This window comes from Faecalicatena contorta, from assembly GCF_021531895.1.
Taxonomy (GTDB): Bacteria; Bacillota; Clostridia; order Lachnospirales; family Lachnospiraceae; genus JAFBIX01.
Genome location: NZ_JAFBIX010000011.1, coordinates 57,672 through 99,417, shown reverse-complemented (window position 1 = coordinate 99,417; position 41,746 = coordinate 57,672). Strand labels below are relative to the sequence as shown.

Here is a 41,746-nt window from a genome sequence, read left to right as displayed (position 1 = left end):
TATTATTCTTTTCATATAAGTGGCCTCCTTTTGTATGCGGTAATCCCTGTTACCATTAATCTTGTCAATTAACAGTTTACAGGTAAATCCACGAACCTACAAACGTGAGGTCACTTCATATTATCTTCAAATAAATGTGTTTTGCTGGTAACGATGCGTCTAAAATCGCCTCAGAATATCTAACTGAAATCGATTTTTCTGCGAAATCTAGCAATGCTTTTCCATATCCTTTGTGCTGATATTCTTCCAAAACAAACAAACGATTGATGTGATTCTCGTTTATCGTTACAGTTGCAATAGGCTTTTCATTATCAAATAACAGATACCACGATTTTACTCATACTGTTTTTCCTCCCTTACCACAAAAAACATTTATTTTTTCCCAGTCATCTTTAGATCCTTTAAAAGCAGTATTCCTTTTATGATCAATAGTAGAAATGCCACAGTTATAGCATAAGCTTCTCTTGTCATTGCTAAGAATAACACTGTCAGAATGCTTAGCCCCATTGAACTACCCGTTATCATATTACGTCCTTTTTCAATTTTGAATTGTGTAAGCAGAATTTTTACTATTCCAACCGCAATAAGCGCAATAAATAAAATCCAGTAAATCAGCCGATTAAATGATGTTGTTTCCGTGTATGATAATAGATTTACCGAATATATATACCCATCAATCGGATTTGGATAAAGCGGCAGTACGATAAGTGTAATGGATAATAAATCTACAATTCCAAACAGCACGTCACACACACTTCGGATATTGGATTTATTTTCTTTTTCAGCAATAGAAAGCAACTTCTCTCCTGATAACAAATCATCAATTGTAACCGAAAAATAACTGGATATTGCTTTTAGAGAATCAATACTTGGATATCCTCTTCCTGTGTAAGCCCTCTATTTTTTCTCAATTCCTGAAGTTTTTCATGAAATTCCATAACAGAACCTCCGCATTAGTCCTCTTTCACCTGATATAACAAAACAACTGCTTTATAGATATAAAATAAACCTGTACTCAGCAAAACAGAACCCACAATATCTGTAAACCAATGGACTCCTGAAACCAATCTTCCTATTACCATAAACATTGAAAAGATAATTGCCAGAATGTAAATAGCTTTTTTAACTGCATCATTTTCTAATCTACGATTCACCTGAAAAACAAGCGTTGGTATAACACTCAATACAAGAAGCGTTGTAGATGATGGATACGAAGCTTCCATAAATCCTCCGAGAAGGACAGGTCTGTAATTGACAGGAATCATCTCAAAAATAAATTAGCAAAATATCACAATAACGTAATATATCCCCCAAAATATAATATCATAATCCACTTTAAATAAACTTCTTCTCTTAACCAATTGAACAAATCCGATTCCACCGAACAGCATACATATGAATAGTGGAACAAGTCCCAGCCAATCCGTAATAATATAGATCGTCATATGAACACCTGTTAATTCATGAAACCAACCATTAAATGCTGCGAAACCTATGTCCGTTCCGTCTTGTCCCACGGGCCGCACATCGACAATATGTAGGTTTTATCAAAACGTTTTTCTATATACGCGAGATGGTTCTCCATTCATATCATTCATCATTTGATAGAATTCGCATCCATATTTTTCATACAATCCTTCATGATTCGTTGAAATAAAAACTTCACTAACATTCTCAGACTTTGCAATCCTTTCAATCTCCGCGAATAGTTGCCCCGCGTAATGGTGCCCTCTTCTCTGCGGAAATGTATAAACCCATCCAATCCAAGGTGTCAAATCAGTTGGCTGAATATCATCTTTCTCTGCGTAAGTACAAAAAGATACCAATTCATCACCATCTACAAGGAGCAACACTTTTACATTTTCGCCTACATAGTCTTGTAGTTCTCCGTTCTTTAGCAACTTATACAAAAATTGACCGGCACTCCAATCGCTCTTTCCAATCTCAGCGAGCCAGTACTCCTGACGGTCGCTTGAAAAATAATTAATTACTTCCATAATCTTCACTCCCAGTTCAAAATTAATCTTCACACTAAACTTGATTTGTTAACTTCATTCTAACATGCTACTTTTCAAAATACCACTTTCAACTTCATTAGCATATCCTCATTAAAGAGAATCTCTGAAATGTTCGTACTTCAAAACAAAACGAGGAACCCCCATTACACAATAAAGCGTAATGGGAGTTCCTCTATAAATAAATTAATTTCCTATCTATCAATGCTTGGTGCATTACTTCTGAGCGATAGCTGCCTGTGCTGCTGCCAGTCTTGCGATTGGTACACGGAATGGTGAGCAGGATACATAGTCAAGACCAATCTTGTTGCAGAACTCTACAGAAGATGGATCTCCACCGTGCTCTCCACAGATACCAATGTGAAGGCTTGGATTAACTGGTTTACCTAACTTGATAGCCATTTCCATTAATTTACCAACACCTGTCTGGTCAAGCTTAGCAAATGGATCGTTCTCGAAGATCTTAGCGTCATAGTAAGCTTCTAAGAATTTACCAGCGTCATCACGAGAGAATCCGTATGTCATCTGTGTTAAGTCGTTTGTACCGAAGCAGAAGAAGTCAGCTTCTTTAGCGATCTCGTCAGCTGTAAGAGCTGCTCTTGGAATCTCGATCATTGTACCAACTTCGTACTCAAGGTTGCTTCCTGCTGCTGCGATCTCAGCGTCTGCTGTCTCAACAACTGTCTTCTTAACATATTTTAACTCTTTGATATCGCCAACCAATGGAATCATGATCTCTGGTTTTACTGTCCAGTCAGCGTGAGCTTTCTGTACGTTGATAGCTGCACGGATAACAGCCTTTGTCTGCATCTTAGCAATCTCTGGATAAGTAACTGCAAGACGGCATCCACGATGTCCCATCATTGGGTTGAACTCATGAAGTCCATCGATGATTGTCTTGATCTCTTCTACAGATTTGCCCTGAGCATCTGCAAGTTTCTTAATATCTTCTTCTTCTGTAGGAACGAACTCGTGAAGCGGTGGATCAAGGAAACGGATTGTAACCGGGTTACCTTCCAGTGCCTCGTACAGTGCTTCGAAGTCTCCCTGCTGATATGGAAGGATCTTCTCAAGTGCAGCTTCTCTTTCTTCTACTGTATCAGCACAGATCATCTCGCGGAATGCAGCAATTCTGTCTTCCTCGAAGAACATATGCTCTGTACGGCAAAGTCCGATACCTTCTGCTCCAAGCTCACGAGCTTTCTTAGCATCTGCAGGAGTATCTGCATTTGTACGAACCTTCATAGTTCTGTACTTGTCTGCCCATGCCATGATTCTTCCGAATTCACCAGCGATTGTAGCATCAACAGTTGGAATGATTCCATCATAGATGTTACCTGTTGTACCATCGATAGAGATTGGATCTCCTTCATGGAATTCTTTTCCAGCTAATGTAAATTTCTTATTTTCTTCGTCCATAGCGATGTCGCCACATCCAGATACACAGCATGTACCCATTCCACGAGCAACAACGGCAGCGTGAGATGTCATACCACCACGAACTGTCAGGATACCCTGAGCAGACTTCATACCTGTGATATCTTCTGGAGATGTCTCAAGACGAACCAGAACAACTTTCTCTCCTCTTGCAGCCCACTCTACAGCGTCATCTGCTGTAAATACAATCTTACCGCAAGCAGCTCCTGGAGAAGCTCCAAGACCTTTGCCCATAGGTGTAGCAGCTTTAAGTGCAGCAGCATCGAACTGTGGATGAAGCAGTGTATCCAGGTTACGTGGATCGATCATTGCAACAGCTTCTTCCTCTGTTCTCATGCCTTCATCAACAAGGTCACAAGCGATCTTCAGAGCAGCCTGAGCTGTTCTCTTACCGTTACGTGTCTGCAGCATGTAGAGTTTCTTGTTCTCAACAGTGAACTCCATATCCTGCATATCTCTATAATGAGTTTCAAGAGTCTTGCAAACTTCTGTGAACTGTGCAAATGCCTCTGGGAATTCTTCTTCCATCTTAGCGATCGGCATTGGTGTACGAACACCGGCAACAACGTCTTCGCCCTGAGCATTGATCAGGAACTCGCCCATCAGCTTCTTCTCTCCTGTAGCAGGATCACGTGTAAATGCAACACCTGTACCACAGTCATCTCCCATGTTACCGAATGCCATAGACTGTACGTTAACAGCAGTTCCCCAAGAATATGGGATATCATTGTCACGACGATATACATTGGCACGTGGGTTGTCCCATGAACGGAATACAGCTTTTACTGCTCCCATCAACTGCTCCTTCGGATCATCCGGGAAGTCTGCACCAATTTTTTCTTTATATTCAGCTTTGAACTGAGAAGCCAGCTCTTTTAAGTCTTCTGCTGTAAGTTCTACGTCAAATGTAACGCCTCTGTCAGCTTTCATCTTGTCGATAAGCTCTTCGAAGTATTTCTTACCAACTTCCATAACTACGTCAGAGTACATCTGGATAAATCTTCTGTAGCAGTCCCAAGCCCAACGTGGATTGCCGGATTTTTCAGCAATAACGTTAACAACTGTTTCGTTCAGTCCAAGGTTCAGGATTGTATCCATCATACCTGGCATGGAAGCTCTTGCACCAGAACGTACGGAAACAAGAAGTGGATTCTCTGTATCACCAAATTTCTTACCTGTGATCTCTTCCATCTTATCAATAGCTTCCATAATCTGTTCCATGATCTCGTCATTGATTGTTCTTCCGTCTTCATAGTACTGTGTACAAGCTTCTGTTGTGATTGTGAAGCCCTGTGGTACTGGAAGACCCAAGCTTGTCATTTCAGCAAGGTTGGCACCTTTTCCACCAAGAAGGTTTCTCATGGTTGCGTTACCTTCTGTAAACATATAAACCCATTTTGCCATTTTGTCATGACCTCCTAAACTAAATTTTTCTAAGTCGCACCTAATATTTTACTGTTTTTACCAGTATTCGTCAAGAGTTTTCAAGGAAACCAAAGTGACAAATTAAGCCTTATTTTCTCGTTATTTTGAACAAAATTTATGGCTGCCGATTATGCCCGGCAGCCACAAACTACATTTCTTGTTGATTTGCATATTTTGTGAGGAAATATGTTCAAAAAACTGTATAATATTTCCTTCATCTTCCCAAATATTTAGATTTCCTCAATAAATGCTTTGTATCCTTTATATGCTTCGTAGATATCTGCTTTACTGGTAACTTCCCATGGGGCATGCATGCTTAACACTGCCACACCACTGTCGATAACTTCCATACCGTAATTTGCCATGATATATGCGATGGTTCCGCCGCCTCCGACATCGACTTTTCCTAATTCTGCGAACTGGTATGCCACATTCTGTGCATCCATCGCCCTGCGGATCTGTGCCAGATATTCTGCATTCGCATCGTTGGAACCGCTCTTTCCACGACTTCCGGTGAATTTATTGAACACCAGACCTTTTCCGAAGAAAGCAGTGCTTCTCTTTTCAAAGGCTTCTGCGTACATTGGATCAAAAGCAGCACTTACATCAGACGAAAGCATTTTTGAATTCTGAAGTGCTCTGCGCACTTTCAGATCCGACTCACCAGCAGTCAAGGCAACCAGTTCAGCAACAACATTTTCAAAAAAGCGAGAATGCATACCCGTTGCTCCTACACTTCCGATCTCTTCTTTATCGACCAAAATGCAACATGCGGTACGATCCACATGCTCTACATCCAACATTGCAAAAAGAGAGGTAAATGCACACACGCGATCATCCTGTCCATAAGCCATGACCATACTTCTGTCAATGCCACAGTCCCTTGCTCTGCCCGCCGGAACGATTTCCAGTTCTGCGGATACAAAGTCTTCTTCTTCCATTCCGTAATATTCTTCCAGAAGCTTCAAAATATTAGCTTTCACCGCATCCTTTTCCTCTTTTTCAAGATTTGGATTTTTCGCAAGCGGCTGGCTGCCAAACAACAGATCCAGTTTCTCACCTTCAATGACTGCGTTAGCCTTCTTCTCCATCTGCTGAGCTGCAAGATGAACCAACAGATCCGTAATTACAAATACCGGATCATCCTCTTTTTCTCCAATATTTACCTCAACAATTGTTCCATCCTTTTTGGCAATAACTCCGTGAAGTGCAAGCGGAATAGTTACCCATTGGTATTTCTTGATACCTCCGTAATAATGCGTATCCAGGTAAGCAAGTTCTTCATTCTCATATAACGGATTCTGCTTCACATCGATACGAGGCGAATCAATATGCGCTCCCAAAATGTTCAAGCCATTCTCCAGCGGCTGTTCTCCAATCTGGAACATTGCGATGCTCTTGCCCATGCACACAGCGTAGACCTTGTCGCCTGCCTGCAGTTTACGTCCAGAAGCCATAGCCTCCTCAAGGCTCTGGTAGCCCCTCTCACGTGCCATGCGCACCGCTATCTTCACACATTCACGCTCCGTCTTGCCTTCATCCAGGCAAGACTTGTAAGATTCATTAATACGATGGAGCTCCTCAAGAGTCTCATCATTATATGTGGTCCATACATTATCTCTGTCCATTTCAATCTCCTCCTTAAAATTTAGTATAACACATTTTGGGGACGTAGTATTCTTTAATTTTACTACGTCCCCATTTAATAAATGTGGTGTACCTAATCGGCAAATGCCCTGTACCTTTTTACTCATTTTCTACGTAATTCATGGTAGTCGTACATAATTCGTTTGCTTTTTTTATTGATATATTCAGTATTTCTTTTAGTCTCTGAATATATTCTTTACGAATTTTCTTTTCTTCAAAAACTTGCATCAACAGCGGCAATTGATATTCCCGAAACATGTTTTTTGCCAAAAGCAATGCTATTTCTCTGTATTGAAGCTCTATTTCACTGGAAATATCTTTGAATATTCCTATTTGTTGTTCTGTATGAAACTTTGTGAATTCTTCTGTCGATGAAAATTTTTGTTCATACAACTCGATTGCATTTTCATGGAGCAAGCCCAACATCCCTGTCATATATTCCGCCATGCTGCTATATTTATACTTTTCCGGTTTTTTTACCATTCTTGCTTTGACCGGATTGAGATGAATATAACGAAGGCAAGTCCAAAAATATCTTTCATCTTCAATGCACTCACTTGTAAAACGGTTCTGAAATACATGTCCATTTCGGTGATGTTTAAAATTATAATATGATGCATATTCTGCCAATATTGCTGCCATAAATAAGGATAAGATCTGAAGTTCTGCCCGGATGATAAAATGGGCGTGATTTGACATAATACAGTAACTATAGACTTCTACTTTATATTTCTGTAGATAATTTGAAATAATAGACTTGAAGTAAAGCTTTTCTCGTTGCTGTTGGAATATTTTTTCGTGATTGATTCCTCGAACAATTATGTGATAAATACCAGTTCTACTTTCCTTTCGTCGTCTGGTGGGCATTCCTGTCACCCCTTTCATCTGGGTACAGGGCATTTGTCGATTAGGTACACCACATTTGTTAAAAGGGGACGTAGTAAATATGAAAAATACTACGTCCCTTTTTTACTATAATTTCATCTCATCTCTTACTTCTTTGAAGCATTTTACGATGAAATCAATATCTTCTTTTGTATGGCTTGCGCATACTTGTGTACGGATTCTTGCTTTTCCTTTTGGAACTACTGGGTAGGAGAATGCTACTACGTATACACCTTTTTCCATCATGCGTTTTGCGAATTCTGCTGCTGTCTTTTCATCATACAGCATTACCGGAACGCATGGGTGGGTTCCTGGGATGATATCGAAGCCGTTATCTACCAGTTCTTTACGATAGTATGCGGTTACTTCTTCCAGATGATCACGAAGTTCTGTGCTCTCATCTAACATATCGAACAATTCAAGACTTGCGCCTACGATTGCTGGAGCGAGTGAGTTGGAGAACAGGTACGGGCGGCTTCTCTGACGAAGGAGATCGATAATCTCTTTGCGTCCGGATGTGTATCCACCTGATGCTCCGCCGAGCGCTTTTCCTAATGTTCCTGTAATAATATCAACTCTTCCCTGTACGCCACAGTACTCTGCAGTTCCACGGCCTGTCTTTCCTACAAATCCAACTGCGTGGCTGTCATCAACCATTACAAGTGCATTGTATTTATCTGCGAGGTCACATACACCTTTCAGATTGCAAATGATACCGTCCATGGAGAATACACCATCCGTAGCAATTAATTTGATTCTTGCGCCGGCTTCATCTGCTTCTTTTAATTTTGCTTCCAGGTCTTCCATATTGTTGTTTTTGTAACGGAAACGTTTTGCTTTGCAAAGTCGTACGCCATCAATAATAGAAGCGTGATTCAATTCATCACTGATAACTGCATCTTCTGCAGTCAGAATTGTCTCGAATAATCCTCCATTTGCATCAAAGCAAGAAGAATAAAGGATTGTATCATCTGTTCCAAGGAACTTGGATATCTTCTTTTCCAGCTGTTTGTGGATATCCTGTGTTCCACAGATGAAACGAACAGATGCAACACCATATCCTTTTTCATCATAAGTTCTCTTTGCAGCTTCGATCAGACGCGGATTATCACCAAGTCCGAGATAGTTATTTGCACACATGCAAAGAAGTTCTCTTCCATCCTCCATCTTTACTCTTGCACCCTGTGGAGAAACGAATGGAGCCTCACCTTTAAAAAGACCTGCTTCTTTTATTCCTTCAACTTCTTTCGTATAAATGCTTAAAATATCATCTTTACGTGCCATTTTTTTAATCGTCCCTTCTTAAAAATTATATGATAGTTATTAATCATTTACATGTGCCCAGTCAAGAATTACCTTTCCAGACTGACCGGAAATCATTGCTTCAAATCCTTTTTCATAGTCTTTGATATCAAAATGATGTGTGATGATCGGAGTAATGTCTAATCCTGCCTGAATCATTGTAGACATCTTATACCATGTATCCCATACTTTTCTTCCGTAAATTCCACGGATATTCAAACCATTAAAGATAACGGTCTCTAAATCCACTTTTGCATCTGTTCTCTGCAGTCCAAGAAGTGCAATATTACCACCGTGCTTCATATTGTGGATCATGTCATGCAGACCAGCCTGTGAACCAGACATCTCAAGACCTACATCAAATCCTTCTGTCATTCCGATTTCCTTCATAACGTCCGGCAATTTTTCTTCTTTTAAATTAACTGTACGTGTAGCCCCAAGTTTTTTAGCAAGATCCAGACGATATGGATTAAGATCTGTAACAACTACATGTCTTGCACCAGAGAATTTTGCAATGGCTGCTGCCATACATCCAATCGGGCCTGCACCTGCAATCAACACATCTTCACCCAACATATCATAAGAAAGTGCTGTATGTGTAGCATTTCCAAATGGATCAAAGATTGAATATAATTCTTCCGGAATGTTTGGATTACATGGCCATACATTGGAAGAAGGAATTACAAGATATTCAGCAAATGCACCATTTCTGTTTACACCAACACCCTTGGCATCTTTACAATTCTCTTTGTGTCCTTCCAGACAGTTTCTACATTTTCCACAAGTGATGTGTCCTTCTCCAGATACCAGATCCCCAATATGAAAGCCCTGAACTCCAGCACCCACTTCTACAACTTCACCTACATACTCATGGCCTGCCGTCAATCCTACCGGAATCGTATGCTGTGCCCAGTCATTCCATTGATAAATATGTACATCTGTTCCACAAATAGCCGTTTTATGAATCTTAATCTTCACATCATTCGGCCCAACTTCTGGAATTGGCACTCTCTTCATCCACAATCCTTCTTCTGGTTTCTCTTTGACAAGAGCCCACATCATTCCATCATTTCTTTCGTTCACTTTATTACCCTCCCATTTCTACCGTCTCCCCAGACGATGTTTTCATTGATATTGCCATTATATCACTCCTCTAATTCATACACAATGTATTTTTGTAGTTTTTTTGTTTATTTTGACAAATTTTTCACATTCTTATACGCATTTTATGGCAATATTTACAATTTCTATATTTACAAATCCTATACAATTATTTATAATTTATATTGAATGTGTTGGCAGATTTGTGCGGAAGGGAGATAGCACTATTCACACTATTTCTTTTAATCATTATGTCAACATCAAAAAGTGGGGAAACAAAATTCAAAAGAAAGAGAGGGAAGCGGATATAGAATGTCAATGTATCCGCGAAAAACAACATGAAAAATCTATTTAAAAAATGGAACAGCATCAGTCTGGTTCTGAGAATTATCTGCGGTCTTATTATCGGTATTATTCTCGGACTGGTCATCCCTAAGGTAACTGTCATTGCTCTTCTTGGAGACCTGTTTGTTGGAGCATTAAAGGCCATTGCTCCATTGTTGGTATTCTTCCTTGTAATGAGTTCTCTGGCACACATGGGAGAGGGTCAGAAGACCAACATGGGATTCATCGTAATGCTCTACATGCTCGGTAATGTAATGTCAGCACTTGTATCTGTAGCTGCATGTAAATTATTCCCAGTAACTTTAACACTGGCTGAAGCAGCCGGAGAAGATATGGCTCCTCCTAGCGGTGTAGGCGAAGTATTAAAAAATCTGTTAATGAACGTTGTATCTAACCCAGTAGGCTCTATCGTAAATGCGAACTACATCGGTATTCTTGCATGGGCTTGTATTTTCGGTATAGCTTTAAAAGCAGCTTCTGATTCTACCAAGAAAATGCTGGATGATTTTTCAGCAGCAATTTCTACTGGTGTAAAATGGGTCATCAGTTTTGCTCCATTCGGTATCATGGGATTAATCTTTAATGTTATCTCTACATCCGGACTGAGTGCTCTGTTATCTTACGGAAGACTGATTCTTGTATTAGTTGGAAGTATGGCATTCGTAGCATTAGTAATGAACCCAATCATCGTATTCCTTTGTATCAGAAAGAATCCATACCCACTTGTATTCAAATGTCTGACAAAGAGTTTCATCACCGCATTCTTTACACGTAGTTCTGCAGCTAACATTCCTGTTAACATGGAATTGTGTGAAGAACTGGGATTGGATGAAGAACAGTACTCCATCTCCATCCCACTTGGTGCAACCATCAACATGGCTGGTGCAGCTATCACCATCTCTGTAATGGCTTTATCTGCTGCTCACACAATGGGAATCAGCGTAGACTTTGGAACCGCACTTATCCTTTGTGTACTTTCCGCACTCAGTGCAGCTGGAGCTTCCGGAGTTGCAGGTGGTTCTCTGTTACTGATCCCTATGGCATGTAGCTTATTCGGAATCCCGTCTGAAGTAGCTATGCAGGTTGTAGGTGTTGGTTTCATCATCGGTGTTATTCAGGATTCCTGCGAAACAGGACTTAACTCTTCTACAGACGTTCTCTTTACAGCAGCTGCTGAATTCAGAGACAGAAGACTTCACCCAGAATATTACGCTAAACTGGCTGAGTCCAAATCCGCAGAGGAAGCATAAGAATTATTTCTGTAGATTTCCGATGACAGATTCAATAGCAAAATACATAATAATATACAAAAATGCCTGCAAAACCCGCGGGCATTTTTCATTTGGGTACAACACATTTTTCTCTCTTTTATTTGTCTTGGTTTTCTATCCCACTTTCTTTGACACAAATATTATCTACAGCCTTGCCATTTGTTGAATAATATTTTGATAAAACTCTTCATTTCCATCTTGTTTAATAAGTGTATTTATTATCCTTCCATCTTTTAATAAAATTATTCTATCGCAATAGCTTGCCATCTTCGGATCATGTGTCACCAGAAATAGTGTCTTTCCAAGTTGCTTGTTAATATAAAACAGGGTCTGAATCACCTGCATAGAAGACTTGGAATCTAGATTTCCTGTCGGTTCATCTGCTAATATAAGCTCAGGATTCGCTACCATAGCACGACAAATTGACGTTCTTTGTTTTTCTCCACCCGAAAGTTCATATGGTTTCTTATCCAGTAATCCTTCAATCCCAAACCGCTTTGCTTCACACCTCGCCGCTTGATCACTTTTTTTCGGATCATCTTCATTCAAAATCAAAGGCATCATGATATTTTCCTTTACGGTCAGACTATTCATCAAATAATAGTCCTGAAAAATAAAAGCTAATTCTTTTCTTCTTATTTCCGCAAGCCTGTCTCCATATATTTCCTCCACTGGAGTCCCCTTATAGAGAACCCGCCCCCCATTTGGCTTATCCAACATGCCAAGTGTCTTAAGAAGTGTTGTCTTACCACAACCAGAACTTCCCATAATTCCAATAAATTCACCAGGCTTTACCTGAAAAGAAACACCTTTTAAAACAGAATATGTAATTCTATTTCCGCCCGGAGTCATCGTATAATAATTCCGTTCTAAATTCTTCACATCCAAAATATATTTATACTTCTTTTCATCCATTTCAACTATTCCTCTCAATCTTCCGAAAAATTCTCCATGCTGTTATCCTCATTACTATACACACTATCAAAGCAATCAATGCAGAAAAAGAAACTGCCCCTACAAGATAGATAATACTCCACCTAGGAGACATGCCTTTAAAAAGAATCTTGGTAACAATTGCCAACATTCCCAGTGATATGCCATACAAAAGTACAAGCCTTTCAGATATCAAAACTTCTTTGCAAACACTCTTCCTACGTTTTTCTGAAGACATTCCACAATTCTTATAAAATCGATACTTCCATTCCATTTTCGAATAGTCACTCTGCGCTTTCTCGAACAAGATAAAAATGACACACATTAGCATTGTTATTACATTTACAATCATAGAAACCACAGTAAACAGCTTTTCTTGTCGGCTTTCCATCATAGATTGCTGTTTTTCGTATATCAGATTGCCATTTTGCCAATCAAAGAAATTCACCTGAGAATGAACCTTTGCATAATTATACACTTCCTTTACAACCTGATTATAATGCTTTGGGATTTCCATCATTACCGCAAGGTTTGCTCCTCTGGCATTTCTTTTGATATTTGCAAATTCTGTATCAGAAAACACCAAAATTTCTTCATTCACCTGCCCCTTTAGTTCACCAAGCGCCCGACTCTCAAAATCACCAGTAAGAATCCTCTGCTCTTCTCCAGCAATTTTATATTTCCTTGTAAATTGATTACTCGGAAGAACTTTAGGTCCCGACGTGTTCCAGATATCCCAGTCTGCACTTCCAATGTAAATACGTGGTTTCGACTTTCCATAATCAAGACCTATCGTTCCCATGGTCTCTCTATCACGCTGATAAATAACGTAAATTTCCTTATCTCGTATATCAAATTTTTTCACTGTCCAATCTTCATAAACAGACTCTGGTATTCCCATATGTTCACCATAATCTCCAGACACTACACGAATACAGGGTTTAGTCTCTACCTTTATCTCATAGGCTTCTTCTAATTTATTCAAAAATTCCATATCTTGTTCATTCGCATACCACACCAGATCATAAGGAAAAATCTCCGGCTGCACAACCGGAACATTATCCATAATCGGCAATCCAAATCCGAACAACATAACAAACACGAAGACTGCCACAATACAAGTCACATTCATATGATAGAAAAATTGATCGTACCAGCTATCCAACCATAGAATTTTTTTTAAATATTTTTGTTCTCGTTTTCTCAACATATGAAGATAATTTGCACTTACAGAAATCATAAACAGAAATAATCCCCCAGCCGCCAGCGCAAAAGGAATGATACTCCCAATTTTCCCCCAGTAAGTCACAATAGAAACAAGTGCAAGCCCCATTATAACAACACCTGACACAATCAAACTCAACGATCGTTGAATTTTTTTCCCACTTTTCTTTCCCATAGATATAACATAATCTATTCCCAGACAGCTTATCATCTGGTCACAAATCATAAAACCAAGTCCAAATATAAGCAAACTGATTATCAATGTAAACAGGAATGGTGACCAACCATAAAATATATTCCCTGCATCATCAGTAAATTTGTGTTCGAGAATCCTTTTTATAATCTCCACTTCCAATACGCCTACCAATACTCCGCCTACAACGGAACCCAAGATAATCCCCAAGTACTCAAATCCGACAAACATATACTTGTGTTTTTTCTGAATTCCCAACACTTCCAACATTGAATAATCATATACTCTCTTTCGAATGTAAGACAAAAGAGTCAAAATCATCAAAGCCACCAGTAACACATAAGACAGAAGGAATGCTTTTTCCGACTCCATAATTAATGCGGTCATTCCTGCTGTCTCTCCTGTAGACACAAATATCATACAACTTTCAACACCAGCCGTGAAAAATACCAGAGATATGATAAAAATGCCACTCAAAATTACAAGCAGATAATCCTTACTCCTTGTTTTTAATAACTTAAAAAAAAGTGCTTTCAATTATTCTCCCCCCTTACTTTCAAATTCAGTATCCTCTTTTTTTTGATTTTTTTCCAGTTTTCGACCTTCAACGTAACCCTTTTAACCTCAAACGTAAAAATGCCGCAAGAAATAGAATTAATATTTCTTACGACATTTTTCATCCTTTTAATTTATTATTACCTCAAGTACTTGAACTACTTTTTCTTCCTCTACTGTCAATTCATGAAACATATCCGAATGCTTCTCTAAAAGCTGTTCTACCCAGTGTAAACCATTTCCTCTTCCTTCACCTTTTGTGGAATATCCTTTCTGTGTCAAAACAGAGATTTCTGGTAGACAATTACAATTATTCTCTATACGAAAAATAACCCCTTTGACAGTCTTTTTTATAACAATTTGTATTTTTCCATCTTCTATCGACTCTGTTTCTTCAATCGCATTATCAAGAAATATCCCCAATATTCGGACCAAATCCTCCATGTCCTTGTATTTTACATTCAGATTTTCAGCTATATTTACCTGCACTTCTATATTCTTCGCAAAAACCAACAACAATTTTTCATACAAAAATCCTTTTAATTCCATTGGTTTGATATTCTTCAAACTTTTCCATGCTATAGATTGACTCTCTTCCCTTCCTTCTTGCAAATATATCTTTTGATAAAAAAATTCACGCAAACCTTCCATCTCATTTTCTCTGATAAATCCTGACATAGTAGACAATATATTTTTATAGTCGTGACGAAATGCCCTTGTTTCTTCTAACATCTTTTCAAGGTTCTCTACATAGCTTTCTAATATTTTCTGTTGATGAATCATAGCTTTTTGCTTTTCTTCTTCCTCTATACTCTTCGCAACATTCAAAAGAACCCAAGATATTATTACCAAACTTATAAAAAACAAGAAGCTATTAAACATTAACATGTTTTTTGAATATCCAACCTTCTCTCCTAATGTTATATTCATCAGAAAGATAGAAAGAAATATTATTATATTTATAACAAGTGCCAACTGTACTTTCGAAGATATTTCGGTAAATATTCTCTGGACCATTTTGCGAGAATAGATAACCTTACGTAAAACACACAACCCAGTGTATGATAACAAAGCATATATCATCGAAAAAATAAATGTATATTTTTCGCTTATCACATCCCGCGGTATTCTCAAAAACACATCAATAAAAACTAGCATTACATTATTTCCTATAATCGCAATAACGTACCCCAAACAAGCCATAAATAAATTCAATAATTTTTTTTCTTTTTCCATGGCAACAATCATTCCTAGCAATCCTGCCAACATCAAAAGTCCTGTGTCTTGTTTTATAAAAAGATGTGCCAGTATTCCTACAACTGCCACATATCCAATAAGTATCAGATACTCTGTCCTTCGTAACGGTTTACTCAGTAAGCCAGTTGCCCCTATGACTACACAAAGTCCCGATAATACTCCATTTATTAAGATCATACAACTCACACCATTTCATTACTAATCTCTTAACAGGTTCCTCATTTCTCTATATGAGACCTCTACCTTTAATCCTCCTGGCATTAACGCGTAATGATTCTTCTTATCTATTTCTCGAATCTTTTTTTTCTGCACAATGCAAGATTTATTCACATAAATAAAATCTCCACCCAATATTTCAAACATTTTTTTCAATGTTTCTTTTATTTTTATTTTTTGACTCGTTGTATAGATATCAATCATATGAGTACTTTTAATTGCCTGTACCATTACAATATCTTCAATAGGAATCTCTATCATCCGGCTTCCCGATTCCAGCTTCACCGATGGGCGCACATCTACCTCTCTGGATTTCTCTATTTTCTGAAATATCCTATTCATCCTTCTCTCAATTCTTGCGCTCATTTTATCTGCAAGGAAATCCTGTGGCTGTTTCACAATATAATCTACAATTTCAAGTTCATACTCAAAAGCTTTGTATGCCAGTTCCTCACAAGATGTCAAAAATACAATGTAACTGTCTTTCATATTCTTTTTTATCTCTTTTGACAGCTGAAATCCATCCATAGCATATCCTTCCAACTGTATATCTAAAAAAAACAATGCCGGAGATTCCCCATATTTTTTTACATCAAATAAAGTGTATTGTGGATTTTTTCGAGCCGACACAACCTTGGCATCCTTATGTGTGTTTGTAATATATTTTTCTATAATTCGCTTGAAATATAAAAGCTGTTTTTCCTGATCTTCACATATATATATTTGAATCATAAATTCCTCTCACGTATTTTTATAAATAGACGATATACTAATACTACTATATATAATTCCAAAAACAAACGTATTATCTTATAACTTTTTCTTCCGCTTTCACATTTTTCCATAATTTTTACTTTGTCCAATCACAGCGGATACCCGTTCTCTTATGTCAGCTATGCTTTTTTGAATTACTGTTGTAAGACCATATCAAACCATTGTTTCCCTACAAATGTCCGCAAATAAAGAAATCTATGATTTATGAAAAGGAACATCGAGAGAATCCATTTGTAAAGAAAAGTGGTGCTGGAGTTCAACTCCAGCACCAACTTTATCTACATCCCTTTATTTCTTACCATGCAAACTTTTTCTCAAAGTAAGCATCCAAATCTTCTATTTTAACTCTTTCCTGTTCCATGGTGTCTCTGTCACGTACGGTTACTGCTCCGTCTTCTTCGGAATCGAAATCGTAAGTTACACAGAATGGTGTTCCGATCTCGTCCTGGCGGCGGTAGCGTTTACCAATGTTGCCACGTTCATCGTATTCGCAGTTATACTTCTTGCATAACTGTGCATATACTTTTTCAGCGCCTTCATTTAACTTTTTAGAAAGTGGAAGGACTCCAATCTTTACTGGTGCAAGTGCCGGGTGGAAGTGAAGGACTGTTCTGGTATCTCCGCCTTCTAATTCTTCTTCGTCATATGCGCTGCAAAGGAATGCCAGCACCATACGGTCAGCACCCAGTGATGGTTCGATAACGTATGGAATATATTTTTCTTTCTTCTCATCATCAAAGTAAGACATATCCTGCTTAGATACATTCTGATGCTGAGTCAGGTCGTAATCTGTTCTGTCTGCGATTCCCCATAACTCGCCCCATCCGAATGGGAAGAGGAATTCTACGTCTGTTGTTGCACGGCTGTAGAAGCAGAGTTCTTCTGGTGAATGATCACGTGGACGTAACTCTTCGTCTTTAATGCCAAGAGCCTTCAGCCAGTCAAGGCAATACTTCTTCCAGTATGCATGCCATTCAAGGTCTGTTCCCGGTTCGCAGAAGAATTCCAGTTCCATCTGCTCAAATTCTCTGGTACGGAATGTAAAGTTACCAGGTGTAATCTCATTACGGAAAGATTTACCAATCTGGCAGATACCAAATGGAATCTTCTTTCTTGAAGTACGCTGTACATTCTTGAAGTTTACGAATATTCCCTGTGCAGTCTCAGGTCTCAGATATACCGTATTCTTTGCATCTTCTGTAACTCCCTGGAATGTCTTGAACATCAGGTTAAACTCACGAATCTCCGTAAAGTTATGCTTTCCACATGTTGGACATGGAATCTCATGCTCCTTGACAAATGTCTCCATCTGTTCATGGCTCCATCCATCAATACTGTCTCCAATATCGATACCGTTCTCATGTGCATAATCTTCAATCATCTTATCTGCACGAAAACGCTCATGACATTCTTTACAGTCCATCAATGGATCACTGAATCCGCCAAGGTGTCCGCTTGCCACCCATGTCTGTGGATTCATAAGGATTGCACAGTCAACACCAACATTATATGGATTCTCCTGTACAAACTTCTGCCACCATGCTTTTTTGACATTGTTCTTTAACTCTACTCCGAGGTTTCCATAGTCCCATGTATTTGCAAGCCCTCCGTAAATCTCAGATCCTGGATATACAAACCCCCTGGATTTCGCCAATGCCACGATTTTGTCCATTGTTTTTTCTACCATATCCTCATCCTCACCTTCTGTTTTTTATACTTGCAGAATCTGCTTCCGATAACTTTCACCGGATGCACGACAACTGAAATGTATAATTGTAAACTATTATACATTTAACTGTATATCTTTTCAAGGTGTTATTTACTGAAATCTGGGAAAATCAGGCAATCGGAGAAAAGTCTCTCATATCCTTGTGTTGCTCCTAATTCCATATAATCCATATTGTGAGCTAATTCTTCCATTTCTCGCTTTACCTGAGCTGACATCAGTGCCATATATGCGCCTGTCTTCGAGGAGTTTCCGACATAGACAAGCCTGTCTTCAACTTCCTGTGGCAAGATTCCTGTTCCTGTCAGACTATCCGCCGGAAGATGTGCTCCAAACTGACCGGCAATCATCACTTTATCCAGATCTTCCATCTGGATTCCAGCTTTATTCAGAAGAGCTATAAATCCGGACAGAATTGCCCCTTTTGCAAGCTGTACCTGGCGTACATCTCCTTGCGTGATGAGAAGCTTTTCAGGACTCTCTGTCATGATAAATTCTCGTTTTCTTCCATCTAACTGGAGCATCGGATAACGGTAATCTGTTTCTTCTAATTTATCTTTCTTAATAAACGCACCATCCTTGCGTACCAGACCAGACTTTAACAATTCCTTTACCACTGCAAGAATACCGCTTCCACACACACCGATTGGCGGTTCATCGCCAATGACTTTTAGCTTCACACCTTCTTCGGTGATCTCTACATCCTCAATGGCACCCTCTGCCGCACGCATGCCGGAACTGATATTCATTCCTTCCAGAGCCGGACCAGCTGCACAAGAACAGCACAAGAGCTTTCCATGACTGGACAATACGATTTCTCCATTGGTTCCAATATCAATGAATAATACATTGCCTTTTTCTTTCTCCAACTCACACACATAAGCGCCAGCCACAATATCTGCCCCTATATACGCGGAAACGGATGGAAGACAATAAAGCCTTGCTCCCTTCGCCGCATGTATTCCAATCGAATCAGCTGGAATATCCTTTGATTTTACGAACATTGGAGCATACGGTGCCCTTCCGATCGGAGTTGCATCTATTCCCAGAAGCATATGCATCATCGTACAGTTGGCACCTACCGTAATTTCATAGATCTGTTCTTTTAAGACTCCTGCCTGTCCGCAAATATCCTGAATCATATCATTAATGGATTCCACAATAGCACCGCGAAGTTTTTCTACTCCATCCAGAGGATGCTCTAATTCATAGGTAATTCTCGTAAGAACATCCAGTCCAAAATGCTTCTGTGCATTAATCATAGATGCATTAGCCAGCTCTTTCCCTGTATGCATATCAATCAATGCACATACGACAGTTGTCGTTCCAATATCAATTGCTACACCATACAAGGAATCTGAAGTGTCACCTTCTTCAACCTGTATCACTTCACCATTATGCAGAACAACTGTAACCTGTCCCGGGGCGAATGTCGCAGACTGAAGAGCCGGAAAACTGATATTATCCATTCTAAGCTGCTCTTTTATCTGGTCTTCCCAAGGGGTCTGGTCGCTTAATGTGGGTTTATGAATCTCTATTACTCGTTTTTCAATATCACAGTCAAATGTAAAATCCGGGATATAGCCCGTAGTCAGAACCTCATGTTTCCGTTCTTTTCCAAGAAGTTCAATCTCCAGATCATCTTCCGGTCTGACCAGACAGGACAGACGGATTCCTGCTTCCAGTTCTTCAGATTTCAAAAGCTTTCTCTCCGTCTCACAGGCCTCTGGGATATTTCCGCCAAGAATCTTCACACGGCATTTCCCACATACTCCTTTCCCATTACAGGGATTGTCCACAAATATCTTCTCAGCAAGAAGAATCTCCAACAATGTTTTTCCTACTGTATACTCATAACTCTTTCCTGCCGGCTGTACTGTTATCTTAGGCATCAGCTAGTACCTCTTCTTTTAATGTTTTTAAAATTGTCTGTATATTCGCAAGCGGTGACTTTGTTCCCAGACCACACGCCGGTGAAATGATATCCGAGCCGCCGGCAACACAGCTGCGAGTCAGCTTCGCCACACGCTCCGGATCTCCAAACTCCAATGCATAGGTACTGACATTTCCCATCAGAACACGATCTTCCAGATGCTTTCTTGCCTCAGACATTGGCACGACAGAGTCGAAACTTAATGCATCACTGTGTACCATATCAATCTGTTTATATACACTTTTCATCTGTCCACAGATATGCACGATAGTTCCCATCTTCTCATCCTGAAGTCCATCCAGAACCATATTCAGATATTTTACTGCATATTCTTCAAAATATTTTGGCCCCAGAATCTCTCCTGTACCACTCGGATCTGAGATTGCAATAACATCTGCTCCAGCCTCGATCTGTGCTCTGGCAAAATCAATAATCTGCTCCGTCACAAACGTCATATATTCATGGGCCTCTTTCTTGTGTTTTCTGAGATCCTTATAAAAATTCACAGGTTCCATTACAGAACTTGCTGTACTGATTGGTCCGGTAATATTTCCAACGATTGGTACATCCAGATTCTTAGCTTTTAAAATACGGATAGCATCTAAAACTACCTTTGCACGGCCCTCTTCATGATTTACCGGCTTTAGTTGCTTCCAATCCAGTACAGAATCGATGGCATACCCCGTCACATGAGGCTCGAATATCTTCGTTCCCATGGTCACTTCTGCCCCCATGGCCTCTGCCTCTACAGTCATACAGAACGGTACTCCCACATTTTCAAAGCATCCATTCTCATAATTCGCCAACGCAAGCTTTGCCATCATCTCAGCATCCGTATGTGCCTCCGGCCATGTCACCCCACAAGTATCCATCAACTCTGACGTAATCATATTCATCATTCCACCCGGGCAAATGCACGGAGGGCGATCTACCTCTTCATGATGGAACACTTTTTCCAAACGTTCTTTCTCTGTCAACATGTATTGCCTCCTTATTACGCAATTCCCATCAAACGCTTAGCAAGCTTCACCGCTTCTACTGCATTTACAGAATATCCATCTGCTCCGATCTCATCTGCATATTTCTGAGAAATCGGACTTCCACCAACCATAATCTTGAACTGATCACGGATCCCACGCTCTTTTAACTTATCTATAACGGTCTTCATACCAATCATGGTAGTTGTCATCAGTGTTGACATACAGATAATAGAAGCACCTACTTCCACTGCCTTATCTACAAAATTATCTAACGGGACATCTCTTCCTAAATCATACATTTCAAACCCTGCTGTGTCCAGCATAATCTTTACAAGATTCTTACCGATATCATGGGTATCTCCTTCTACTACACCGATAACAACTTTTGGTTTTTCTACACCGGTATCATCCGCAGGAAGATGCGGACGAAGCACGTCTAATCCTGCATACATTGCATCAGAACAGAGCAATACATCCGTAACGAAATATTCTTCTGCATCGTACAAATCACTCGCCTTATTCATTCCATCTACAAGTCCATCCATAATACCATCAAACGCTGGGTATCCTGCTTCCAGATATTCATTCGCAACATCTACGACCTCTTCGTCCTCCATTTCAACTACACATTCAGATAACGCTTCCAGTAATTCCTCTTTTGATCTTGCCATGATCATTTCCTCCTAAAACTTATTAATCAAGATTAACATCTATTGATTCTATAAACTACCTCTTAATCTTCTTGCAATCCTTTCGGCAGACATCCTATTTTCGCACCACGCCCATATTTTCTTGCTGCATAGATAAGAGCTTCCATATTCTCTTTAGATGTACCAAACGGCGTCTGACATCCGACGTTAAGCTGGAATCCTTTTGGACTGTCTCCTGCCTTTTCAATACATTCTTTACAGGACGCAATCACCTCATCAATCGTACCATTTAACATAACATCTACTGGCGGTACATTTCCCATTAACATCACTTTATCTCCAATCGCTTCTTTTGCCTCAGCAAGATCTTCGCAATTATCTATACTAAATGCACATACTCCACTATTTGCAATGTCGTTCCAGATTGGTTTCGTTTTTCCACAAATATGGATCATAGGCGGCTGTCCTGTTATTTCATAAAGTCCATCAATCATCTCTTTCAAATATGGATAAGAAAACTCATCGAACTGCTTTTTACTCAAAATATCCGAGCAGGTTACCGGATCAGATATAAATACAGAACATGGCCCAAATTCTTTGCAAAATGCTTCTACCCATTTTAATGAACATTCATTGGAAAGTTTCAAAAGCTTTTTCAGCATTTCCGGATTTTTTCTGGTATCTCTTAACATTAAATCCACCGGCCTGATCGCAGCTGCACATGACACTGGCCCTGTCACACCTGTGCTGATTGGATATTCGGGTAATCGTTTTTTTAATTCTTTTGCCATATCAAGCATTGGGGTAAGAACGGGATTGTCATATGGGTCCACTACTTTTAATTTATCAAAATCTGCATAATCCATAAGGACATGTTCTTCGATTCGAGGCACTCCGTATTCTGGTGTGAAAAGTTTCGATCCAAGTGCTACTCCAATGGTTCTTAAATCCGGCCCAACTCCAAATCCAAAATTGTTATATGTCACATCCTTCTCCCTGATGACCTTTGTCATAACTTCCGGATCTTCGCTCATTTGTTTCGTTGAATATCCCATCAGATCGGCAATCGCCATCTCTGGGGCAAGAATTCCATATGGAATGCAGTCCACTTCCTCCCCTTTCATGTATGCTGCCATACGTTCAGAAGGTGTCATCTCTTCTTTCTGTTCATTCATCAACTTTTTCAGCTCTTGATAATCCATTTTTTACCTCCTAAAATAAAATACGGTACGAAAAAACAGCGTAAACACTGCCTTTCCCCACCGAAATCTCCTGAAAATATATAGCAGGTCTCCTGACTCGACTTCATCCTCTGGATTTCCTTCCCCAAAAGTAAAACATCTTGAGTGGTCAATAAAACCATCGTCCGTCACACAGTAGAGCGGGCTGCTCCGGACTCTCACCGAATTCCCTTTTCAACAATTCTCATTGTCACTATATACGTTTACATTTCAAGTTTATCATGTGAATTAACATTTTCCAAATCGGTTATTTCTATAATAAAAGTCTTATATAGATAGTTTCTATTCTACGGGTTTTTCATCTCTAAATGATTCATTCACTTTATGTATTCGTTCTGACAAACTATAATACAGATAAATATATTACAGGAAACGCTGCTTGAAAAAGAATAACATCAGAGAGGAGCTTCGCACACCAACAGATCTGGTCGGATGCGAGGCTCCCCTTTTATGTATATTTTTATCCTAATTTTGTCAATTGTTCTAATATCTCTAATGACTTAAATCTTTTTCCTACGTAAGTTTCCAGATATCTTCCGGTCACTTTTCCCAGTTCCCGAAGCACTTCATCAGATACGGTAAAGGTATATAGTTTTTCCACCGGCGTTCCCACAATATATTGAAGCGTATAGATTGTAGAGGGATTCAGCACCATTCCATCCGAAACATCTCTTCTGCATCTGTCACAGAGCAGACCTCCACGTCTAACACTGAACACCATTGGTCTTTCTCTGTCCCCGCATCCTACACACTGGAATACCTGTGGTCCTTCTCCATTGATACTGACCGTTTTCAGCTCATAGATATACCGAATCAGCCGGTTTGGTATATGGGGATTTACAAGCGCCCGAAGAGTCTGATACAAAAGCTTTAATAGCTGAGTCTCATCGTTAGCTTCTCTTGCATAATAATTGGCCAGCTCCATAAAATAGAATCCGTAATATGCCCCTTCAACATCCATACGCAGCTCCTGAAAGTAATTGGAAATAGAGGCCGACACCAATGTATATGATGTCCGCCCCTCATAAACTGTAAATTCTCCGAAGGAAAATGGACTCGTTACTCCCATCAGTGCACTGTTAGGCCTTCTTGCGCCGCGGGCAAATGCTGCAATCTTCCCTCGTTCTTTTGTCAGAATTACCACTCGTCTGTCATATTCGCCGACAGGAGCTGCCTGCAGGACCAGGCCTGTCACTGTAATCTGATTCACCGTTTATTCCACCTTCATGGTCTTTTATTATCTGTTTACAAATCTGCATTCCCTTATAGCAAAGATAATCTGTCACTTTTCCCGTCTCCAGAAAACGCTCCCAGTACTCTTCTTCCATGAAATCACCTCATCCTCTGTTGATAGGATTAGGTTCTCCCAGAAAAGGCTGATTTTATTCTTCATCCCGATATCCAAAATTTTTCATTAGATATTCGCTGTCTCGCCAGTCCTTCTTTACCTTAACCCAGAGTTTCAGATTCACTTGACAATCCAGCATTTTCTCAATCTCATAGCGGGCTGTGCTGCCAATCTTTTTCAACATATTTCCTTGTTTTCCAATAATTATCCCCTTGTGGGAGTCTCTCTCACAGATGATGGTCGCATTAATATGCATTACCTTCTTCTGCATCTTCATCTGGTCAATTGCCACCGCAATTCCATGTGGAATCTCATCCTGCAGACAATGAAGTGCTTTTTCGCGAATCAGCTCTGCTACGATCTGACGCTCCGGCTGATCAGTAATGGTATCCTCATCATAAAACTGTGGTCCATAAGGAAGATACTTCATGATCACTCGTATCAACTCATCCGTATTATCCCCGTTTCTTGCAGACACCGGAACAATTTCCGCAAAATCGCAGACATCCTTATACGCTGCAATTGCCGGCAATACCTCTTCCTTCTTCACACTGTCAATCTTATTAATAACCAGAATAATTGGGGTATGAACTCTCTGAAGCTGCTTGGCAATGTGCTGCTCACCTGCACCGATGAACGTCGTTGGCTCCACAAGCCACAACACCACATCCACCTCATTCAACGTCCGCTCTGCCACATTCACCATATATTCTCCAAGTTTATTCTTCGCCTTGTGGATACCCGGCGTATCCACAAACACGATCTGCCCCTCCTCCGTTGTCAGCACCGTCTGGATACGATTTCTCGTCGTCTGCGGCTTATTAGAAGTAATGGCAATTTTTTGTCCTATCAGACAATTCATCAACGTAGATTTCCCCACATTTGGGCGTCCGATCAAAGTAACAAATCCCGATTTATAATCTTTTCTCATAAAAACTCCTTAAATGGGGACGTAGTATTCTTTCAATTTACTACGTCCCCTGTTAAAAACTTGTCACAGTTTTAAACAGTTCTTTATTTTCTTCTATTTTGTCTTCGCTTCCAACTACGCACAGTTGATCTGCCTTCAATACGGCCTCTACAACTCGGTAAAGGGCGCGGATATCATCTTGTGTTGCATCTAGAATCTGACTGCGTTCTTCGCGGATCATGTCTGCGCTTACTTTATTCATGTAGAGGTTCATGGATCGTTCGCCTTTGGTTGCGGGTGTCATAGGCTGATCAATATTGCTGATGGTTCCGATGATGTATTTGGTCATGTCTCTGTCGCTTACGGTGAAGTTCTTCAGGTAATCTACAATTCCTTCGTATACTTCTATGGTGCGCTTCAGATTTGGATCACGGTAGGAAACGAAATAACCTTCTCCTATGCGGTTGAAATTGCTCATGCATCCATATGCTCCGCCTTTTACACGGATATTCTGCCAGAGATAATCGTAGCTTAGGATTACCTTCAGAATCTGAAGTGCTCCGGTATATGCAGCTCCATTATCGATGAAGTTACCGGTTCGTGCCACATACTGTACTTTTGATGCTGTTTTGAATCCTTCGTTCTTCTTTTCGCAATGGATGATGCATGGTGTCTCTTCTGGAACTTCTTTGTAAAGTCTTTCGGAAAGATTGGCAATCATCTTCTCTAATCCGTCCATTCCTTCTTTTGAAGCAGTATAACTGATCATCATGTTATCCGGACGGAATAGTTTCTTGGTAAGATTGATAAGTGTTGCTGTTATTGATTCTTTTTCTTCCTCGAAATGCTCTGACAGATCCACTATCTTCTGGTAAAAATCTATGCCATTTGTCATATCCTTGAATTTTGCGGACGGAGAAGCATAGGACAATGCCCGAAGCGCCGCTGTTGTATGCCCGGATGACTGGAATTTCATAGAGAGCCTTGACTTGGTCATTGCCAGGATTTCTTTGATTCGTTTCGTATCATTTAACTTGGAAGCAGTCAGAATCTCCCCCATCATCTCAAATGTTTTTTCAAGCTTTGGATAAAGTGCTTTTCCCTTGATTTCAAATGTTGCTTTAAATACCTTCTCCCTTATATTGGTAACATCGTTATAAAGCTCCAGTGATGTTCCAATTCCTCCGGTATGCATATTAATCTCATTAAAAAGTTCCCCGTATCCGTAATTCTCTGTATCAATGATTCCTAACACAGACTGCAAGATTCCAACATAAGGAAGTTCTTCTGCACTGACTCCTGACAGGTCGAACATCACATCTACATAGCCAATTCCATTTGTCTCAATTTCATGAAATACGACCGGAACTCCTGCCAAATTCATCTCTTCATTAAAAATCGGATCAATTTCTCTGGAAATATCTTCTCGATTTAAAACCGGGATCCGTTCCAGCGCTTCTTCACTCTCTGGTTCTGACTGGTATTCTTCCAGCTTCTTTGTCCGAGAAACCATTTCTCTGATTTCCTCATCGCCAAGGCTGGCTTTATATTCTTGTAATTTTGCATCCAGCTCAGCATCCATGCGGGCAGTACGCCCCTTCTCAGGTTTCACAATAACAATCGCACCATGAGTATTATCCAGCAGATATTTCTGGATCAAGTCCTCATAATAGCGAGTTCCCACCTGTTTTTTCAGGAACGCAAATGTATCCAATGCCTCGATATGAATGAATGGTTTGTCATCATCATATAGCCAGCTATCCATTATCTGAAGTCCATACATCAATCCCTTCGGATAATTTCCAAAATCAGCTTCTCTGTAACGGAACTCATGATAATTAATTCCCGCCTCAAGTGCTTTCTGATCCATCCCATTTTTCACAATGTCCGTCAGCACATTCTCGATAACTTCAATAAACTTATCCTTCTGATCTGCATCTGCATTCTTAGCTATTACAGAGAAAATCGGCTGATAGATTCCATTATCATAAGATCCCATAATATCCTGTCCAATTCCAGCATCCGTAAGAGCTGTCTTCAATGGCGCACCTGGCGCAGATAACAATGCGTAATCCAGAATTTCAAACGCCAGATACAATTCTCGATCTAGACTTGTACCAATTACCTTATTATAAGAAAGGTACGTATTTTCGTCTTCTGATTCATCGCTTGCTATGGAATATGGCATCTCCAATTCCTTCATTTCTGAAAAAGCTTCTTGCAAATGAATCTCTGAATCTACTACTTTTTTCTCATAATGACAAAGATATTCCCGATCCAGCCAGCATAGCTTTTCTTCCATATCCATATCTCCATAAAGATATATATAGCTGTTGGACGGATGATAATAAGTCCTGTGAAAATCCAGGAACTGTTCATAGGTCAGCTCCGGGATGACCTCCGGATCTCCACCGGATTCATTTGCATAGGATGTATCTGGAAATAATGTGTTCAGAACCACTCGGTCAAGCACACCTTCCGGTGAAGAGAATGCCCCCTTCATCTCATTATAGACCACTCCATTATAACTTAATTTGTCATCTGCAGAATCCAGTTTGTAGCTCCAGCCTTCCTGACGGAATGTCTCTTCATGCTCATAGATATTCGGATACAGTACCGCATCCATATATACATGCATGAGATTCTGGAAATCCTTATCGTTACAGCTTGCCACTGGGTACACTGTTTTATCCGGATAAGTCATTGCATTTAAAAATGTATTGAGCGACCCTTTCACTAATTCTACAAATGGATCCTTGGCCGGGAAGTTCTTTGATCCGCACAGCACAGAATGTTCCATGATATGTGGCACTCCGGTACTGTCACTGGGCGGAGTACGAAAACCGATACTAAACACCTTGTTCTCATCGTCATTTTCTATCAGAAGAACTCTTGCGCCACTCTTCTTGTGCCTCATCAAATAACCTTTAGACTGAATTCCCTTCAATTCTTCTTCCTTGATCAAGTCATATGTCTTCAAATCTCTGATGCTCATAAGATTTTGTTATCTCCTTTCTTCCGGTGTCATCACGACTACACCTATAGCATTATAACATCTTTTTTTCAATGGTTGAACCCTGTTTTATACTTTTGCCTATACAGAGTATTTTATCCAATTTAATCCCAGGTTACAAGCAGATTAGGAAAGGATTTTCATTAACAAAAAAACAGAAGTCTCTTTCGAAACTTCTGTTTTTTATCGACATTTTTATTTATCTGCGGTAACTTTACGAATCACCATCAATGTTCCAACCATTAAAACAATTCCAATTGGCAGACAGATAAATGCATTCTGTACAAATCCGGCAATTACATAAGTAACAAATGATACTGCTGCTGCCGTAATCGCATATGGAAGCTGTGTAGATACATGGTTAACATGATTACACTGCGCTCCGGCCGAAGCCATGATCGTCGTATCAGAAATCGGCGAACAATGGTCACCACATACAGCACCTGCCATACATGCAGAGATAGAGATAATCATCATCGTCTCATTTGTTCCAGAAAATACTGCAACTACGATCGGAATCAGGATACCGAAGGTCCCCCATGAAGTACCAGTTGCAAATGCCAGGAAACATGCTACAAGGAAGATGATTGCAGGAAGGAGATTCATGAATCCTCCAGCTGCATTCTGAACTACATTAGCCACATATTCTTTCGCACCCAGACTGTCTGTCATTGCTTTCAAGGTCCATGCAAATGTAAGGATCAAGATTGCAGGTACCATAGCTTTAAATCCATCTGGAATACATGCCATAGAATCAGAGAACTTCAACACTTTGCGTACTGCATAGAACACAATCGTAATTACAAATGCAAAGAAGCTTCCAAGCATAAGGCCTACAGATGCATCACTTGCAGAAAACGCCTCAATAAATCCTACTCCACTAAAGAAGCCACCGGTATATATCATACCAATTACACAACACACAATCAGAACAGCCACTGGGAAGATCAGGTCTATGACGCCGCCCTTGCTGTCCACAACATCTTCTTCTGCATTAGCATACGGACGATCCGCTGTAGTATATAGATCCCCCTGAAGTGCATTCGTTTCGTGAAGCTTCATCGGGCCATAATCCATCTTTAATATTACAATTGTAACCATCATAACAATCGTAAGTAATGCATAATAGTTATATGGAATCGCACGAATAAAGATAGAAAATCCATCCTCACCCTCAACAAATCCGGTAACTGCAGCCGCCCAAGATGAAATTGGGGCAATAATACAAACTGGTGCAGCTGTCGCATCAATCAGATATGCCAGCTTTGCTCTCGATACATTATGCTTATCTGTCACCGGACGCATAACGCTTCCTACGGTCAAGCAATTAAAATAATCATCAATAAAGATCAATACACCAAGGAGAATGGTTGCAAGCTGTGCACCTGCGCGGCTTTTGATATGTACACTTGCCCAGCGACCAAATGCAGCTGAACCACCAGCCTTATTCATCATGCACACCATAATTCCCAGAATTACGAGGAACACAAGGATTCCCATATTGTAACTATCTGTCAGAACTCCGACAATACCATCCTGAAATACATGAAGAACAGTCTCCTCAAACGTAAAACCAGAATAAAATACGCCTCCAATTAAAATACCAATAAATAATGAACTGTATACTTCCTTTGTAATCAATGCAAGTACAATTGCGACGATTGGCGGAACCAGTGACCAGAAAGACGCATACATCTTTGGCACATACTCAGCCGCTTCATCTGCAGCAAATACGGTCATTGAACTACAAAGAAGAATACACAGAAGGGTCATCACACCCCACATTGCTTTTTTCTTTCCTCTCATTGCTAAAATTCCTCTCTTTTGCTTATATATTGAAAATAAAAATACCATGAACAACGCTTACCGGGCGCGCTCATGGCATAACAGATCAATACTGTGTCATACATCCATGATAGCGCTCCACTGTTGTGACAGTCTGCAGCATGTTCTGACTGCAGCCCAGAAATCCTATTGGGAGAATAGAATTTCTTCGGCAGATCCCCCTTTTCTAATCGGCAGTCCTCCCAGACTATTGCCACAAAGTACTTATGAAATCTGCGCCTCTATCAAGTCTCATTATTCATATAACAAAGTTGTATCATTTTTATAAGGAAAAGTCAACCAATGATATATAATTTAGCAATGATTTGCATAGATCTGTGATCATAAATAAGGCGGCCGCTTTCGCGACCGCCCGTATTACCTTACAACTGAATCTTATTCTTCTGTTCCGTACAGAGTAACCAGTTTCTTCAGATATGCATATCTTTCCATAGCCTCAGCTTCGTTTCTAGCGAATAACTTCTCAGCTTTTGCTGGATTTGCTCTCTTCAGTGCATTGTAACGAACTTCTCCGTCAAGGAATGCCTGGTAATCTTCCTGCTTAGGCTCTTTGCTGTCAAGTGTGAACTTGCCGCCTTCTGCTGCAGGATTGAATCTGAAGTTGTTCCAGTATCCACATTCTACTGCTAATGCTTCCTCAGTCTGAGCTTTGCTCATACCTTTCTTGATACCATGGTTGATACATGGAGCGTAAGCGATGATCAGTGATGGTCCTGGATAAGCCTCTGCCTCTGCAATTGCTTTTACAGTCTGGTTGAAGTCTGCGCCCATAGCGATCTGTGCTACGTATACATAACCATAACTCATAGCGATACCAGCGAGGTCTTTCTTCTTAGTCTCTTTTCCGCCTGCTGCGAACTGTGCTGTTGCACCTGTCTTAGTAGCCTTAGAAGACTGTCCACCTGTGTTAGAGTAAACCTCTGTATCAAATACCATGATGTTGATGTCTTCACCACTTGCTAATACGTGGTCAACACCACCGAATCCGATATCGTAAGCCCATCCGTCACCACCGAAGATCCACTGGGATTTCTTAGCAAGGAAGTCTTTATTCTTAACGATGTCTTTGCATGTCTCGCAATCACATCCGTCTAATGCTGCAACTAATTTATCTGTAGCATCTCCGTTAGATACACCACAGTTAAATGTATCCAGATATTCCTGGCAAGCTGCTTTTACTTCTGCAGAAGCTGCATCAGATGCTGCAACAGTCTCAACTTCTTCTTTCAGTCTCTTTCTGATTGCTTTCTGAGCAAGTAACATACCATAACCAAACTCAGCATTGTCTTCGAATAAGGAGTTAGCCCATGCAGGTCCCTGTCCTTTTCCGTTTACTGTATATGGTGTAGATGGTGAAGAGTTACCCCAGATAGAAGAACATCCTGTTGCATTAGCAATGTACATTCTGTCACCGAATAACTGTGTGATCAACTTAGCGTAAGGTGTCTCACCACAACCTGCACAAGCGCCTGAGAACTCTAAGAGTGGCTGTTTGAACTGGCTTCCCTTAACAGTCTCTGGTTTAAACTTAGCAACAACTTCTGGTTTAACTGGAATCTCTCTACCGAAATCAAATACATCCTGAGATGCTGCATTTGCTTCCAGATTCTCCATAACAAGAGCTTTCTCACCCTTCTTACCTGGACATACGTTAGCACATGAACCACATCCTGTACAGTCAAGAGCTGATACAGTCATAGTGAACTTCATACCTGGCATACCAATCATATCGATTGCCTGTGTTCCTTCTGGAGCTTTTGCAAGTTCATCCTCTGTAAGAGCAACCGGACGGATAACTGCGTGAGGACAAACATATGCACAACGGTTACACTGGATACAATTTTCAGATTTCCATACCGGAATATCTACTGCAATACCACGTTTCTCGTATGCTGCAGTACCAGATGGTGTAGAACCGTCTACATAATCATTGAATGCAGATACTGGAAGTGTGTTACCTTCCTGTGCGTTAACTTTTGCCTGAATATTCTTAACGAATGCAACAACATCATCTTTTCCGCCTTTAACTTCTGGTGCAAATAATCCTTCATCTGCACAAGACTTCCAAGACTCTGGAACTTCTACTTCAACTACCTGCTTAGCACCAGCATCAATAGCATCGTAGTTCATCTGTACGATCTTATCACCTTTTCTTCCGTAAGTAGCCTTAGCTGCTTTCTTCATCAGATCGATAGCTTCTTCTTCTGGAATGATAGCTGCCAGTTTGAAGAATGCAGACTGAAGAACGGTATTGATACGTCCGCCAAGTCCGATCTCTTTACCAATCTTAATACCATCGATGGTGTAGAACTTGATGTTGTGGTCAGCGATAAATGCTTTCACCTGTCCTGGCAGATGTTTCTCCAGACCTTCTATATCCCATGGGCAGTTCAGAAGGAATGTTCCACCGTCAACTAATTCCTGAACCATGTTGTATTTATTTACATAAGATGGATTGTGACATGCTACAAAGTTTGCTTTGTGAATCAGGTAAGTAGATTTGATTGGCTTCTTACCGAAACGCAGATGAGACATTGTAACACCGCCAGACTTCTTAGAGTCATAATCAAAATAAGCCTGTGCATACATATCTGTATTGTCACCGATAATCTTGATAGAGTTCTTGTTAGCACCAACAGTACCGTCTGCTCCAAGACCCCAGAACTTACAGTTGATTGTTCCTTCTGGTGTTGTAACAAGTGGTGCACCAACTTCCAATGAAAGATTCGTCACATCATCTTCGATACCAATTGTAAATCTAGCCTTGTCTGTATTATTAAATACTGCAACGATCTGTGCAGGTGTTGTATCTTTAGAACCTAATCCGTAACGTCCGCAGTTAATCGGAACAGCGTCGAACTTAGATCCCTTCAGTGCAGAAACAACATCCAGGTATAATGGCTCGCCCTGAGCTCCTGGCTCTTTTGTTCTGTCAAGTACATTAATATACTTCACTGTATCCGGAATCACATCGATCAATGCCTGTGCGCAGAATGGTCTGTAAAGACGAACCTTAACAACACCAACTTTTTCTCCTGCTGCTGTCAGGTAATCGATCGTCTCTTCGATTGTGTCACAAACAGAACCCATAGCAACGATAACTTTCTCAGCATCTGCTGCTCCATAGTAGTTGAACAGTTTGTAATCTGTACCAATCTTAGCATTAACTTTGTCCATATACTCCTGAACGATAGCTGGCATAGCATCGTAATATGGATTACATGCTTCTCTTGCCTGGAAGAAAATATCCGGGTTCTGAGCAGAACCTCTCTGGCATGGGTGATTTGGATTCAGGGCGTGATTTCTGAATTCATCAATAGCATCCATATCTACCAGATCTTTCAGATCTTCATAATCCCATGTCTCAATCTTCTGAATCTCGTGAGATGTACGGAATCCATCAAAGAAGTTGATAAATGGAAGTTTTCCCTTTAATGCTGCACAGTGTGCAACAGGTGTCAAATCCATAACTTCCTGTACACTTGACTCACAGAGCATTGCTGCACCAGTCTGACGACATGCATATACATCAGAGTGATCTCCGAAGATTGACAATGCGTGACTTGCAAGGGCACGAGCGGATACGTTAAATACTCCTGGAAGCTGTTCACCTGCTACTTTATATAAGTTAGGAATCATTAACAATAATCCCTGGGATGCTGTAAATGTTGTTGTTAAAGCTCCAGCTGCTAATGAACCGTGTACTGCTCCGGCTGCACCTGCTTCTGACTGCATCTCTGTTACCTGGACAGTCTGTCCAAATATGTTCTTTCTACCTTCGGTAGCCCACTCATCTACGTGTTCAGGCATAACAGATGATGGGGTAATTGGGTAAATAGCTGCAACCTCAGTATAAGCATATGACGCATGAGCTGCTGCCTGGTTACCATCCATGGTCTTCATTTTTCTTGCCATTTTTGCTGTTCCTCCTTAAAAAAGTGATACAAATTTTACAATTTGACGTGTATTATAATTATAGTCCCTAAGTATTTAAAAGTCTAGTGATTCTTATGGTTATTTTTGTTCCTTTTTTGATACAAACCGAGTATAATCTGTTTTTATATCAGCTTTATTATAGACAATTCGAATATGTTTTATAAGGCTTTCTTATAGATTGTCTGACAATTTCTTGACAAGACAGGAAGTTTCGAGTATACTAAAGAAGAGGATTGAATTAGGCGAGGATGCTCTCATAAACTTTGTGAGAGCATCCTTTTTTATTTCATATCTCAAATAATGAAGAGAATGGAGTGTTATTATGAGTAGCAACGAGAAAAAACCTTCAGCCAATTTTGGTTCCCGATTTGGCTACATCATGGTGGCGGCAGGTGCTGCTATCGGACTTGGAAACATTTGGAAATTCCCTTATCTTGCCTACGGCGGTGGCGGTGGCGCATTTATTGTTGTGTACATCATCCTTTGTATCGTACTCGGTCATCCTGTTGTTGAGATGGAGACGGCAATCGGACGTTACGCAAAGACAAACGCAATTGACGCTTACGGAGTTGTAAATCCAAAGTATAAATTTGTCGGATTTGTCAATGTACTTTGTACCTTTTTGATTGATATGTACTATATCATCGTCAGCGGTTATGTATTAAAATATGCTGTTACTTACCTTACAGGTGGACATTTTGGTACTGATAAGACTGCATATTACATGAACTTTATCTCTGACCCGATTGAGCCATTGATTTATGCAGGAATATTAATGATCATTATCGTACTTTTATTATCCAAAGGTATTACAGAACTGGTTGAAAAAGTTACAAAAGTAATCATGCCTTTGCTGTTTGTATTACTTCTTATCTGTGGATTCTGGGCTTTATTTGCATTTGACGGTGCAATTGATGGTCTGAAGTTTTACTTAATTCCTGATTTTTCCAAATTTACCTGGAAGACCTTTGCTGATGCCTGTATGCAGGTAATGTTCTCCGTTGGTATCGGATGGGCGATCTTCGTAACACTTGGTGCCAGTGTAAAAGACAGTGCTAATATCCGGAAAGACTCTATGATGGTAACCATCTGTGATACAGCAGTTGCATTGACTGCAGGTTTTGTAATCATTCCTTCCGTTGTAGGTGCAGGTTCTGAGATGGCTGCAGGTCCATCTCTTGTATTCCTTGCTATGACAGAGATCTTCTCCACTTTACCTGGCGGTAATATCCTTGGATTCTTCTTCTTTACCGCATTGATATTCGCCGTTCTTTCCACATACTTTACAATCCTGGAAATTCCGGTAAAATGTATCGAAGAGAAGTTCCATATCAATCACAGAAAAGCAACCTGGATTACTGCAATTTTAATTTTCATCGGTGGTATCTTCTGTTCTCTGAGTCAGGGTGCTGGTCTGCTCAGCGGTGTGAAGCTCCCATGGTGGGCATATGGTTCAGGTGTTGTATATTATAATATCTATGACTGGATTGATTGTTTCTCCGGTTATGTACTTCTTCCATTAGGATGTCTCCTGACCGCATTCTACTGTTGTAAAGTATGGGGATATAAGGAATACGAGAAAGAATTGACCAAAGATGGACGTGACGGAAAGTTAAGTATGTACGATAAAGTAGTTATGACAGTTGCGGTTCCGATTCTTACATTGATCGTTATTCTGAACTGTTTCGGATTCATCAAATAATGTTCGTTTGATGCTAAAATAGTGTTAAGCATCTTTCCAATTCTTTGACCAGCTAAAAGGCAGAGAATATAATAATATAGAAGAGTAATTTTATTATCTTTTAAGGCTGCTCTCCCCCAAACGCGGGAGCAGCCTTTTTATTTAGGAGGGATGTTCATGAGTAATCACCAAGCAAACAAAACTACTTCAAATTTTGGTTCCCGATTCGGCTATATTATGGTAGCTGCCGGTGCTGCCATTGGTCTGGGGAACATTTGGAAATTTCCTTATCTTGCTTACGGTGGCGGCGGAGGCGCATTCGTATTTGTATACATCATCCTCTGCATTGTTCTTGGGCACCCTGTTGTTGAGATGGAGACAGCAATTGGGCGATATGCAAGGACAAACGGTATTGATGCCTACGGCGTCATTAATAGGAAATGGAAATTCGCAGGGGTCATCAATATTGTCTGTACTGTTATGATTGATATGTACTATATCATCGTCAGCGGTTATGTATTAAAATATGCAGTAACCTACTTATTGGGCGGCAATTTCGGCGCAGACAAAGAGGCCTATTATATGAACTTTATTTCCAAACCAATTGAACCTTTGATCTACGCAGGGATTCTAATGGCAATTACTGTACTTCTTCTGGCTGGCGGCATTACAGAACTTGTGGAGAAAGTCACCAAAGTCATCATGCCTTTACTGTTCGTACTTCTAATCGTATGTGGTATTTGGGCACTCTTTTCTTTCGAGGGAGCAATTGATGGTCTGAAATTCTATCTGGTTCCTGATTTTTCTAAATTTACCTGGAAGACATTTTCAGATGCCTGCATGCAGGTTATGTTCTCTGTCGGTATCGGATGGTCTATTTTTGTAACTTTAGGCGCCAATGTCAATGACACTGCCAATATCCGTAAAGACTCTATGATGGTAACCATCTGCGATACTACCGTAGCTTTGACTGCCGGATTTGTAATTATTCCAACGGTTGTAGGTGCCGGTTCAGAGATGGCTGCAGGTCCTTCTCTAATATTCCTTGCCATGACAGAGATATTCAGTCAGTTTCCAGGCGGTAATATCATTGGATTCTTTTTCTTTACCGCAATTATATTTGCCGTTTTATCTACTTATTTCACGATCCTGGAGATTCCGGTAAAATGTATCGAAGAGAAATGTCATATCAATCACAGAAGATCTACCGTAATCTGTGCCGTAATCATTTTCATCGGTGGAATCTTATGTTCCCTGAGTCAAGGATACGGATTGCTAAGCAACATTCGACTTCCCTGGTGGGCATTCAATACCGGCGTGGTATACTACAACGTCTACGACTGGATTGACTGCTTCTCAGGCTACGTCCTTCTGCCTCTCGGCTGCCTGTTGACCGCTTTCTATTGTTGCAAAGTATGGGGATATAAGGAATACGAAAAAGAGCTGACCAAGAATGGACGAGACGGGAAATTATCTACTTATGACAAAGTAATTATGACCGTAGTAGTTCCGGTACTTACTCTAATCGTTATCCTGAACTGCTTCGGTTTCATTTCATAAATAAGTTTTGAGACAAGAAAGGGGATAGGGGCGAACTCCCCTATCCCATAGTTACGACTTCTTCCTTCGGTTTTTCTGCCGGTTTCATCTCAATCAAATGCAGTACAGGCTGCTTATTTCCAAAAGAAGTCACAGATTCATATTCAAATCTTGCTCTGACGCGAATCCATTCTCCTTTATGAATCTCAATCTTTTTGTCTGATCTGCAAGGATATCCGTAAAGTCTGGTGTCTGCCGCACAACAAGTCATTATCTTACGAACGGGAACAAACATATTGTCTTTCATACCTCTTGGTCGAAATGACTGCGCAACAAACTCTACTTCTTTGTGAAGATACAATTCCGGGTGGTCGTAAGCATCCACATACCATACTCCAAAATCTATATCATCTATCACAATCTTATCTTGTTTTACATCGTAAGGCAGATCTTCCTCCGTAGGTTCAATGATCTTCCCATCCATTCCTTCAAAAATGAGTTGGGCCATAGGATTCTGTATCTTCAGCGCTCTTCGAAATCCACCTCGATTCACTCCCTCTGCACAACGATTCACTACAATCAATTCTGATTCCATTAACTGTTCCATCAACATATTTCTCATGTTTTTCAGATACATATCCAACGTTGTACCATCTACCGTCGAATATACTCCCTGAAGTTCCCAGTTTCTTGGATATTTGATAGCTAACAGATCTTCTAGCTTCCACATTCCATTGTATTCAATGACTACCTGCGTCGGATGGTAATTCTTTTCACAATTTTTGAAAAATGTGGCATTCAGCTGCTCAAATTCTTCAATCTTAAGCAACACCATATTTTTCTGATCCAGATATTCCTGCGAATACTCTTCTTCCCCTTCTTCGCAGAGAAGAAGAAGTGTTAATCCCGGTTCAATCCACTCCTGCTCCATCAATGTCTCTTTTACAAGAGTCGTCTTTCCGCTGTCCAAAAAACCAGTACATACAAATACAGGGATTGTTACCATACTATCACCTTCATTTCTTTCATTAAATGTGGAACAGCTTCAAAAGTTCATCTTCTTTCAGATCTGTTCCGATGACACATACTCGTCCTGTGTAATCTGCCTGTCCATCTCGCACTTCATATTCCTCCGGCACAAGATCAAATTGTTTCCATGTTCCATCTGTCATCGGAACAATTCCTTTAGAACGGAGAATTGTTCCGTAGCTGTCCGTCTCGGACAATGCTTTTACTAAGAAATCCAATTCCTCTTCTGTATATTTATGTGCTGTTTCTTTTCCCCAGCTGGTGAACACCTCATCTGCATGATGGTGATGGTGGTGATGGTCATGCTCACAGCATTCTTCATGGTCATGATGGTGATGATCATGCTCACAGCATTCTTCGTGGTCATGATGATGGTCATGTTCTTCCTCCAGAAGTCCTTCTATCTCAGCGCCATGCTCCAATGCATGCCATATAGCATCTTTACTTAATTGTTCCCAAGGAGTTGATATAATCGCTGCATCTGCGTTCTCATCCCGCAGCATATGAATGCACTCTTCCACTTTCTCATCGGTCATCATCTGCGTACGGCTAACAACAATTGTAGATGCATGTTTCACCTGATCTTCAAAAAATTCACCAAAATTCTTCAAATAAAGTTTTGCTTTTTTGCCATCTACAACCGTAATTCTTCCGTCGATCTCTATCTCTGCATCTTTCTTCACATCTTCAATGGCTCTCACGATGTCAGATAATTTTCCCACACCAGAAGGCTCAATAATAACACGATCCGGCTGATACTCTGCCAATACTTTTTGAAGAGCTTTACTAAAATCTCCTACCAACGTACAACAAATACATCCCGAATTCATCTCCGTAATCTCAATTCCTGCGTCTTTCAAAAAGCCGCCATCAATGCCGATTTCACCAAATTCATTTTCAATCAATACTAGCTTCTCGCCTGTGAATACCTGATCAATTAATTTTTTAATAAATGTCGTTTTCCCAGCTCCCAAAAAGCCAGAAATAATGTCAACTTTTGTCATGTAAATGCCTCTTTTCTATCTGAATCTTCTTAATTGTAAAATACGTTACGACACATATATTACCACAATCTTTTCATAGTTGCCAGTTTTATCCTCAACTTCGACTTTAAATCTAAGCGTTCAGCCTGACAATATATAATGGCAGTATTTCCATTTTTCTGAAAATACTGCCATACATAACACAATAAATCTATATTTTTTAATTACAATAATCCACCTACTGCTAAGAACAGTGGCGCAAATACTAATGATACAATAGTCATCAATTTAATCAGAATATTGATAGACGGACCAGATGTATCTTTGAACGGATCTCCTACAGTATCTCCTACAACGGCTGCTTTGTGAGCTTCGCTGCCTTTTCCGCCATGGTTACCATCTTCAATATACTTCTTAGCATTATCCCATGCACCACCGGCATTGGACATAAAGATTGCCATCATAACACCCGTTACTAATGCACCGGCGAGAAGGCCGCCTAATGCTGCAGGTCCTAACAGGAGACCAACTGCCAACGGAGAAATAACTGCCATGATACCAGGTACCAGCATCTCTTTTAATGCTGCTGTTGTAGAGATTGCAACGCAAGACTTATAATCTGGTTTCGTCTTACCTTCCATAATTCCAGGCATCTCTCTAAATTGACGTCTTACCTCTTCGATCATCTTATATGCCGCCTTAGATACAGACTGCATTGTCATAGAAGAGAATAAGAATGGAAGCATACCACCGATCAGTAATCCGATAATAACACGGCTGTCAAGAATATCAATGCTTTCCAGTTTTACAGCTTCTGCATAAGATACAAACAATGCCAACGCTGTCAATGCAGCGGAACCGATTGCAAAACCTTTTCCCATTGCTGCAGTTGTGTTACCAACAGCATCCAGTTTATCTGTAATCTTACGTACTTCCGGATCAAGACCGGACATCTCAGCGATACCACCGGCATTATCAGCAATCGGTCCATACGCATCAACCGCTACAGTAATTGCAGTCGTAGACAACATACCTACAGCTGCCAGTGCGATTCCATAAAGTCCACAGAACTGATATGCAATAAAGATACCAATACAGATTAAAAGAATCGGGATTGCGGTAGATTTCATACCTACGGCAAGACCACTGATAATTGTAGTTGCGGAACCAGTCTCTGACTGTTCTGCAATCTCTTTTACAGATTTATAATCACCAGAAGTATAAACTTCTGTAATAATACCAATCAATAATCCTACTGCTAATCCGGCTACGATCGCAATCGCCGCTTTAAAATCACCAAAGAAATATTTGCTGAATACAAATGCTACAATCAACACAAGAAGACTGGATACATAAGATCCCATCTTTAACGCTTTATGCGGATTGGAATTCTCGTCTCCTCTTACGAAGAATGTTCCAAGAATAGAAGCAATCAATCCTAATCCTGCAATTACCAGCGGAAATACTGCACCAGCCACTTTATAATATACGATTCCAAGTGTGAGAGCAGAAATCAATGCTCCTACATATGACTCAAACAAGTCTGCTCCCATTCCGGCAACGTCACCTACGTTATCACCTACATTGTCAGCGATAACTGCCGGATTACGCGGATCATCCTCCGGAATTCCTGCTTCTACTTTACCTACAAGGTCTGCACCTACGTCAGCGGCCTTTGTATAGATACCACCACCAACACGGGCGAACAATGCGATAGAAGAAGCTCCAAGGCTGAATCCTGAAAGCACATCTACATTTCCTGTAATAAGGTAGATTGCACTTACTCCCAGGACACCAAGACCTGCTACACACATTCCCATAACTGCTCCACCGGAAAATGCAATAGAAAGCGCTTTGTTCATGCCACTTTCTTTCGCTGCATTAGCAGTTCTTACATTTGCCTTTGTAGCTACACTCATTCCAAAATATCCTGCCAGTGTAGAGAACACAGCTCCAACCACGAAGCAGACTGCAGTTACCCAGTTACCAATTCCAAAGCCAATCAAGAAAAACAGTACAGCAACAAAGATAATCAAAATCTTGTATTCAGCTGTCAGAAAGGCTTGAGCACCCTCACTGATGGAAGATGCAATTTCCTTCATTCGGTCTGTTCCTGCGTCCTGCTTGCTGACTCTTGCTGCTAAAACACCTGCAAACGCAAGAGCAATAACGCCCAACACGGGAACAATTTTCAAAAACATTTCCATAATAAAAATCCTCCCACAGATTTATTGTATTTTTATATTATCACAAAATCTGAACTTGTATATAGTTTTTTCTGATTTTTACTCATTCTTTTCTAATGTAAATGAAGAATTTTCTTCTTTTTCTATTTTAAAAAAGAAGTCAAAA

The 41,746-nt window shown here is 40.2% G+C and carries 30 protein-coding genes and 2 riboswitches; of the genes, 3 read left to right on the top strand and 27 right to left on the bottom strand.

Features of this window, described 5'->3' with window-relative positions:
• Positions 1–115: 115 nt before the first annotated feature.
• The 10 genes from JQM81_RS13790 to tdh form a co-directional block, all read right to left on the bottom strand.
• A complete protein-coding gene (locus JQM81_RS13790; RefSeq protein ID WP_268826454.1) occupies positions 116–322 on the bottom strand; it encodes a GNAT family N-acetyltransferase in 207 nt (68 codons plus the stop codon).
• Positions 323–372: 50 nt separating this feature from the next.
• Positions 373–798, bottom strand: coding sequence for a hypothetical protein (locus JQM81_RS05805; RefSeq protein ID WP_235232596.1), 426 nt, complete (start codon positions 796–798; stop codon positions 373–375).
• A gap of 155 nt (positions 799–953) precedes the next feature.
• Entirely contained in the window at positions 954–1,223 is a 270-nt protein-coding gene (locus tag JQM81_RS05800; protein ID WP_235232595.1) for a phosphatase PAP2 family protein, read from the bottom strand.
• 54 nt (positions 1,224–1,277) lie between these two features.
• Positions 1,278–1,517 (bottom strand): hypothetical protein, encoded by a 240-nt coding sequence (locus tag JQM81_RS05795; protein ID WP_235232594.1) that lies wholly within the window; start codon positions 1,515–1,517, stop codon positions 1,278–1,280.
• A gap of 30 nt (positions 1,518–1,547) precedes the next feature.
• Positions 1,548–1,997: a GNAT family N-acetyltransferase gene (locus JQM81_RS05790; RefSeq protein ID WP_235232593.1), complete on the bottom strand. Its 450-nt coding sequence runs from the start codon at positions 1,995–1,997 to the stop codon at positions 1,548–1,550.
• Positions 1,998–2,231: 234 nt separating this feature from the next.
• Positions 2,232–4,856, bottom strand: a complete 2,625-nt coding sequence (ppdK, locus tag JQM81_RS05785; RefSeq protein ID WP_235232592.1) for a pyruvate, phosphate dikinase — start codon at positions 4,854–4,856, stop codon at positions 2,232–2,234.
• A 251-nt stretch (positions 4,857–5,107) separates the two neighbouring features.
• A complete protein-coding gene (locus JQM81_RS05780; protein WP_235232591.1) occupies positions 5,108–6,505 on the bottom strand; it encodes an aminopeptidase in 1,398 nt (465 codons plus the stop codon).
• 118 nt (positions 6,506–6,623) lie between these two features.
• The gene (locus JQM81_RS05775) at positions 6,624–7,391 is read right to left on the bottom strand and encodes a transposase (RefSeq protein WP_235232590.1); all 768 of its coding nucleotides are present in this window, start codon (positions 7,389–7,391) and stop codon (positions 6,624–6,626) included.
• 105 nt (positions 7,392–7,496) lie between these two features.
• Complete coding sequence (locus tag JQM81_RS05770; RefSeq protein WP_235232589.1) at positions 7,497–8,693, bottom strand: glycine C-acetyltransferase; 1,197 nt, start codon at positions 8,691–8,693, stop codon at positions 7,497–7,499.
• A gap of 39 nt (positions 8,694–8,732) precedes the next feature.
• A complete protein-coding gene (gene tdh / locus JQM81_RS05765; protein WP_235232598.1) occupies positions 8,733–9,773 on the bottom strand; it encodes an L-threonine 3-dehydrogenase in 1,041 nt (346 codons plus the stop codon).
• Positions 9,774–10,150: 377 nt separating this feature from the next.
• Between tdh and sstT the strand changes: the two genes are divergently transcribed.
• A complete protein-coding gene (gene sstT / locus JQM81_RS05760) occupies positions 10,151–11,407 on the top strand; it encodes a serine/threonine transporter SstT (RefSeq protein WP_235232588.1) in 1,257 nt (418 codons plus the stop codon).
• 165 nt (positions 11,408–11,572) lie between these two features.
• Here the strand turns inward: sstT and JQM81_RS05755 are convergent, their stop codons facing one another.
• The 14 genes from JQM81_RS05755 to nifJ form a co-directional block, all read right to left on the bottom strand.
• On the bottom strand, positions 11,573–12,343 hold the full coding sequence (locus tag JQM81_RS05755; RefSeq protein WP_235232587.1) for an ABC transporter ATP-binding protein: 771 nt from the start codon (positions 12,341–12,343) through the stop codon (positions 11,573–11,575).
• 1 nt (position 12,344) lies between these two features.
• Positions 12,345–14,315: an FtsX-like permease family protein gene (locus tag JQM81_RS05750; RefSeq protein ID WP_235232586.1), complete on the bottom strand. Its 1,971-nt coding sequence runs from the start codon at positions 14,313–14,315 to the stop codon at positions 12,345–12,347.
• A 147-nt stretch (positions 14,316–14,462) separates the two neighbouring features.
• Entirely contained in the window at positions 14,463–15,767 is a 1,305-nt protein-coding gene (locus JQM81_RS05745; RefSeq protein ID WP_235232585.1) for a sensor histidine kinase, read from the bottom strand.
• A 21-nt stretch (positions 15,768–15,788) separates the two neighbouring features.
• Positions 15,789–16,538: a LytR/AlgR family response regulator transcription factor gene (locus tag JQM81_RS05740; RefSeq protein WP_235232584.1), complete on the bottom strand. Its 750-nt coding sequence runs from the start codon at positions 16,536–16,538 to the stop codon at positions 15,789–15,791.
• Between the two features lie 337 nt (positions 16,539–16,875).
• On the bottom strand, positions 16,876–18,267 hold the full coding sequence (locus tag JQM81_RS05735) for a glycine--tRNA ligase (protein WP_235232583.1): 1,392 nt from the start codon (positions 18,265–18,267) through the stop codon (positions 16,876–16,878).
• Positions 18,268–18,395: 128 nt separating this feature from the next.
• Positions 18,396–20,198: an ASKHA domain-containing protein gene (locus JQM81_RS05730; RefSeq protein ID WP_235232582.1), complete on the bottom strand. Its 1,803-nt coding sequence runs from the start codon at positions 20,196–20,198 to the stop codon at positions 18,396–18,398.
• Complete coding sequence (locus JQM81_RS05725) at positions 20,191–21,219, bottom strand: methylcobamide:CoM methyltransferase MtbA (RefSeq protein WP_235232581.1); 1,029 nt, start codon at positions 21,217–21,219, stop codon at positions 20,191–20,193. The genes JQM81_RS05730 and JQM81_RS05725 overlap by 8 nt, the downstream gene beginning before the upstream one ends.
• A gap of 14 nt (positions 21,220–21,233) precedes the next feature.
• Positions 21,234–21,890, bottom strand: coding sequence for a corrinoid protein (locus JQM81_RS05720; RefSeq protein WP_235232580.1), 657 nt, complete (start codon positions 21,888–21,890; stop codon positions 21,234–21,236).
• A 62-nt stretch (positions 21,891–21,952) separates the two neighbouring features.
• Positions 21,953–23,071, bottom strand: a complete 1,119-nt coding sequence (locus tag JQM81_RS05715) for a uroporphyrinogen decarboxylase family protein (protein WP_235232579.1) — start codon at positions 23,069–23,071, stop codon at positions 21,953–21,955.
• Positions 23,072–23,135: 64 nt separating this feature from the next.
• Positions 23,136–23,323: riboswitch (cobalamin riboswitch) on the bottom strand.
• Between the two features lie 247 nt (positions 23,324–23,570).
• On the bottom strand, positions 23,571–24,320 hold the full coding sequence (recO, locus tag JQM81_RS05710; RefSeq protein ID WP_235232578.1) for a DNA repair protein RecO: 750 nt from the start codon (positions 24,318–24,320) through the stop codon (positions 23,571–23,573).
• A gap of 172 nt (positions 24,321–24,492) precedes the next feature.
• Complete coding sequence (gene era / locus JQM81_RS05705) at positions 24,493–25,389, bottom strand: GTPase Era (RefSeq protein WP_235232577.1); 897 nt, start codon at positions 25,387–25,389, stop codon at positions 24,493–24,495.
• A gap of 52 nt (positions 25,390–25,441) precedes the next feature.
• Positions 25,442–28,363 (bottom strand): insulinase family protein, encoded by a 2,922-nt coding sequence (locus tag JQM81_RS05700; RefSeq protein ID WP_235232576.1) that lies wholly within the window; start codon positions 28,361–28,363, stop codon positions 25,442–25,444.
• Positions 28,364–28,576: 213 nt separating this feature from the next.
• Positions 28,577–30,187: a Na+/H+ antiporter NhaC family protein gene (locus JQM81_RS05695; RefSeq protein ID WP_235232575.1), complete on the bottom strand. Its 1,611-nt coding sequence runs from the start codon at positions 30,185–30,187 to the stop codon at positions 28,577–28,579.
• A 102-nt stretch (positions 30,188–30,289) separates the two neighbouring features.
• A riboswitch (Lysine riboswitch) is annotated at positions 30,290–30,458 on the bottom strand.
• A gap of 143 nt (positions 30,459–30,601) precedes the next feature.
• Positions 30,602–34,141, bottom strand: a complete 3,540-nt coding sequence (gene nifJ / locus JQM81_RS05690) for a pyruvate:ferredoxin (flavodoxin) oxidoreductase (RefSeq protein WP_235232574.1) — start codon at positions 34,139–34,141, stop codon at positions 30,602–30,604.
• Between the two features lie 343 nt (positions 34,142–34,484).
• Between nifJ and JQM81_RS05685 the strand changes: the two genes are divergently transcribed.
• Both JQM81_RS05685 and JQM81_RS05680 read left to right on the top strand, forming a co-directional pair.
• A complete protein-coding gene (locus JQM81_RS05685) occupies positions 34,485–35,864 on the top strand; it encodes a sodium-dependent transporter (RefSeq protein ID WP_235232573.1) in 1,380 nt (459 codons plus the stop codon).
• 156 nt (positions 35,865–36,020) lie between these two features.
• The gene (locus tag JQM81_RS05680; protein ID WP_235232572.1) at positions 36,021–37,403 is read left to right on the top strand and encodes a sodium-dependent transporter; all 1,383 of its coding nucleotides are present in this window, start codon (positions 36,021–36,023) and stop codon (positions 37,401–37,403) included.
• 40 nt (positions 37,404–37,443) lie between these two features.
• Here JQM81_RS05680 and JQM81_RS05675 read toward each other — a convergent pair whose 3' ends face one another.
• The 3 genes from JQM81_RS05675 to JQM81_RS05665 form a co-directional block, all read right to left on the bottom strand.
• Positions 37,444–38,388: a GTP-binding protein gene (locus JQM81_RS05675; protein WP_235232571.1), complete on the bottom strand. Its 945-nt coding sequence runs from the start codon at positions 38,386–38,388 to the stop codon at positions 37,444–37,446.
• A 22-nt stretch (positions 38,389–38,410) separates the two neighbouring features.
• Positions 38,411–39,415 carry a CobW family GTP-binding protein gene (locus JQM81_RS05670; protein ID WP_235232570.1) on the bottom strand — a complete coding sequence of 335 codons (1,005 nt, stop codon included), beginning with the start codon at positions 39,413–39,415 and terminating at the stop codon, positions 38,411–38,413.
• 203 nt (positions 39,416–39,618) lie between these two features.
• Positions 39,619–41,601 (bottom strand): sodium-translocating pyrophosphatase, encoded by a 1,983-nt coding sequence (locus tag JQM81_RS05665; protein WP_235232569.1) that lies wholly within the window; start codon positions 41,599–41,601, stop codon positions 39,619–39,621.
• Between the last annotated feature and the right edge of the window lie 145 nt (positions 41,602–41,746).

Coding starts and splice junctions, on each gene's coding strand:
- JQM81_RS05800 (WP_235232595.1), bottom strand. CDS start 1,223: ATGGAAGCTTCGTATCCATCATCTACAACGCTTCTTGTATTGAGTGTT.
- JQM81_RS05680 (WP_235232572.1), top strand. CDS start 36,021: ATGAGTAATCACCAAGCAAACAAAACTACTTCAAATTTTGGTTCCCGA.
- JQM81_RS05715 (WP_235232579.1), bottom strand. CDS start 23,071: ATGGATTATCAAGAGCTGAAAAAGTTGATGAATGAACAGAAAGAAGAG.
- JQM81_RS05735 (WP_235232583.1), bottom strand. CDS start 18,267: ATGGTAGAAAAAACAATGGACAAAATCGTGGCATTGGCGAAATCCAGG.
- JQM81_RS05745 (WP_235232585.1), bottom strand. CDS start 15,767: ATGATCTTAATAAATGGAGTATTATCGGGACTTTGTGTAGTCATAGGG.
- JQM81_RS05670 (WP_235232570.1), bottom strand. CDS start 39,415: ATGACAAAAGTTGACATTATTTCTGGCTTTTTGGGAGCTGGGAAAACG.
- tdh (WP_235232598.1), bottom strand. CDS start 9,773: ATGATGTGGGCTCTTGTCAAAGAGAAACCAGAAGAAGGATTGTGGATG.
- JQM81_RS05770 (WP_235232589.1), bottom strand. CDS start 8,693: ATGGCACGTAAAGATGATATTTTAAGCATTTATACGAAAGAAGTTGAA.
- era (WP_235232577.1), bottom strand. CDS start 25,389: ATGAGAAAAGATTATAAATCGGGATTTGTTACTTTGATCGGACGCCCA.
- sstT (WP_235232588.1), top strand. CDS start 10,151: ATGAAAAATCTATTTAAAAAATGGAACAGCATCAGTCTGGTTCTGAGA.
- JQM81_RS05755 (WP_235232587.1), bottom strand. CDS start 12,343: ATGGATGAAAAGAAGTATAAATATATTTTGGATGTGAAGAATTTAGAA.
- nifJ (WP_235232574.1), bottom strand. CDS start 34,141: ATGGCAAGAAAAATGAAGACCATGGATGGTAACCAGGCAGCAGCTCAT.
- JQM81_RS05695 (WP_235232575.1), bottom strand. CDS start 30,187: ATGAGAGGAAAGAAAAAAGCAATGTGGGGTGTGATGACCCTTCTGTGT.
- JQM81_RS05720 (WP_235232580.1), bottom strand. CDS start 21,890: ATGGCAAGATCAAAAGAGGAATTACTGGAAGCGTTATCTGAATGTGTA.
- JQM81_RS05730 (WP_235232582.1), bottom strand. CDS start 20,198: ATGCCTAAGATAACAGTACAGCCGGCAGGAAAGAGTTATGAGTATACA.
- JQM81_RS05775 (WP_235232590.1), bottom strand. CDS start 7,391: ATGCCCACCAGACGACGAAAGGAAAGTAGAACTGGTATTTATCACATA.
- JQM81_RS05725 (WP_235232581.1), bottom strand. CDS start 21,219: ATGTTGACAGAGAAAGAACGTTTGGAAAAAGTGTTCCATCATGAAGAG.
- JQM81_RS05700 (WP_235232576.1), bottom strand. CDS start 28,363: ATGAGCATCAGAGATTTGAAGACATATGACTTGATCAAGGAAGAAGAA.
- JQM81_RS05685 (WP_235232573.1), top strand. CDS start 34,485: ATGAGTAGCAACGAGAAAAAACCTTCAGCCAATTTTGGTTCCCGATTT.
- JQM81_RS05665 (WP_235232569.1), bottom strand. CDS start 41,601: ATGGAAATGTTTTTGAAAATTGTTCCCGTGTTGGGCGTTATTGCTCTT.
- JQM81_RS05740 (WP_235232584.1), bottom strand. CDS start 16,538: ATGATTCAAATATATATATGTGAAGATCAGGAAAAACAGCTTTTATAT.
- JQM81_RS05780 (WP_235232591.1), bottom strand. CDS start 6,505: ATGGACAGAGATAATGTATGGACCACATATAATGATGAGACTCTTGAG.
- JQM81_RS05675 (WP_235232571.1), bottom strand. CDS start 38,388: ATGGTAACAATCCCTGTATTTGTATGTACTGGTTTTTTGGACAGCGGA.
- ppdK (WP_235232592.1), bottom strand. CDS start 4,856: ATGGCAAAATGGGTTTATATGTTTACAGAAGGTAACGCAACCATGAGA.
- JQM81_RS05790 (WP_235232593.1), bottom strand. CDS start 1,997: ATGGAAGTAATTAATTATTTTTCAAGCGACCGTCAGGAGTACTGGCTC.